General features: G+C 56.8%; 51 protein-coding genes, 1 tRNA gene and 3 pseudogenes (1 of these 55 running past the window's edge). 13 read left to right on the forward strand and 42 right to left on the reverse strand.

Features of this window, described 5'->3' with window-relative positions:
* From A7Q00_RS02990 to A7Q00_RS12715, 30 genes and pseudogenes are all read right to left on the reverse strand, one after another.
* On the reverse strand, positions 1-996 hold the 5' portion of the coding sequence (locus A7Q00_RS02990; RefSeq protein ID WP_425387494.1) for a DUF935 domain-containing protein. Its footprint begins 588 nt before the window's first position; the window shows 996 of its 1,584 coding nt (coding positions 1-996); it begins with the start codon at positions 994-996; its stop codon lies beyond the left edge, outside the window.
* Between the two features lie 91 nt (positions 997-1,087).
* Positions 1,088-2,755 carry a phage terminase large subunit gene (terL, locus tag A7Q00_RS02995; RefSeq protein WP_245637513.1) on the reverse strand — a complete coding sequence of 556 codons (1,668 nt, stop codon included), beginning with the start codon at positions 2,753-2,755 and terminating at the stop codon, positions 1,088-1,090.
* 2 nt (positions 2,756-2,757) lie between these two features.
* Positions 2,758-3,261, reverse strand: a complete 504-nt coding sequence (locus A7Q00_RS03000) for a DUF1804 family protein (protein WP_064089158.1) — start codon at positions 3,259-3,261, stop codon at positions 2,758-2,760.
* Positions 3,262-3,273: 12 nt separating this feature from the next.
* Positions 3,274-3,507 (reverse strand): hypothetical protein, encoded by a 234-nt coding sequence (locus tag A7Q00_RS03005; RefSeq protein ID WP_064089159.1) that lies wholly within the window; start codon positions 3,505-3,507, stop codon positions 3,274-3,276.
* The gene (locus tag A7Q00_RS03010) at positions 3,504-3,788 is read right to left on the reverse strand and encodes a hypothetical protein (protein ID WP_064089160.1); all 285 of its coding nucleotides are present in this window, start codon (positions 3,786-3,788) and stop codon (positions 3,504-3,506) included. Before A7Q00_RS03010 ends, A7Q00_RS03005 begins: the two co-directional genes overlap by 4 nt.
* Positions 3,775-4,134: a hypothetical protein gene (locus tag A7Q00_RS03015; protein ID WP_064089161.1), complete on the reverse strand. Its 360-nt coding sequence runs from the start codon at positions 4,132-4,134 to the stop codon at positions 3,775-3,777. Before A7Q00_RS03015 ends, A7Q00_RS03010 begins: the two co-directional genes overlap by 14 nt.
* Positions 4,127-4,429: a hypothetical protein gene (locus A7Q00_RS03020; protein ID WP_245637514.1), complete on the reverse strand. Its 303-nt coding sequence runs from the start codon at positions 4,427-4,429 to the stop codon at positions 4,127-4,129. The genes A7Q00_RS03015 and A7Q00_RS03020 overlap by 8 nt, the downstream gene beginning before the upstream one ends.
* Positions 4,329-4,763, reverse strand: a complete 435-nt coding sequence (locus A7Q00_RS03025) for a hypothetical protein (RefSeq protein WP_156503708.1) — start codon at positions 4,761-4,763, stop codon at positions 4,329-4,331. The genes A7Q00_RS03020 and A7Q00_RS03025 overlap by 101 nt, the downstream gene beginning before the upstream one ends.
* Positions 4,738-5,010: a hypothetical protein gene (locus A7Q00_RS03030; protein WP_082887720.1), complete on the reverse strand. Its 273-nt coding sequence runs from the start codon at positions 5,008-5,010 to the stop codon at positions 4,738-4,740. The genes A7Q00_RS03025 and A7Q00_RS03030 overlap by 26 nt, the downstream gene beginning before the upstream one ends.
* The gene (locus tag A7Q00_RS13315; RefSeq protein WP_153716917.1) at positions 5,007-5,183 is read right to left on the reverse strand and encodes a hypothetical protein; all 177 of its coding nucleotides are present in this window, start codon (positions 5,181-5,183) and stop codon (positions 5,007-5,009) included. Before A7Q00_RS13315 ends, A7Q00_RS03030 begins: the two co-directional genes overlap by 4 nt.
* On the reverse strand, positions 5,180-5,710 hold the full coding sequence (locus A7Q00_RS03035; RefSeq protein ID WP_064089163.1) for an N-acetylmuramoyl-L-alanine amidase: 531 nt from the start codon (positions 5,708-5,710) through the stop codon (positions 5,180-5,182). Before A7Q00_RS03035 ends, A7Q00_RS13315 begins: the two co-directional genes overlap by 4 nt.
* A 78-nt stretch (positions 5,711-5,788) precedes the next feature.
* Positions 5,789-6,259 (reverse strand): Mor transcription activator family protein, encoded by a 471-nt coding sequence (locus A7Q00_RS03040; protein WP_064089164.1) that lies wholly within the window; start codon positions 6,257-6,259, stop codon positions 5,789-5,791.
* Entirely contained in the window at positions 6,259-6,666 is a 408-nt protein-coding gene (locus tag A7Q00_RS03045; RefSeq protein WP_064089165.1) for a gp16 family protein, read from the reverse strand. Before A7Q00_RS03045 ends, A7Q00_RS03040 begins: the two co-directional genes overlap by 1 nt.
* A 66-nt stretch (positions 6,667-6,732) precedes the next feature.
* Positions 6,733-7,008, reverse strand: a complete 276-nt coding sequence (locus A7Q00_RS03050; RefSeq protein ID WP_064089166.1) for an HU family DNA-binding protein — start codon at positions 7,006-7,008, stop codon at positions 6,733-6,735.
* 3 nt (positions 7,009-7,011) lie between these two features.
* Positions 7,012-7,152, reverse strand: coding sequence for a hypothetical protein (locus tag A7Q00_RS13320; protein WP_156503709.1), 141 nt, complete (start codon positions 7,150-7,152; stop codon positions 7,012-7,014).
* 93 nt (positions 7,153-7,245) lie between these two features.
* Positions 7,246-7,434 (reverse strand): hypothetical protein, encoded by a 189-nt coding sequence (locus tag A7Q00_RS03055; RefSeq protein ID WP_064089167.1) that lies wholly within the window; start codon positions 7,432-7,434, stop codon positions 7,246-7,248.
* A 2-nt stretch (positions 7,435-7,436) separates the two neighbouring features.
* Positions 7,437-8,321, reverse strand: a pseudogene (locus A7Q00_RS03060) (recombination-associated protein RdgC).
* A complete protein-coding gene (locus tag A7Q00_RS03065) occupies positions 8,311-8,625 on the reverse strand; it encodes a hypothetical protein (protein ID WP_064089168.1) in 315 nt (104 codons plus the stop codon). Before A7Q00_RS03065 ends, A7Q00_RS03060 begins: the two are co-directional and overlap by 11 nt.
* Positions 8,626-8,637: 12 nt before the next feature.
* Positions 8,638-8,871: a hypothetical protein gene (locus A7Q00_RS03070; protein ID WP_064089169.1), complete on the reverse strand. Its 234-nt coding sequence runs from the start codon at positions 8,869-8,871 to the stop codon at positions 8,638-8,640.
* A 1-nt stretch (position 8,872) separates the two neighbouring features.
* Positions 8,873-9,412, reverse strand: a complete 540-nt coding sequence (locus A7Q00_RS03075; protein WP_064089170.1) for a host-nuclease inhibitor Gam family protein — start codon at positions 9,410-9,412, stop codon at positions 8,873-8,875.
* On the reverse strand, positions 9,406-9,795 hold the full coding sequence (locus A7Q00_RS03080; RefSeq protein ID WP_064089171.1) for a hypothetical protein: 390 nt from the start codon (positions 9,793-9,795) through the stop codon (positions 9,406-9,408). Before A7Q00_RS03080 ends, A7Q00_RS03075 begins: the two co-directional genes overlap by 7 nt.
* On the reverse strand, positions 9,776-10,291 hold the full coding sequence (locus tag A7Q00_RS03085; protein ID WP_064089172.1) for a hypothetical protein: 516 nt from the start codon (positions 10,289-10,291) through the stop codon (positions 9,776-9,778). The genes A7Q00_RS03080 and A7Q00_RS03085 overlap by 20 nt, the downstream gene beginning before the upstream one ends.
* On the reverse strand, positions 10,288-10,605 hold the full coding sequence (locus tag A7Q00_RS03090) for a hypothetical protein (protein WP_156503710.1): 318 nt from the start codon (positions 10,603-10,605) through the stop codon (positions 10,288-10,290). Before A7Q00_RS03090 ends, A7Q00_RS03085 begins: the two co-directional genes overlap by 4 nt.
* 2 nt (positions 10,606-10,607) lie before the next feature.
* The gene (locus A7Q00_RS03095) at positions 10,608-10,835 is read right to left on the reverse strand and encodes a hypothetical protein (RefSeq protein ID WP_151086208.1); all 228 of its coding nucleotides are present in this window, start codon (positions 10,833-10,835) and stop codon (positions 10,608-10,610) included.
* Positions 10,836-10,994: 159 nt separating this feature from the next.
* Entirely contained in the window at positions 10,995-11,288 is a 294-nt protein-coding gene (locus A7Q00_RS03100) for a hypothetical protein (protein ID WP_064089175.1), read from the reverse strand.
* Complete coding sequence (locus A7Q00_RS13325) at positions 11,288-11,440, reverse strand: hypothetical protein (RefSeq protein WP_153716906.1); 153 nt, start codon at positions 11,438-11,440, stop codon at positions 11,288-11,290. The genes A7Q00_RS03100 and A7Q00_RS13325 overlap by 1 nt, the downstream gene beginning before the upstream one ends.
* Positions 11,441-11,458: 18 nt before the next feature.
* Complete coding sequence (locus tag A7Q00_RS03105) at positions 11,459-12,349, reverse strand: AAA family ATPase (protein WP_064089176.1); 891 nt, start codon at positions 12,347-12,349, stop codon at positions 11,459-11,461.
* Between the two features lie 66 nt (positions 12,350-12,415).
* Positions 12,416-14,446, reverse strand: a complete 2,031-nt coding sequence (locus A7Q00_RS03110) for a Mu transposase C-terminal domain-containing protein (protein WP_156503711.1) — start codon at positions 14,444-14,446, stop codon at positions 12,416-12,418.
* Complete coding sequence (locus A7Q00_RS03115; protein WP_064089178.1) at positions 14,436-14,915, reverse strand: hypothetical protein; 480 nt, start codon at positions 14,913-14,915, stop codon at positions 14,436-14,438. The genes A7Q00_RS03110 and A7Q00_RS03115 overlap by 11 nt, the downstream gene beginning before the upstream one ends.
* A gap of 61 nt (positions 14,916-14,976) precedes the next feature.
* Entirely contained in the window at positions 14,977-15,231 is a 255-nt protein-coding gene (locus tag A7Q00_RS12715; protein ID WP_082887721.1) for a helix-turn-helix domain-containing protein, read from the reverse strand.
* Positions 15,232-15,445: 214 nt separating this feature from the next.
* Here A7Q00_RS12715 and A7Q00_RS03120 point away from each other — a divergent pair, with 214 nt between their 5' ends.
* Positions 15,446-16,201: an XRE family transcriptional regulator gene (locus A7Q00_RS03120; protein ID WP_064089179.1), complete on the forward strand. Its 756-nt coding sequence runs from the start codon at positions 15,446-15,448 to the stop codon at positions 16,199-16,201.
* A 199-nt stretch (positions 16,202-16,400) separates the two neighbouring features.
* Here the strand turns inward: A7Q00_RS03120 and A7Q00_RS03125 are convergent.
* A pseudogene (locus A7Q00_RS03125) lies at positions 16,401-17,018 on the reverse strand (CRISPR-associated endonuclease Cas3''); the annotation flags it as partial.
* Positions 17,019-17,255: 237 nt separating this feature from the next.
* Between A7Q00_RS03125 and A7Q00_RS14010 the strand changes: the two are divergent.
* Positions 17,256-17,414, forward strand: a pseudogene (locus tag A7Q00_RS14010) (IS1595 family transposase); the annotation flags it as partial.
* An 88-nt stretch (positions 17,415-17,502) separates the two neighbouring features.
* Here the strand turns inward: A7Q00_RS14010 and A7Q00_RS03130 are convergent.
* A complete protein-coding gene (locus A7Q00_RS03130; protein ID WP_064089180.1) occupies positions 17,503-18,141 on the reverse strand; it encodes a c-type cytochrome in 639 nt (212 codons plus the stop codon).
* Between the two features lie 97 nt (positions 18,142-18,238).
* Between A7Q00_RS03130 and yihA the strand changes: the two genes are divergently transcribed.
* A complete protein-coding gene (gene yihA / locus A7Q00_RS03135; RefSeq protein ID WP_064089181.1) occupies positions 18,239-18,898 on the forward strand; it encodes a ribosome biogenesis GTP-binding protein YihA/YsxC in 660 nt (219 codons plus the stop codon).
* A 429-nt stretch (positions 18,899-19,327) separates the two neighbouring features.
* On the opposite strand, the gene A7Q00_RS03140 is transcribed toward yihA, so the two are convergent.
* On the reverse strand, positions 19,328-20,500 hold the full coding sequence (locus A7Q00_RS03140) for an NYN domain-containing protein (RefSeq protein WP_064089182.1): 1,173 nt from the start codon (positions 20,498-20,500) through the stop codon (positions 19,328-19,330).
* A gap of 58 nt (positions 20,501-20,558) precedes the next feature.
* Positions 20,559-21,203, reverse strand: coding sequence for an SCO family protein (locus tag A7Q00_RS03145; RefSeq protein WP_082887723.1), 645 nt, complete (start codon positions 21,201-21,203; stop codon positions 20,559-20,561).
* A gap of 204 nt (positions 21,204-21,407) precedes the next feature.
* Between A7Q00_RS03145 and A7Q00_RS03150 the strand changes: the two genes are divergently transcribed.
* Both A7Q00_RS03150 and A7Q00_RS03155 read left to right on the forward strand, forming a co-directional pair.
* Positions 21,408-21,492 (forward strand) — tRNA-Leu (locus A7Q00_RS03150).
* A gap of 290 nt (positions 21,493-21,782) precedes the next feature.
* Positions 21,783-22,163 carry a helix-turn-helix domain-containing protein gene (locus A7Q00_RS03155; RefSeq protein WP_064089184.1) on the forward strand — a complete coding sequence of 127 codons (381 nt, stop codon included), beginning with the start codon at positions 21,783-21,785 and terminating at the stop codon, positions 22,161-22,163.
* 1,892 nt (positions 22,164-24,055) lie between these two features.
* Here the strand turns inward: A7Q00_RS03155 and A7Q00_RS03160 are convergent.
* Entirely contained in the window at positions 24,056-25,315 is a 1,260-nt protein-coding gene (locus A7Q00_RS03160) for a LysM peptidoglycan-binding domain-containing protein (protein WP_064089185.1), read from the reverse strand.
* Between the two features lie 174 nt (positions 25,316-25,489).
* Between A7Q00_RS03160 and def the strand changes: the two genes are divergently transcribed.
* From def to tilS, 8 genes are all read left to right on the forward strand, one after another.
* Entirely contained in the window at positions 25,490-25,993 is a 504-nt protein-coding gene (gene def / locus A7Q00_RS03165; RefSeq protein WP_064089186.1) for a peptide deformylase, read from the forward strand.
* A gap of 25 nt (positions 25,994-26,018) precedes the next feature.
* Positions 26,019-26,954 (forward strand): methionyl-tRNA formyltransferase, encoded by a 936-nt coding sequence (fmt, locus tag A7Q00_RS03170; RefSeq protein ID WP_064089187.1) that lies wholly within the window; start codon positions 26,019-26,021, stop codon positions 26,952-26,954.
* Positions 26,951-28,210, forward strand: coding sequence for a 16S rRNA (cytosine(967)-C(5))-methyltransferase RsmB (gene rsmB / locus A7Q00_RS03175; protein WP_064089188.1), 1,260 nt, complete (start codon positions 26,951-26,953; stop codon positions 28,208-28,210). The genes fmt and rsmB overlap by 4 nt, the downstream gene beginning before the upstream one ends.
* Positions 28,173-28,769 (forward strand): DUF4390 domain-containing protein, encoded by a 597-nt coding sequence (locus A7Q00_RS03180; protein WP_064089189.1) that lies wholly within the window; start codon positions 28,173-28,175, stop codon positions 28,767-28,769. Before rsmB ends, A7Q00_RS03180 begins: the two co-directional genes overlap by 38 nt.
* Positions 28,770-28,778: 9 nt before the next feature.
* Complete coding sequence (locus A7Q00_RS03185) at positions 28,779-30,893, forward strand: sensor histidine kinase (protein WP_064089190.1); 2,115 nt, start codon at positions 28,779-28,781, stop codon at positions 30,891-30,893.
* Positions 30,880-32,154 carry a sigma-54-dependent transcriptional regulator gene (locus A7Q00_RS03190; protein ID WP_064089191.1) on the forward strand — a complete coding sequence of 425 codons (1,275 nt, stop codon included), beginning with the start codon at positions 30,880-30,882 and terminating at the stop codon, positions 32,152-32,154. Before A7Q00_RS03185 ends, A7Q00_RS03190 begins: the two co-directional genes overlap by 14 nt.
* Positions 32,155-32,657: 503 nt before the next feature.
* Entirely contained in the window at positions 32,658-33,617 is a 960-nt protein-coding gene (locus A7Q00_RS03195) for an acetyl-CoA carboxylase carboxyltransferase subunit alpha (RefSeq protein ID WP_064089192.1), read from the forward strand.
* Complete coding sequence (gene tilS, locus A7Q00_RS03200) at positions 33,595-34,923, forward strand: tRNA lysidine(34) synthetase TilS (RefSeq protein ID WP_064089193.1); 1,329 nt, start codon at positions 33,595-33,597, stop codon at positions 34,921-34,923. The genes A7Q00_RS03195 and tilS overlap by 23 nt, the downstream gene beginning before the upstream one ends.
* Here the strand turns inward: tilS and A7Q00_RS13330 are convergent.
* The 7 genes from A7Q00_RS13330 to A7Q00_RS03235 all read right to left on the reverse strand — a co-directional run.
* Positions 34,916-35,107: a hypothetical protein gene (locus A7Q00_RS13330; protein WP_156503712.1), complete on the reverse strand. Its 192-nt coding sequence runs from the start codon at positions 35,105-35,107 to the stop codon at positions 34,916-34,918. The two genes, tilS and A7Q00_RS13330, sit on opposite strands and share 8 nt — an antisense overlap.
* 114 nt (positions 35,108-35,221) lie before the next feature.
* The gene (gene dnaE / locus A7Q00_RS03205) at positions 35,222-38,653 is read right to left on the reverse strand and encodes a DNA polymerase III subunit alpha (RefSeq protein WP_064089194.1); all 3,432 of its coding nucleotides are present in this window, start codon (positions 38,651-38,653) and stop codon (positions 35,222-35,224) included.
* A gap of 207 nt (positions 38,654-38,860) precedes the next feature.
* Positions 38,861-39,967, reverse strand: a complete 1,107-nt coding sequence (locus A7Q00_RS03215) for a porin (RefSeq protein WP_064089196.1) — start codon at positions 39,965-39,967, stop codon at positions 38,861-38,863.
* 409 nt (positions 39,968-40,376) lie between these two features.
* The gene (locus tag A7Q00_RS03220; RefSeq protein WP_064089197.1) at positions 40,377-42,689 is read right to left on the reverse strand and encodes a DNA internalization-related competence protein ComEC/Rec2; all 2,313 of its coding nucleotides are present in this window, start codon (positions 42,687-42,689) and stop codon (positions 40,377-40,379) included.
* A gap of 300 nt (positions 42,690-42,989) precedes the next feature.
* On the reverse strand, positions 42,990-43,397 hold the full coding sequence (locus A7Q00_RS03225) for a bacteriohemerythrin (RefSeq protein ID WP_064089198.1): 408 nt from the start codon (positions 43,395-43,397) through the stop codon (positions 42,990-42,992).
* Positions 43,398-43,652: 255 nt separating this feature from the next.
* The gene (locus A7Q00_RS03230; protein ID WP_064089199.1) at positions 43,653-44,498 is read right to left on the reverse strand and encodes an OmpA family protein; all 846 of its coding nucleotides are present in this window, start codon (positions 44,496-44,498) and stop codon (positions 43,653-43,655) included.
* Positions 44,499-44,587: 89 nt separating this feature from the next.
* The coding region (locus tag A7Q00_RS03235) for a YadA family autotransporter adhesin (protein WP_218915554.1) at positions 44,588-46,506 on the reverse strand (1,919 nt) is incomplete at its 5' end.

Raw genomic sequence — 46,506 nt, forward strand, 5'->3', positions numbered from 1 at the left:
GTGCCGCACCTCGTTGTGGATTTGCCCCAGCGCGTTGGTGCTGGTTTTGCCGTCTGCCTGCGTGGTCAGCGTGCCGCCCAAGATGATTTTGGATTGGGTGCGCTCGCACCAGTCCACCATGCTCATAAAGGTGTCGCCGCTGCCGCTGGCCGCGTCCAACAGTTCCAGCATCATGGTTTCCGGGATGATGCCGGCCGCATTGTGGCCGATGCCCACCAGCGCGTTGAGCAGGGTGGTTTTTTCCTTATCCGATGCGCCAGCCGGGTATTTGCCCAGCCGCACCGGCAGGCCGTAAATTTCCAAAAATTCCGCTAGGTCGCGTACCGAATAATTTTTAAACAGATACGGCCACGCTAATGACCGCATCAGCCCGCCGCGCGCCAAAAAGCCGCTGCGCGCTTGGTGTCGGTGCACAATCCAGCCCAGCGGCCACAATTCCTGCGGCTCCTGCCCATTGGTGCCCAATAATTTAAGTTGGTTGTTTTTTAATGTAAACCAACCCTGCGGGCGGTGGGTAAACTTGGCCGGCAGCCATAAGCCGTCCACCTGCTGCCAGCTGATTTCCACCGCGGCAAAGCCGTGTCCGAGCGCATCCAGCAGGTCAAACAGCAGCGCCTCAAAGTCCGGCAGGCCGTAGAGCCAGCCCGCCACCTCTTCCGCCAGCTGCCGCCCGGCCTCATCGGCATTTTTCGGAGCGGATACCCGCCAATCCAAGCCGGTTAAAGCGCGTTTGCGCTTGCTCATCTCGGCAAAGATGTGGCCGTCTTTTTCCTCCATATCGGCAAACAATTCCGACTGCGCCGTGATGTCGCCGTCTTCCGCCCCTTCTAAAATCTGGTGCAGTTTCTGCGGCGTCAACCCCTTGCTCGGATGCTCGCCGATGGTGCCGCGGGCTTTGGCCAGCTGCGCGGTCTGCTCGCCTTTGCGCGGCGCTTTCGGCGCAGGCTCGGTATTGCCTGTAATAGCGGATAAAACGGCGGTAAAACGGGATTTGATAGACATAATTAAGCGGCAAGATGCAGTTAATCTTGCCGCTATTGTCAGATGTAAGGCCGTCTGAAACCGTTTGAGCCGCCTCAGCGGGTTGTTACCAAGCACCGCTGCCGAAAGTCAGCACCCCGTTGCTGTCGTTGTGGCGCGGCACGGCGGTGTAGTCAATCGCGCCGCTGCCGCTGGTGGCCGCCATCCACAGCATATGCAGCCCGTCTGGGCCGTCGTCGTGGTCGGCGTCGGGAAATTCCCGCAACTGCTCAATCAATACACGCTGTTCCGGTAACAGTTTGATAAATCCGTTGGCAAAATGCGGTTGGATACTTTCAATCCTCATCACTTTTTCTGCGCTCGGTTTGACTCCACGTGCCGGAACATGCGCCCCCTGTTTTGCCGCCTCTTTAATCAGCTCGTCTTTGAAAAACTCTTGAAACTGTACGGTCTCGATGACCCACAGCAGGCAGCCGTATTGCTTTTGCAGTCTGATGACGTCCTGAATAATCAGGCTCGGCACACGTTTCTTGATGGATGCCTCCACAACAAACAGCGTGCCGGTAGCGCGTTGGTAGCCGCCGACAAGAATGGCGGACGGATCAGTGCCTTTACCCTGTTTGCCCAGTGAAGGATCAACCGCACCAAAATACACGACATCATGCGGCAGAGTGCGGTAATAACAGTTGTCCAAATAATCAGCAAAAATCGCATTTTCGGGATTGCCCGGCTGATTTTGATATTCACAGTTAAAAACATGGATACCGTCGCGGGCGCGGATTTTCATCAGGGCGAGCAGCGGTCGTTTGCTCCAGCTCACTTCACTGCCTTCCAGCATTGCTGATTCGTTTGCTTCATAAAACGCCTGAGCTGCCTTTTCGTTGGCGCGGTTTTCTTTCGACGTATTGCGGTAGATGTTTTCCCATTCAGCCCACAAGTCCATATTGACAGGCCACTTCATGATGGCGGAAAAGCGCACACTGCGCCAAAACGGGTTTTTCAACACACGCGCCAATACGCTGTCCAAACACAAAATCGTACCGACATATAAAATGTCGCACTTCGCGCCCGCGCCGCCCAAAGGATTGATAACGCTGCCTATCCACTTAGTCAGTTTGTCGCGCAGGCGGATGTTTTCGGTGTGTTTTTCATTTTCCAAGTCGTCGAGATAGACCGCATCGGGGCGCACCTCGCCTTTTTTCGCGCCGCGGATGCCCTGTCCTGCGCCATAGGCTTTGAATTGGTTGTTTTGGCGGGTTCGGATTTCACCGATACGCCATACCTGCCCCTGCCCGCAGACTTCGGGAAAGTCCAACTGCAACGCGGGATTGTCGGTCAGTTCGGTTTTGATGGCTTCGACGATGGCGTCGGCTTGGTCTTCGGTGTCGGACACGATGACGGTATTGTGTTTGGCATTGCGCACTTCGCGCCAAAGGGAAAACGCCTGTACGGTCAACGATGTTTTCGCTTCGCCGCGCGATGCCGCGCAACCCTGCAAGACCGACTCCGGTTCTTTTTCGATTTCGGGCAGTTCTGTGTATGCCCATGTATGGAAAACAGATTCGCTGTCGTCGGGGAAATAATGCGGCAGATAAGTCTTGCAGAAAAAACGGAATGCTTCGGGCGTACACTGCATCACTTTGGCGCGACGCTCGGCAATATCCGCAGGTGCGGCAGACAATCCGATATCTGCCGCACTGATGCGCCGGTTGATGTCTGCCCGTATGGCGGACATTCTGGCGCGCAGTTCGGATTGGCTTAATTTTCCCTGCATGATTAAAACTCTTTCTCAATGACAGTTTGAAAGCCTTGTAGTACCTCATCAAACGCAGCCAACATATCGGGATGCCGGTCTGCAATATAGGCAAACAGTTTTTCGATGACTTTAATGGCAACCGCAGATTCCTGTATTTCGGGCAATACCCGCTTGTTTGCGGCCACGGTCTTGGTAAACGCGTCGGACAAGCTCGCCAGCAGCTTTGCCCGCTCCGATGGGGGCAATTCCTCGACCGACGTATCCTGCAACATCGTCATCGTCGATTGGTACTGCACCAAAAAACCCGCCAGCAGCGAGCGGGACAAGTCTTCGATACCGCCACCGGCCAAAGTATAGGCGGCGCGCACTTTGTCCCAATCGTCGCCTTGCTCCTTGGCGGCACGCTTCCAGTTACGGGCGGTAGCCGTCGGGATTTCGCACATCATTGCAGCGATTTCGAGCGTATGCCCGTCGCTGACGTACAGCCTGCGCAGCTTGTCGCGGGTTTCTTTCGGGTGGGCCATTTCTCAAATCCTTCAAAAGCCGAATTTAGCGCGGATAAAGGCAATGCCGGTGGCCACCACGCCGCCGCTCACCGCGCCGGATACCGCACCGGCCAAACCGCCGTTGGTACGGGCAATACGCTGGCAATCGGCCTGTATTTCGGCCAGCCGTTTATCCATCGCTTCCTGTTTGGCAATGGTTACATCCTGCTTTGCGCTGATTTCGCGCAGCATTTTCACAACCGGGTCTTGGTAAGGGTTACTCATTTTTTGTCGGCCTTTTCGTTTAACTTGTCGCTAACCTCTTTGAGGTCGCTCTTGATTTCCCGTAACAACTCCAGCACTTCGCCCTTGTATTCTCGGGCTTCGGCTTTGCTTTGGTAGGATTTTTCGACTTCGTGCAGGCGTTCGCGCAGAGCGTGATTCTCGGCTTGCACGGAATCAAACTTGCCGTCCACCTTGCCGATGTAGCGCCACAGCACCGTCATCACGATGCCGACGGCACCCTGAAACACATAATCGATGGTTAAAAATTCAGCGGCCATCATCGTCTCCATCAAACACCACACAGCAATCGATGCCCTCATCGGTGCGGCTGCTCACATGCAGGCACGGTCGCTTGTCCTGCACATCAAACTCCACGTCGCCGCATTCGGCTAGGGCGGCCTTGACGGCTTGATATTGCTCTTTAAACGGGATGCGGCATGGCAGCACGGTAAACACCACGCCGAAATTCAGAGTCATGCCCATACGGTAGTCCCATCCGCCTACCGACAATTTGCGCTCCACTGCCAGTACAAACGGCTCCTGCTCGCGGGCACGGGCAAGCCGCATCTCCATGCCGGCATGACATACCGACAAGCGGCGCTGTACCAGTTCGCGGTATTTACTCACGATGCGCCCCCTGTCCGTTGCGGTACCACTGCTGCCAGCCGGAGGCCTGAGCATCGCGTTTGCCGCACCATGCGCCGTACTCGGCGGCATGGTTGAGCAGGGCTTCCGGGCTACCCGAAGCGGGCGGCGCGGGGCGTTCGTAATCCGCCAACAGTTCTGCCGGAGCGGGCGGCAAGGTCGGCCGCTCCACTACCTTAATCGGCGCTGTAACCGAGGGCTTGGCGGTAGAGCCGCAGGCCGTCAGTGCCAAGGCCGCTATGGCAGCCGCCAGCACTGTTGTCGCGTGCAATCGCATGGGGTATCTCCTGTTTGATATAGGTGGTTTGACTGTCTAGGCGGCGGTTGGCTTCGGCCAGCTTCACGGATTGGCTTTGGGCAAAATCAACCCATTTCTGCCGCTCCGCCGCCACTTCGGCCAGTTTGGCGCTGTAGGCGCGTTCCGCCTCCAGTTGTGCCTGTTGGTGTGCGGCAGCCACTGTGGCCATTTCGGTTTTAGCTTTGCCGTCGCGGTTCAGGTAGCCTGCACGGTAGCAGGTGGCCGCCACAGCCAGAGCCAACAGCAGCGGCAGCAGCTTTTTCCACAGACTGCCTGCTGGCAGCAGCTTACTCAGTAGGGGCATCCACATCATTTTCGCGCTCCGTTTCCTGTTTGATGGCCGCCAGCTGCGGGATAACCGATAAGCCGCGACGTACCAAGGCAAAACCGCCCACAATGCCGCCGTAAGCCCACCACATCCACTCCACAGACTCAGGAGCCATCACAAACTTATAGGTCATGACCGCGTAGGCGATATTGGTCCAGATTTTGGTGTGGCTGGCCTGTCCCGTGGCCGGGTTGGTAAAGTTACCGGCCAGCCAAGTGCCAAACTTATTCATCGTTTCGCCTTTCTGCGCCGCTTGGCCGCCCGTTTGGCCGCTGCCACGCCGCTGCGCTTCCAGTTCGGCAGCGGCTGATCCATCCACACATCGCGCCGTGGCGGCAGGTGCGGGTGGGTGTGCTTGGGCAAACTGCCCAAAGCCAAAGCCACCAATGTTTTCTTCAGGCTCATGCCGCCACCTCCGCCGCAATCGCTTCGGCCACCGCGCGGCAGATGCGCCATTTAGTCTGCTTCCATAGCGCCAAATCCGCATCGTTGCTGATAAAAAACGGCTCCAAGATAATGCCGCCCGCCTGCGCATAGGCCAAACGGCTGTGCTGCCCGGCATTGTCGGGCTTATAGCCACCCTCGCCGCGCAGCTTCCAGCCGCTGGCAGCGGCCACCGCCGCGCATATACGCTGGCAGGCCGCCTTGTTTTTCGGGACGGATAAGGCTTCAATGCCGGTGGCGGTTTTGTTGAGTGCCGCGTTGGTGTGAAATTCCACCGCCAAGCGGCTGCCTTTAATGAGTTTAACGGCCTCACGCAACGGCATATTGCCCTTACCCTCGCCGTCGGTTTTAACCTCTAAGCCGTAATCGGTGCGCAGAATAGAGGCCACGATATTGCGCATGTCCTGCGCAATGTCCGCCTCGCGGTCACTGCCGTTCACGGCGCCCGGGTCGGTGTTGGAATGTCCGGCTGTAATGGTAATAAACATGATAAAAACCCCAGTGGTTACACTGGGGTTATTGTCCAACGGCAGGCTACCTAAAAATGCTTGAGGCGGCTCACACGGTTAAAGCAGCGAGATTTGCCGGCTCTCCGGCGGCGGGGCATTGTCGGTCTTTTTGAGGATGTCCCACACCGTGCGGTCGGTAAGGTGGTGGCATTGCGCCAAATTCTGCACCGCCCAAAACGCGGTCATATTATCGCGGCTCACCAGTTCGTCAAACTGGCGGCGGATTTTGCGGTGCAGCAGCTCGCGCACCGCCCGCTCGCATTTCAGCAGCCACAGCCGCTGCCGCTGCCCGAAAGCGCAGCACAGCTTGTCTGCCGCCTGTTCGCCCACCACTTCCGCCAAGGCAGCGTGCGTAGCCTGCCCGGCACGCTTCACATTGCAGGACACCGGGAAGGTGGTGCCGCCGTAGGCGCGCAGCAGCGCGAGCGTCGGCTCGGCGCCAATCAGCCCCACCATTTCCATCACGCTGTCCGGCAGCAGGTGGCGCACCGCATCAAAATCCGTTTCATCGTAGTGTTCAAACGACATTATTTTTCCCCTTTCCGGCGGTTGGCATAAATCTGCAAGGCCGCCACCAGTTTGTGCAATTTATCATCCGACAGCCAATGCACTTGGTCCACGCCAAACATCCGTTTGGCCATCCCGTGCGCATAAGCCCAAGTCAGGCCGTTATCCAACAGCAGCGCCTCTACCTTGCCGATCATCTTGGAGGCCGAGCGGCGCGGGCTGGGGCGGCGCCCCATCGGGCGGCTGGCGGCAAAACCCTGCCGCTGCATGGCCGCCAGAACCGCCTCCAGCTCGCGCAGAGTCATCTTGGCACAGGAGCTTTTGCCCGTTTCACGGTGCAGCAGGGCACGGTAGGTGTCATCGTCCAACCCCAGTTGCGCTTTGCCAATATGGATTTTGGCTTTCAGTTTGTTCAGATTGGCCTGCATTTTTCAGGTAGCCTCTTGTAATGATCCACTCATGCCGCCGCATCCGGCAGCGGCATGGATTGAGCATCACCGATTCACCAGCTCTTTGAGTTGCGCGTTCGGTTTAAACTGTACCTTGCGTTTAGCTGCCACCTGCACCGGCTCGCCAGTTTTCGGGTTGCGGCCGGTACGGGCAGCGGTCTCCACCACCTTAAACGTGCCAAAGCCCGGCAGGGTGATTTTGTCGCCATTGACTAGGACGGCGATGATGGCACCCTGCACCGCCTTCAGTGCGGCCTCGGCATCGGCCTTGGTAAATTCGCCACGCTCGGCGATATCTTTGATTAAATCCGGTTTATTCATGGTTTAAACTCCTCTTTCTAGTTTAGCGTAGATATATTCGGCTTCCGCTTCGCTGTAGCCTGATTCGGCAGCCCTATCAACAAACAATCGCCAGTTTTCGCCGATAAAATCGGCAACCAACACTTTTTCGGCTTCGTCCAACATGGGTTTAACTCCTGTTTAAATTGCGGCAAACCGTGCCGCGCGGGTTTCAAAAATTCGGAAATGACACATTTACACATAGTGTAATTTTTTGATTTACGCGTCTACTACCTGCCAGCCCCATGAAAACTGCTGATAAAACTGTTCACGGGCATACTCATCCTGCTCCTCATCGCTCATTTCATACCAATTATCAGGGATTTCGGTTTCTAAAAATCGGTCTACGGCAGCGTAGTTCTTTGCCAACCCAGGTGCATCAAGGTGATAGATAATGACTTTGCTCATGATTACTCCTGCCAGCCACCCAACAATTCAGCCAACTCATCCAGTATCATAGCCAGCGCATTTCCGGCGATGATTTGCGAGGCGGCGGCCAAATCAGAGCCGCTGTCGCCGTGGCTCTGGGCATCCTCCTGCAGGTGGTCTAGGTAGCGGATGCGTTTCAGGGTCAAATCCTGCGTCAGCACCAACACCACGCGCTCGCGCCATACCAAGCCTAACTCGGCCACGCGCTTGCCGCATTTCACATGCCGCACCACTTCTTCGGCGGTCAGGTCTTCGCGTTTGATGCGTATTTCCGCGCCCATATCGCCCGCGCCCACCAAAGCCACGTAGTCGTCCAGCTCAAATTGTCCGTCGGCCTCGCCGCGCAGCAGCTATTCAGTCATCAGTTCAGATGCGGAGCGGCGGGTAACGGTGGGCTGTGCCCGCAGCCCGCCTAATGCTTCACGCAGATGGCTCAACAGGTTTTCGGCTTTGTTGCCGGTTTGGTTAATCAGCAGGTAGCCGCCAACCAAGACTGCATCAGTGCGGCTGGCGCGGGTAAAGGCCCGCGGCAGCAGCTCGTCAATAATCTGCTCTTTCAGCTCCTGCCTTTCCTTGCGGCCGACTTTACGGGCTTCCTCTGCTTCGATTTTGGCGATTTTTTCGTCCAAGACGGTTTTGATGACCGCACCCGGCAGCACCCGTTCTTCACGTTTCAGAGAGATGCCGAGCGTTTTATCTGCGGTAAATACCAGCTCGTCGCCAAACGGCTGCGGCACGGCAAAACCGTCGGTAAACCAATCCAGCCCGCAGGGCGGTGCAAAGCGGTGTTCGTCCAATGCGGCGGCTAAAACGGCCGCATCCGGGGTTTCAGGTAGCCTGTAGGCTTGGCATTGCTTAAACCACATCTTTTTGCTCCTCATCGTCGGTTACACATTTGTTGCCGTTTATCCAGCCTTCTTGGTAATCCACCTCTCCGGCTTTGACCTGTACAGCATGGGCTTTGACCTCGTCCCAATCCATGCTGTTGGCCGCCCAATCTTCGATTTCAAATTCATGCGTGGTAAACAGCCGCTCGGTTTGGGCTTTGACCTTCTCGCGGTCTTGGCCGTCGCGCTCGGCGTAATAATCGGTGTAGGCATCAGCGATAACCTGCACCGGCACGCGCCACACCGAAAAATCTGGCATTTCAACTAATAGGTATTTTTTCATTTTTTCAAGCTCCTACATAGCAAACCAAATTGCGGCACTGATGGCAAACCATATAGCCGCCCAGGCAAACCACCAGCGGCCTTCTCGGCGGTAGGCTTCAGCCGTGGCACAGTAGTGCCGTGCCAACTCCAGAGCGCGGTAGCCGCAAGTATTGATGGCGTCGGACACATCAATTTTCAGGGTGCAGTTGATTTCTCTGCCTGCTTTATCGGCGCAGGACTTGCCTTCATTCAGCATTACAGCCATCTCACACCCCCGCTAATTCCGGGTCGCTGGGTTCGATCACGATTTTTTCCACCCCGCTCATGATTTTGATACCCGGTACCTGCCCGTCGGCAAACAGCTCGGCCTCGTTGAGGATGGCCTCCTTGTTGATTTCTTCTTTCAGCCGTACAAAGCGAGCCAGCGCGGTTTTTTCCTTCAGGTAGGCCAACACCGCCGCCACACCGGTTACACGCACGCTGGGCGGGTCGGCACGCCATTTCACGGTGCCGGTCACAAAATCCACGGTCTTGGTTTTGTAGCCTTCGGTCAGCTCTTCGCGGTTGGCTTCGCAGTAGGCCTGCACGCCGCCGGTGAGCTCGGCCAGTTCGGCGCGCAGCGGGTCGGCCAGCTCGTTGTATTCCTGCTCGATGGCCGCCTGCTTGTCGCCCATCTCGGCTTCCAAGCGTTTTACTTCGCGTGCCAAGTCGCCGATGCGGCGGATTTGCGCCGAGGCTTCCACGCGGCTCTGCACGGCGGCCGTCAGCGCGGCCTGTTTAATGCGGGTTTTCTTTTTCGCTACCATTGCTTTTTCCTTTCAAAGATTTCAGCGATTATTTGATACAGTTTTTTCAGGTTTTCCCGTCCCCGGGCTTTTTCTTCCGGTGTGAGTTGCCGTTTGTGTTCCAGCTTCGGCGGTTCCGGCCTAGGCGGCAGACACCTAATCAGCATCTTTGGTGTCGGCCAGCGTTCGATTTCGACAAATAACCGGGTAAATCCCGCGGTGATTCGCCCTTTGTCCAACTGTTCGGCCCAACTGATATTCACTGAGGCGATGGCCTCCACCCATACACTGGCCGTCAATTTGATGCCGTCGGCGGGCGGCGCACCTTCCAGCCGCAGCATCATTAGTTTTTGCAGCCCGGTCAGCAGCTCATCACTGACAAACTTAGGCAGGGGCTTGCTCATTTTTCATTTCCTCCAGTTGTTGTACGGCATCCACCACTTTGCTTCCCCGTGGCCGGCTGCCGCCGATAATGGCCGGGGTGGCGGTGCCGTCGCTGATGGATACCGGCACCGATGCCACATTGCCCGCCCAGCCGGCGATAATCTCGTATAGATACCCATGCGATTTGAGCGGGGTTTTCAGGCGGCCGCTGTCGCGGGCGGCCAGCACCTCGTTAAACGCATAAGCCCAAGCGGCTACTGGGGCGGGGTAGGATTGGCCGTTGCGGTAAATCTGCCCGGCTTGGATGTCCGGCAGCAGTTCGGCCATCAGCGTGGCCATGCGAGCTTGAGAGAGCGCGGACTTGTTCGGGCGAAACAGGCCGAGATATTTCACTAACCCCAGCGTCATCGCCCCGCCGATATTGGCCAACGTCCACAAGCTCTGCCGCGCCTGTTCGTGGGCAATCAGCGCATCGAGGGAGTTTTCCGCGCCGCAGCACGGGCAACGGGTTTTCATGCTGCCGCTCCTTGCTGCTCGGCATCCAGCCGGATAAAGGTGTCGATGTTTTCGCGCTCGGCTTGCAGGGTAAATGCCTTGTCTTCGGTGCTCATGTCGCTGGGGTAATCGCGCAGAATCATCCAATCGAGCCGGGCAGTATCGGAGTTGGGGATAAGCTCCAACCCGGAAACAGGGAAGTCTTCCACTTCAAGGGCGTCATCAAACATCACGTTTACATAGCCGTATTCGTCCACTGCTGATAGCACTACGCCAACAGATATCGGCGTGGGAAAACACCTGACCTTATCGCCAAATTTAAATTGCCGTGTCATTTCTAAGCTCCTAACTTCTTCATCATCTCATCACGCCTTTTTTGCGCCGCTGCGCCGATGGCTTGATAGTGTTTGCAAGCCACAGCCTTGCGTGACCAATAGCGGCTGATTTCGCCTTTGGCGCAGGGCGCAAAGCCAAACCTCAACATCGGCGTCGGCCTAGGCTCTTCGTCTTTCCCCGGCTCGCTGGTTTTCCAGTGGCGGCAGCGGTAGCAGGTTGGTTCGGTCATTTTCAGGTAGCCTTTATCCGCCATACCTTTTCCGTTTTGCTGCTGCCTGTTCGGCTTGTTCTGCCTGACGCGCCTTGCGCTGCAATATCCGACGTTCCATCAATTGCAACTTAAATTCCTCATCGCTCAAGTTGTAGCCTCGTCTAATCGGTCGCCTAATCATGGTTTTACCCTTTCGGTTTCAGGTAGCCTGTCGGAGATGGGCTCATATACGATGCCGCTCATCCGTTCTTGGTCGCTCATGCGGCTGTAGGCCGCTTCCCATTGCGTTGCTTCGCGGTCGGCCTGCTGTTGCAGGGCGGCCATGCGGTCGGTTGCCGGCTCGGTCTGTACCAGCACCCTGTTTGCTGCCGGCTGCGGGGTGCAGCTGCCGGTCATGGCGGCATAAGCCAGCGCAATCAGTGTGCCCACCATCCAGCGCCGCAGCGCCGGTTTTAAGCTGTCTTGCCACATTATTTCCTCCCGTCTTTGATGCCGCGGAGTACAAGCTCAATAGCCCAGCCCACCCCGAAACCCACAATCGCAATGGCAAAGGCCAAAGTGAGCGCCGCGCCTATCACGCTGCCGAAATTAGCTTGGTTAAACCATGTCCAAAATTCACACATTTTTCATCTCCTCTTTGCTTAGTGAATCAACATCTCGGCAAACTGCCGTACCATTTCCACGGAGGGTGCCTGCCTGTTAATCCGGGCAAGCCGCACCACGCCGCGCAGCATCTTGTCCAGCCGGCGTGCGTTGCCTGCGGCGGTGCGCACCAGCTCGGCGGCAGCCTCCTCATCCATATCCGGCATCGCTTGGGCCACAATCTGCGCCAAATCTTCATCCGGCACGCTCTCGCCCAAGTCCAATTTAAAGGCCATGCGGCTGTAGAGCTGTTTCAATTCGCCGTTTTTGCCGCGCAGGTTCACCAGCAGGCGCGGCATCCCGGCCAACACCAAGCCGCAGCCGGTTTTGTCGTGCACGCGGCGCAGGCATTCCAGCGCCCGCAGCGGCAGGTTTTCCGCTTCATCCACCAAGATAATGCGGCCGCTGTCGCGCAATCGACCCACCACCGAATCCATCAGCTCGTTCAGGCTGCCTTTGCCCTCTGCGCCAAGCATGGCGGCCAGCTTTTGCAGCAGCACTTTGGCGGTATAGGTCGGATCGGTCTCAATCATCAGCGCGTCGGGTGCCTGTTTGCAGTATTCGCGCAGCGAGCTGGTTTTGCCCAAGCCGGCCTGTCCGAACAGCACCACTGCTTCGCCTTCCACATGTGCCAACCGCAGCACATCGCGCACCCGCTTGGCTGTTGTCGTCAGCACATAGTCCACCTCCAGCTTTCTTTCGGCTTCGCGCTCGCGCTGCTTTTGCAGATAGGCGGCAATCTTGCGTTCGATTTCCTGCACATTGCCCGGGTATTTGCCGTGCAGGTATTGGTTCACCACGGGCGAGGTAACGCCCACGGCACGCGCCACCGCCGATTGCGAGAGGCCGTTATCGCTGATATAGTCTTGTAAATCCTGTCTGATGCTCATCTTTAAAATCCTTTTAAAAAGGGGTTTCAGGGTTTTCAGGTAGCCTGTTGCCGCAGGCTGCCTGTTTTACTTCGCTTGCTGCCGCTCCCATTCGTCGCGGTCGCTTTCAAACATAAAAATCTGAGGTTTTTTCGCCGGTACGGGTTCGTAGTTCCCATTGCCAACCAGCAGGCCAAAATCGGGCTGGTGCTCGATGGCCGGGCGGGTTTCTTCTTTCGCCAGCCGGATGGTGTTTTCCGCGCGTTTGATGCGGCCTTTGGCACGCTTTTCCGCCAGCTGGTCGCGCACCGTAATCGGCATGGCCGCGCGTTTGTTGCCGTCCACCTTGGCTTTGCACACAAAGCTGCCGTCCATCTTGTACACATACACCCACTCGGCATCGTCGTAGTCGTAAGCCACCCGCACGTCTTCGCCGTGCAGCTCGGCCAAGTCGGTCGAAAAATACACATTGCCAAACAGCTCAATCTGCCCGCGTGCCGCCTTGCGCACTTCCTGCGGCCTAAACAGCACGTCCAGCTCCGCTTCGGCCAGCAGGTCGGGGGCGAGGTTTTCCTGCTGCATCCGCAGGTCGCGGTATTGCAGCGGGGTGTAGTGCACGCCCTCGGCGTTTCTCGGTAGCTCGCTGTGCGGCCGGTTGTTGTAATCTGCAATACACTGCATCACATCCGCCATAAACTGCTGCCAGCTCGGCAGCTTGGCCTTGTAGCGCTGCTGCTCGGGTGTCAATTCCTTGCCCTGTCGCCATGCGTTAAACGCGCTGTCCATCTTGCGGTAGAGCAGGTTTTGCGTGCTCCGATCCATGCTGGAGCCGGTAAAGGTTTCGTATTGCGCGGCCAGCCGGATCAGGTTGTCTTGCCACCATCTTTCGATGATGCCTCGACCCTGTGGGTTGCCCGGCAGGCCGGTTTCATGGTGGATGCCCAGCCGGGCGGTTAAGCCGGTGATTTCATGGTCGATGGTTTTGCCGGTTTGGCCGCCGCCGTTGTCGGAGTAGTACATCAGCGGCACGCCGTTGTGCTTGATGCCGATACGCAGCGCATCCGCCACCGCCACACAGCTCTCGGCGAGCGAAAAGCTAAACCCCACCACCATGCGCGTGCAGCCGTCGATAATCACAGTCACCTCGGGCTTAAACGGCTGGCCGTGAATCGGGTGCTGCACCTTGGCTTTAAAGCTGTGGCCGTCGCCGATCCACACATCATTTGGCCGTAAAGCCTGCCAGTCGCGCCGGATATAGGGCAGCAGCGATTTGTAGGCCGCACCCGTCATCCGCCCGCGCTGCTGCATAATCTGCGGCAGCCTTTTCCACACCCGCCGCACCGTATCGAGGCTTGGCAGCTCGTAGCCCGGCTGCGCGGCCAGCCAGCCTTTGGCAAATTCCTGATAGCTGTGCGCCAACTTCGGGGCGCTCGGGCGGCAGTGGTGCGCCATAAAGTCGGCCAGCCAGGCAATCTGCACCACCGGCGTCTCTTTTTTGGTCGGGCGCGGTGCCAAGGCAGCCAGCCGCTCGTTGGGTGAAGTGGCGGCACGGTAGGCCGCTACCCAGCCTTTCAGGGTGCGCACACTGATGCCGCGTTGGTTGTTTGCGCGGGCATTGGCCACCGGCACCAAATAAGCCAGCGATTCCGATAACTGCCCACTTTCCACCTGCCGCACCACAAACTGCACCGCATCCGTAATCCCAAAGCCGGTTACCTCATGCAGCCGCAATACCTCCGCCGCCAGAGCCATCCGCGCATGGGCGCAGTCGCGCTGCTTGTCGTTCAAACCCATCGCATAGTCGTCAATCGGCAAACCCAACTGCTCCATCCGCCGCACCGCCACCGGCCGCTTGGCCTTGGCCACGCTCGGCAGCACCGCCGGCTGTGATTGCGCCAGCAACTGCTCTGCCTGCCGTTCCCGCACTGCCGCTTGGATTTCTTCAGGTAGCCCGGAGAGCACAAACTTTTTCAGCCGCCCGCCGCGCCCTTGCCCTTTGATGTATTCAAACGGCCAGCCGTCGCGTTTCGCCATATGCTCAATTCCCTGTTTGCTTTTTGGCAGGATTGGCAGCGCCATTTCGGCCAATTGGGCGGAGCTCACCAATTCACTCATCATCCTCATCCTCAAAATTCAGCTCGGGGTTTTCGGCTTTTTTCACGTTCTCCCGTTGGTAGGCCAGCACGGCTAGCACATTGGTCAGCGCTTCGATGGTTTCGTCCACCCCGCTGCCGTCTTCATGCCATTTGGCCAACAATGCCAAAGCCGCTGCCGTTTGGCTCTGCACCTGCGCCATATCCGCCGCTTTGCCCTTACGCCCGCGCGGGATTTCAATCACCACCCTATCTCCATGCAGCACACTCAAATATTCGCTGATAAAGCGGCTGCCTGTTAGCGCTTCAAACTGGGCTATCCGGTTGAGCGGCAAGGTGTTATCCAACAACCAGCGGTAATAGGTTTTAAGCTCCACACCCATCAAGTCGGCCATTACCTTGGAGGGCAGCCGCCGCTCCTTGGCATGGCGCTTAGCCAGCTCAATCGCATGGTCTAGTGAGGTGGCTTTCGCCTGTCGTCTGATGGTTCTCATGGTAAAAATTTGCTGCGTGGGAATTTAAATGCGTGATTTTTTTGCTTAATTAACCTACAATTCAGGCATTCGCTACTTTTCGTAGCGTTGGTCGGAAGTTTCGAGCAGCGTAGCGCTGCGGCCAAATATCTTCCGGTTTCATGCCTAAAGCATTAGCAATAATCCGCTCTGCTTTTGGATAGGGCATTGATAAAGCACTCTTTAAGGTATTTGGGCTCAGTCCATTGGCGATGGATAGGGCGCGTAACGACCAGCCTACTTTTTTGAGCGCAGCAACCACATCCGCGCGATGCCAGTCTGCTGTATTTTTTTGCATTTCGATTACCTCCTTTTGCTTAACTTGTTTGCTTAACTGATGGATATAATACTAAACAAAAGGATTCAATTCAATCCTTTTGTTTAGAAATTTTCTAAGATTTTGGATAGTTTTCGTTATGCTTTTGTTTATATACGGATTATTTTTAAAACAAAAGTAGCCCGTTTTTGGTTAGGTGCTTGTTTAGTCCCTCTGGTTCTAAACAAAAGGATATATGAATACACTTAAGGATAGGCTGGCACTACTCTGGCCGGAAAAATCAACCAGCGAAATTGCTGACAAGATAGGGATGTCTTACGTTGGGTTGTCTAAAGTTTTTAGTAAGGACACCTTACCGAAAGCAGATACCCTATTGAAAATCCATGAAGTATCAGGATGTGATTTGAAATGGCTGATGACTGGGGAAGGTGTGCCATTCCCCAAAGAAGCGGCGGCAGGCGGTAACCAAGAGTTGCACGAGCCTGTCGCGGGCTATAATGCAAAATGGATCGCCCAAAGTATCCAGACTGCCCCGGAGGTGCGGGATACGCTCGGTAATCCCGTGGATTTGAGCGAATTCGTCTTTATTCCCCGCTACAACGTCCGAGCTTCTGCCGGCAACGGCTTCCCGGTGGGCAATGAGGAGCCTTTGTTCCCGATGGCCTTCCGCCGTTTTTGGATTGAACACTATTTAAATGCCGACCCCAAAGACTTATCGGTAATCAAAGTGCGTGGCGATTCGATGGAGCCAGTGCTGTGCAACAACGACAATATCTTGGTTAATCACGCCAAGCGTAAGCCCGGCAATGGTTTGTTTGTTGTCCGCATCGGCGGCGAGCTGGTCGTTAAATACACGCAAATCATGCCCGGCAGCAAGCTCCTGCTCAAATCTGCCAATGAGATATATGAGCCTTTCGAACTGGATGTAGCCGAGCCGGATGCCGATGTCGAGATTATCGGCCGCGTGGAGTGGTTCGGCCGTCAGGTTTAAAACCTTTTAAAACCCTTTTAAAAGGTACTCAATTCCCGTTTATTCTGGTGCAAAAGATAACGCATTTTTTATCAAACTAAAGCAAAAGCTGGTGCAAGTTTTTTCTCGCACCAGCTTCGCTCAAATCCGCACCTGATAAAGTTTTCCGCCGTTTTTTGCCTCCGGTCATCCCAGTGCAAAAATAACCACCTCCCCACATTAGATCGGGATAACCGCCGCGCTCGACACCTTTGTTTTCTAGGTTTAAATAAAAGGCTTCGGTGTCGAGATAATCGGCATCCACCAAGCAGGAATAGAGCATTCGGGTGAAGAAGGCGTAGGAGAAAAAAGGATGATGCGCGTCGGCTTTGAGTGGCGGTGCGGACAGGTTTTGAGGGAGCTTGATTTCTTGTTGCCACAAGTTATCGAGAGCGGGAATATCTGCGCCGAATTGCAAAGCCAAACGCTGTTTCAATGTGCGGCGGTTATCACCTTCACCGCTCCCGTTGGCTAGCCCTGCATGATGCCCCGCAATGCAAAACGCCATCAGCTTGCCGATAACACCTCCCCAATGCTCGACTGCAATTTTCGCTCCGGCAGTGGAATGATCCACAAATTTTATCTCTCCTTCTAAACGCTTTTGAAAGAGTAAACTGTATTTCCCCGCGTCATGAAGCTGTCCGGCATGGCGGGCAATTTCCTGCGCATCAAATACCTGGGCAAACTCCGCCGCTATTTTCCCAACATTGACTAAATGACTTTGCAAGATTTGCCAATGTTCATAAGGCAAGAGATTGCCGAGTTCGTCTTGCGCGGAATGGGCGTAGTAAGTTGTCATCTAAATCCCCTTGGGTATTTTCACAGCTGGGTTATTTCTGTTTTCTGCCGTATATATACTGCGGTTGTCCGTTTGTTTTGCGAGCTTGGAGGATATAGCGTGAAATTATGATTTTTAACCATTTATCATTATGATTAAACACCATTCTATCAAATATTACCAATCAATTATCAAGAAATATAAAGAAATGTTATTGAAGTAACTATCTTAGATAGGAAAGAGCTTTTAAGTATAGGAAATATTAGCAATATTGAGAATTTCTAGAATCGGGAAAAAGATGCCTTGCACAAATACGACGGAATTGGCTGCAAATCTTTCCCGATGTTCTTACAGGAATGCGGATTCCGGTTTAACTTCGACACGTGGTACCAACAGCCTAAAATTTTGTTGAGTTGATGTGGAATTTAAGGCTGATCTAAGTACAACCCCAAAAAACAATCCGGCCGTATCCTTTGCAGAATACGGCCGGGTGGAATGATACGACTTATTGCAAGCCTTGAATAAAGTTGCCCACGGCATCCATTTCTTCGTTACTCATGCGTTTGGCAATATCGCCCATTATTGAATTGGTGCGTTGGCCGCTTTGGTAGGAGCGGAGTTGATCCACCACATAAGACTTGTGCTGGCCTGCCAGGCGTGGGTAGGCTACTGCGCCGTCTTTCTGGGTTTGGTTGCCCGGAATACCTGCGCCGCCGGGGCCGTGGCACGACATACAGGCTGGTAAGCCTTTGGCCGGCAAGCCGCCGCGGAAAATGCGCGCCCCCAGTTCCGGATTTTCTTTCGGGTTGCTTTCGCCGGATTTCGGAATCTGACGGTTGAGGTAGGCAGCGGCATCGGAGATGTCTTTATCGCTCAAGTTCTGCACCTGCGGGCGCATGGTAACGGCTGCGCCGGTGTTGCGGTTGCCATTTTTGATGGCCAGGGTTTGCTGGATGATGTAGGCGGGGTGTTGGGCAGATAGGCGCGGATAGGTGGCGATATTGGTGTTGCCGTCTGCGCCGTGGCAGGCAGCGCACACTGTATCAACCACCCGCTTGCCGTTGGTCATATCGGCGGCGGGCGGTGTGGCCAAGGTGAAGCCGGAAACGGCCAGCAGAAGGCCGGCCAGGGTAGTGTGTTTCATGTATATGCTCCAAATCGGCGAGGCAGGAAGCCGCCGCCCAATACTCTGTTTTTATAAACGTGGTATTCTATACCAAATTTTACTTTTTGTTCTAGCCATGCCGCTTTTTAAAAACGCCAAATTTTATACCACCGTTAATCACTTAAAAGACCTGCCCAACACTCCTGCCGAAATTGCCTTCGTGGGGCGCAGCAACGCCGGCAAATCGAGCGCCATCAATGCGCTCACCGGCCACACCCGCCTGGCTTACGTTTCCAAAACCCCGGGCCGTACCCAGCATATCAACTTCTTCAGTCTATCCAACGGGCACTATATGGTGGATTTGCCCGGCTACGGCTACGCCCAAGTGCCCGAAGCCGTGCGCGCGCATTGGGTGCAGCTGCTTGGGGGCTACCTGCAAACCCGCGCCCAGCTCATCGGGCTGGTATTGGTGATGGATGCGCGTCATCCGCTCAAAGAGCTGGACAAACAAATGCTGGATTTTTTTGCCAGCACCGGCAAACCCGTACATATTTTGTTATCGAAAGCCGACAAACTTTCCAAAAACGAGCAGATTAAGACCCTCGCTGCCGTACGTCGTGCCCTCCAACCTTTTACCACACGGCAGGCAGTGAGCGTACAACTGTTTTCCAGCCTGAAAAAACAGGGCACGGAGGAAGTGGATGCCGTGGTGGCCGCATGGTTTGCGCAATGGGAAGCAGAGCATGCGCTACCGGGAAACGAACAAACCGCCGCAAATGAAGAAGAGGCTACCTGAAAACCACGCAGCCGCAATCCTTTCGAAAAGAGGCCTTTTACAACGGCATCTCAACGGATTACAAGTAACTTGGTTTAACTTTGATAGTTTCAGGTAGCCTGATATGTAGAAATCAACAGCGTTATTTACACTTTCGGCTTTTGCTGGAAGACCTGATTAAGCAGCTATCCGACATTATCAAGAATGTAGATAGACACGGGAAACCCGCTCTGTTCTTGGTGATGATGGGTAGCTGCTTAAGAATTATTTAAGTATAGTGAATTAACAAAAACCAGTACAGCGTTGGCTCGCCTTGCCGTACTATCTGTACTGTCTGCGGCTCGCCGCCTTGTCCTGATTTTTGGTAATCCACTATAAAACAAAAGCTGCCCATCTTAGAATAAAGTGCAGATAATGCGACGATTCCCTACCACCTTGGATTGGTTGGGATTATTCGTTTTTCACGATAAAGGCTTTGTTGATGCGGATACGTTCGCCGCGCCCGGCTTTTTTGATTTCCACCCAGTCGCTGTAGATGGAGTGGATGAGATCGCGGCCGTTGGCACAGCCGTATTGGATGGGGTCAATGGCGGCGGGAAGCTGTTTGACAACGTCGCCCAGCCGTGCCCAACCGTCGGGGTCGGCGGTGGCTTGGATGGCCTGCTGCACGGCGGGGATGAGCTTGGTGAAGGAGGGTTTGGCGGCTTTGGATGGGCCGCCTTCGGCTTTGGCGGGCTGGGGTTTGCGTTTGGCGGATTTGCCTTCGGCGGGCTGGTCGTTTTGCTGGCGCGGTTCGCTTGGGTTGAGGCGGGTTTCGCTCCGTTCGTTTTGGCTTTGCCGCGCTTCGCGTTGCTCGTTTGGGTTTTCAGGTAGCCTTTCGGGGCGGGTTTCGGTTTTGCGGCGTACTTGGAGTTGGTTGTTGTCGGTGCGGTGTTCGAAGATGTCGAAGGATTTGATGAGGTCGGAGAGTTTGCCGTAGCCGTAGAGGCGGGAGTCGAAATCGGGGTTGATTTTGTTGATGTAGCTGCCGATGGGGCCGAGGTTGGCCCAGCCGAGGTCGTCGGCGTTTTCGCGCACGGCGCGTTTGAGCAGGGGCAGGGCGTCGGGTGTGTTGTTGCTTTCTTCGGCGGCGGGGGTGGGGGCTTTGCCGTTGCCGCGCTCTTTGTTGGCGCGCTGTTTTTCGGGCAGGAAGATTTCGGTGTAGATGAATTTGTCGCAGGCTTTGCGGAAGGCGGTGGGGGTTTTCTTTTCGCCGAAGCCGTATACGGTGAGCCCGCTTTCACGCAGGCGGCTGGCGAGGCGGGTGAAGTCGGAATCGCTGGATACGATGCAGAAGCCGTCGAAATTGCCGCTGTAGAGCAAGTCCATGGCGTCAATTACCAAGGCCATGTCGGTGGCGTTTTTGCCTTTGGTGTAGGCAAATTGCTGCACGGGGATGATGGCGTGCGGCAGGAGGGCGGCTTTCCATTTGGAGAGGCCGTGGCTCCAGTCGCCATAAATGCGTTTCACGCTGGCGATGCCGTATTTGGCGATTTCTTCGAGCAGGCGGTCGATGATGTCGGCGGGGGCGTTGTCGGCATCGATGAGGACGGCGAGGCGGGCTTGTTGGTCGTTTTTCTGCATGGTGTTTGGTTTCTTGGTTGGGGCTACCTGAAAAATGGTTTTCAGGTAGCCTTTGGTGTTAAGGCTGTTGGTTTAACAGGGTTTTGAGGTCTTCTGCCAGCTGGGTGGCGGTTTGACCGAAGGGCTCCATCACCACGGTGCGTCCTTGGCGGTTGATGAGGAAGGTGGCGCTGCTGTGGTCTACGCTGTAAAAGCCGTTGGGCTGCGGCGGCTGTTTTGCAGCAGTAGCACCATAGAGCTTCATCACGGCTTGGGTTTCGGCTTCGCCGCCGTCGGCGCTGGTGAGCCCGATAAAGCTGGGGTTAAAGGCGGGCACGTAGCGCGCCAAGAGCTCGGGGCGATCGCGTGCGGGGTCGACGGAAACAAACAGGAGCTGCACCGCTGCGGCCTGCTCGGGCGGCAGCTGGGCAATGGCCTGGGCGTAGGTGAGCAGGTGGGTGGGGCACACGTCGGGACAGTGAGTGTAGCCGAACACGAGCACCACGACCTTGCCACGAAAATCGCTCAAGGATACGGAGCGGCCGTTGTGGCTGGTGAGGGTGAAATCGCCGCCGATGGGGTCTTGGCTGATGTCTGTGCCGTGAAACCGGGCGGCCGGGGCGGCAGAAACTTGGGATGCTGCCGATTCGGGCGCGGCAGACGGCTCGGAAGGGCAGCCGGCCAGAAGCAGGAGAGTAGAAAAAAGGAGGATAGGTATGCGCATGCGATGCATTATATATTAAGCGCAAATAGGAATTCCACCGCTATACGGGAAGAGATTTCTGCCAGCCAAAAGACAATACGGCAAGATTGAGTTACAGCTTTATTCCCATTTAAAACATTATGTTGAACAATAAATCGAAACATAGCCTGATAAAAAACTTTACAAATACAGAAAAATGCCTATAATACTATCTCTTCATCACCTGCCCAGGTGGCGAAATTGGTAGACGCAGGGGACTCAAAATCCCCCGCCGCAAGGTGTGTCGGTTCGAGTCCGACCCTGGGCACCACACTATAAAAAATAACCGCTTTCGAGCGGTTATTTTTTTGTCTAATACCGTCTAATGCCGTAAACCAAATCCAATAACCACGGGGCTTACAGGCCGATTGCTATTCTGCTTACCCCCTCCTGAATATCCAATCCCGCCTATTGCCGTGTAATTGAGTAAAGCGAAAACTGGGGGTATATTTGGGGGCATCTGAAAATACCCCCGAAAACATACCCCCAAAAATGCCCCTGAATGACCGCCAAATCAGGAACGCCAATCCGCCTACAAACACTAAGCACAGAAAGGTAAGCATGAACATCCAAATCATCCACGGCGAAAACGGCCGCCCGCAATTTGCCGTTATCAGCATCGAAGACCTGAACCGTTTGGCAAAAGGCGAAATCGAAATAGACGAAGAAGGCGAAATCTGGCAGTCCATCCCCATAGAGGCAGGCGAATTTGACGACATCACGCAGCCGCATGAAATCGTATCCATCCGCATTGATAAAAACGTGGGCAACATGGCCGCATGGCGCATCTACCGCCAAATGACCCAAAGCGAAGCCGCCGCGCAAGCAGGCATCACACAGGCCGCCCTGAGCCAAATCGAGAAAAGCAGAAACCCGCAGCGCAAAACGCGGGAGCTGTTTGCCAAAATCTACCAATGCCAGCCGGAGCAACTGGCCGAATAGGCTACCTGAAACCCGACACCAGCCGCCGCGCTGGTGTTTTGCATTCCCCGGTAGTTCGGATTGAAATCCGAGAGCCGGATTTATTTCCGTAACCCGGATTTATTTCCGAGCTTCAATATCAGGTTTACCCGTGCTGTAATGACAGGTTTTGACAAGTTTGCAGCAACCGGAGCGGCGGCAGAATCCCCGATTGCCACCCCCGAAAAATAGGGGCAGCTTGTGTGTTATACAGTAACGGATTCATTCAAAAAAAATTAATTCTTGTACTTCAAAAACTGAAGTAATTAAGCCGCCATTACTTCAATTTCTGAAGCAACGCTTGCCTAAAAAATGGGCAATTACTTCAGAAACTGAAGTAGTCAGGCCATTTTTGGCCTTCGAGTTACTTCAATTTCTGAAGTCCTATATATAAGCCATATATACCCCCATTTTTTCTTTCACCCTCTTGCACAAAATATAGGCAGAAACACACAGGCGGCACACGGCGGAAAATTTCGGGCTACCTGAAAACTTTTCACCTGATAAATTTTCGGGTAGGCAGGTAATGGGAAAACCAACCTTGGCACACGGAAGCAAACCACCTGAAAACTTGGGGGTGGGAACACCCGGCGGCCATCCCCTGCCGACCCATCCCTTGCAGACTATCTGCCCTGCATGAGCCCTGCCCCTGCCGACACCCGCAGGCCGCCCGAACGAGAGCAGCCGCGCCGGGCTACCTGAAGCAGGGCTGGCCGCATACCTGCCCCAAACCCTGCCCCAAACCCTGCCCGCTTCCTTGCCTGCCCTACCGCCCGATAACTGCCAAGCTGCCCGACACCAGCCCCCAAGTTTGGGGCTTCCCTACGCATAAAGCCCTTGCAGGCCACCAACGGCACAACACAACCCTTCGGCGTGCGTTTTTGAACCTTCGGCGTGCGTTTCCCACATGACCGTGTGAAAATCCTACGGGCATAGGAAATTCCTACGCCTGAATTATCGGAACGATATAAAAAGGGCGCGCCCCCCGTTTCAAACCTTGCCGCAATCTTACCGTTGCCATCTGCCAAACAAACCAATCCACCCCCTACCGACCGGAAGTAGAAAAGCAGCGGCAGCGCATACTAAAAAACCAGCAAGCGCAGAAATGCCCCTATTTTGCGCTTTAACGCGATTTATACCCCCACAGGCTCCTTGCCTATCCCGATACATCAAACGCAATCCTAGCGCATCCTAGACCACCTAGCGCACGTTTTGGGATATTCCGCAGGGCGAAGGCGGCAGGATTCCTGAAAATCAGAACGGGGCAAGGCCTGTTTCCCTGCCCTCCTGCCGTCCCAAGTTTGTTTTTTCAGGCAAGGCATCGGCAGGCAGCCCCACCCCTTGCCGTTTGCCGCCCACTCCCCGACACCAGCCCCGCGCCATGCAACCAATTAAACCCGCCTTGCCGAACCGCGCTTGCAAAACAACCCCACGAAAGCCCGGTTTGAAACATCAATCCCATGCAATACCCCAACCTGCCGGATTTTGCACGTGCAGAATTTGCACCTTCGGAATGCGGGCATCGCGCGTGCGAGGCAAGGGGAAAGATTTTGACTTGTGCAAAATGGGGGTATATTTGGGGGTATATTGGAATATTTAGAAAATAAAACTTTTAATAAACAGCTAATAAAAATCCTAGTTCGTGTTTGACCCTGCCCACAAACCGCTTCTCAAGCGGTTATTTTTGTTTCTACGTATCCATAAAATCTAGACCTAACGGGTAAACAGGCTGATAAAATGCGCTGACAGACAGCTTATCCCACCTACCAGCCGAAACTCTAATATCTACCATCCACCAATACAAAATTACACCTACAGCAAAAAGGCTACCTGAATTTTCAGGTAGCCTTTGATTCAATCACTTTTCTTCACGCTTAGCGGGTCGGATCGATATTGCTGCGTAAGTCGTATTGGTGATGTTCGTATTCATACGGGCCTTGCGGATCGTTGGGTGCATGGCGGTATTGATGACCCATATCATCCAAATCATGGCCAGGCTCGGTGGCCAAATTACCTATTGACACGTTGCCGACAGATTCCAGCACGATAGCGGAAGAAACATGCTCACCAACGTTATATACCATGGCCAGACCAATTTCTTCAGCCGGAATGCTCACATATTTCACAGCCGGGCTCGGATTAATATCGGTGCGCACTTGGCGGCTTTGACGGTACAGACTAAGCACTGTGCCTTTATCCAAACCATCAGCAGAACCTTTGTTCAGAATAATGGTACTGAACTGACCGGCTTCGCTGATACCATCCAACACATCCACTACGCGGGCGCGTACTTGGTTTTCCGGTTCATGCGGCATCATATTGAAGGCATTTTCCTCACCGTTATAGCGCAATAGGTAGTCGCCCTGGCGAATTTCAGCCACTTGCTCACGAATCTGCAATGCCTGTGCGGTTTCAGTCGGCACTTTTACCAACGGATGACGGCGGGTGTAGTATTGGTTATCCGGCAAGGCTTGGCGGTCACGTTCGGAACGCTCAGCCAAAGCGGTGCTGGTTACAGGCAGAGTAGCCAGCTTGCCGCTGAAGGTTACCAACTGACCGATGAATTTACCGGTTTCCGGATCGATAATGTCTTTAACCGGGCGGTAAACCAAATATTCTCCCGGCTCGGTAACACCGTAGGCATACACTCGATCACCCAAGGAGTACATGGTTTTGCCTTCCGGGCCAGCAATGATGCGCGGTGCATCTTGGGTGGTGCGGCGGGCAATCACCTGCGGATGTTTCATGAACATACGGTAGTAGTTCAGATTGAGGGTAGAGATACCATAACCGGAAGAAGTTTCGCGCACACGCGGCTGCAGTTTAACGGTGGGGATACCGCCGGCGTTGTCTATACGCAAGCGCGGCTGGCCGTTTACATAGTGCAACACCAGCACTTGGCCCGGATAAATCAGATGGGGGTTACGGATGGTGCGGCGGTTAGCGCCCCACAGCTGCGGCCATTTCCACGGACGATAAAGGTATCTGCCAGAAATACCCCACAAAGTATCGCCGGTACGCACGGTGTAGCGTGCGGGAGCGTTGGGGCGAACACGCAGAGGGCCGGCCTCGGCGGGCAATGCAGAAACAGTCAAGCCAATGGCGCAAAGCAAGGTTATAATATGTTTTCTCATGAGAGAGTTTCCCTTTAGGATTAACGAACCTGATAACGCTTTATTTACGTTGTTGTTGATGAAATTAACGGAATCATAGAACATTTTAGGTATCTTGCGCCAGTATTCAGGCGAAAAAACCGTTACAACTGCAACAAGAACGTATCATCTATACACACTTAAGAGAGAAATCAAATGGCCTTACTGAACATTTTGCGCTATCCCGACCCCCGCCTGAACCTGGTGGCCAAACCGGTAGAACAGGTGGACGAGCGCATCAAACAACTGGTGGCCGACATGGCCGAAACCATGTACGAAGCAAAGGGCATCGGCCTGGCCGCCACTCAGGTGGACGTGCACGAGCGCGTGGTGGTGATGGACTTGTCCGAAAGCCGCGACCAGCTGCAAGTGCTGATTAACCCTGTGATTCTGGAGAAAGACGGCGAAACCGTGTATGAAGAAGGCTGCCTTTCCGTGCCGGGCGTATACGACAAAGTAACCCGCGCCGAAAGCATCGTAGCCGAAGCACTGGACATCGACGGCCAGCCCTACACCATCCGTGCCGACGGCCTGCAGGCAATCTGCATCCAGCACGAAATCGACCACCTCGACGGCAAAGTTTTCGTGCAATACCTGTCGCGCCTGAAGCAGGAGCGCATCAAAACCAAGATGAAGAAACTCGACAAACACACGCTCTAACCCGAGCAAGAGGCTACCTGAAACCATGATTCGCAAAGTTATTTTTGCCGGCACCCCCGATTTCGCCGCCACCGCCCTGCGCGCCATTGCCCGGGCCGGCTTCGACATCCCGCTGGTGCTCACCCAGCCCGACCGCCCCAAAGGGCGCGGCATGAAGCTGCAAGCTTCGCCCGTCAAAGAAACCGCGCTCGAACTCGGTTTTCAGGTAGCCCAACCCGAAAGCCTGAAAAGCGAGTCTGCACAAGAAATGCTGCGCGCTGTGGAAGCCGACGTCATGGTGGTGGCCGCCTACGGCCTGCTGCTGCCGCAAACCATGCTCGACATCCCGCGCCACGGCTGCCTCAACATCCACGCCTCGCTGCTGCCGCGCTGGCGCGGTGCCGCACCCATCCAGCGCACTATTGAAGCGGGCGATAGCGAAACCGGCATCTGCATCATGCAAATGGACGCCGGGCTCGACACCGGTGCCGTTATCAGCCGCCATCCCTGCCCGATTCTCCCCAATGACAACGCTCAAACCCTGCACGACAAACTGGCCGAAATCGGCGCACGCGCCATTGTTGCCGATTTGCAACACTATTCTCAACGCAATGCCCAGCCCCAGCCCGAACACGGCATTACTTACGCCCACAAATTAAGCAAAGCCGATGCCCAAATCGATTGGACACAGCCTGCCGAAGCCATCGAACGCCGCATCCGTGCCTTCAACCCCGTGCCCGGCGCCTGGTGCGACTACCACGGCAAACCGCTGAAAATCTGGGCTGCACAAGCCTGCCCGGCCAATGGCGCAGTGGGCAGCGTGTTGCAAGCCGATAAAAACGGTATTCAGGTAGCCTGTGGCAGCGGCTCACTGCTGATTCAAACCCTTCAGCCCGCCGGCAGCGCCCGCATGGAAGCCGCCGCCTTTCTGGCCGGCCACCCTGTCGCCGTCGGCAGCCGATTCGGAGCGGAAAACACATGAGCCTGGCCAACATACAAACCCTCGCCGCCCACAGCGTGGCCGCCGTCGAAGCCGGGCGCAACCTGTCCGACGTGCTGGCCGAAATCTGGCGCGACCACCCGCAGCTCTCCGCCCAAGAACGTGGCGCGCTGCAAGATATTGCCTACGGCTGCCAACGTTTTTCAGGTAGCCTGCGCGCCCTGCTCGGCCTGATGCTGAACAAACCCCTGCCTCGCGCCGACATCCGCAGCCTGATATTGGCCGCCCTCTATCAGCTCGCCTACAGCCGCAACGCTGCCCATGCCGTGGTAAACGAAGCCGTGCGCGCCGCCGGCAAAATCGGCAAAGGCCAATACAAAGCCCTCACCAACGCCCTGCTCCGCCGCTTCCTGCGCGAGCGCGACAGCCTGATGCAGCAGGCGCAGCAAAGCCCGGAAGGCCGCCACAACCTGCCCGACTGGTGGCTCGAACGGCTGCAGCAAGACTACCCCGAACACTGGCTGCAAATCACCGAAGTCTTCAATAGCCATCCACCGATGACCCTGCGCATCAACCGTCGGCATACCGATGCGGAAGGCTACCTGAAAATCCTGGCCGAACACGGTATGCAGGCCGAAATTCTCGGCAGCCACGCTGTGATGCTGGCCGCGCCCGTACCCGTATCCGCCCTGCCGCTGTTTGCCGAAGGCGCCGTATCCGTACAGGATTGGGGCGCACAACAGGCCGCCGCTTGGCTCAACGTGCAAAACGGCGAACGCGTACTCGATGCCTGCGCCGCGCCCGGCGGCAAAAGCGGCCACCTGCTCGAATGGGCAGACTGCAAACTGACCGCCATCGACATCGACCCCGCCCGCCTACAACAAGTACGCGACAACCTCAACCGCCTCGGCCTGAGTGCCGAGCTGCACACAGCCGACGCACGGCAATGGGCTTCGTGTTATGATGGCTCCCTGTTCGACGCCGTGTTGGCCGACGTGCCCTGCACCGCCTCGGGCGTTGCTCGCCGCCATCCTGACATCAAATGGCTGCGCCGGCCTCAAGATGCCGGAAGCACCGCCGCCCAGCAAACCGGCCTGCTCGATGCCCTGTGGCGCACGCTCAAACCCGGCGGCAGGATACTCCTCTCCACCTGCTCGCTGTTTGCCGAAGAAAACGGCAGCCAGCTGCAAGCCTTTTTGCAACGCCACCCCGACGCCGCCTGCACCCGCAGCGAAACCCTATTACCCACCCCGCACCAAGATGGCTTCTATTACGCGCTTATCCGAAAAACTGCTTAGCCTGCTCGCCTGCTGCCTGCTGGCTTTTGCAGCCGTAGGCGTGCGGGCAGAGGGCATCAACGTTACCCGTTCCAGCGCCACGCTCACCGCAGACGGCCGCCTGTCGGTAAACAGCCGCTTCCAAACCGAGCTGCCCGGCCAGCTTCAGGTAGCCCTCAAACAAGGCGTGCCGCTTAATTTCCAACTCAGCTACCGCCTGCAATCGCCCACCCTGGCCGCCTACCGCTGGCGGCTCGGCCAGCTGGTCGGCTCGGCGCAAACCATCAACTACAAACTCGCCTACCACCCGCTCACCGACCGCTACCGCGTCAGCGTCGGCTCATTTTCCACCGAATACGGCACCCTGCCCACCGCGCTGAAAGCCGTCGGCGCGGTAGCCAACTGGCAAGTGCTCGACAAGGGCACACTCTCCGACACCGCTCCCGCCGACGTGGCGGCCGACATCCGCTTGAGCCTGAGCATCAGCGATTTGCCGCGCCCCTTCCAAATCAACGGCGAAACCTCGAAGAGCTGGCAGCTCGATTCCGGCTGGCGCAAACTGCTCATCAGCCAGCAATAAAGGGAAACCATGCGCCGTCTGCTCACCTTCATCGCTGTTTTGGGCATGCTCGCCCTGTATGTGCTGGCGCTCGCCACCGGCCACGCCAGCAAGCTGGCGCAGTATTTTTGGTGGATTCTCACCTTCAGCGCCGCCCTCTTAGGCATTCTGCTCACCATCCTCATCTCCCAGCTGTGGAAACTCTGGCTCGACCGGCGCAGGCGGGTGTTCGGCTCGCAAACCGCCATCCGCTTGGCCAAAATGTTTATGCTGGTAGCCATCCTGCCCGGTCTGTTCCTGTTCGGCGTGTCGGCCCAGTTTATTTCCCACAGCATCGACTCCTGGTTCGGCAACGAAACCGAAGAGGCGTTGGAACGCAGCCTGAATCTGAGCAAATCCGCGCTGGATTTGGCTCTGGATACCTCGGTGCGTAAGGCTGCCGCCGTTCAGGTAGCCTTAATCGGCGAAATGTCGTTGCAACAAGATGCAAAGCAGGCTCTGGGGCAACTCTCCGCCAACAGCGGTTTCGACCAACTCGCGCTCTACGACAGCAAAACCTTAAGCCCTGCCGCCGAATACCGCGAGCCTGATGCCGACAAATTGCCGCCGCCCGAACTCACGCGCGATATTCTCGAACAAGTGAAAACCACCGGCAGCGCCCGCAGCGTGGCCAACGTTGGCCACACGCTCTACGCTCAAGGCTGGCTTGCCCTGCCCGAATTGCACGGCCAGCACTATATTTTGTTCTTCCGCCAACCGGTGCAGAAACAAGTGGCCGACGACGTTACCCTGATTGAAGCCGCCCGCGCCCGCTACGCCGAAATCAGCTATGCCAAGCAAGGCCTGCAAACCTTCTTCCTGTTCACCCTCTTGATGGCCACCCTGCTGGCTATTCTGCTCGCGCTGGTGATTGCCCTGTTTTTCGCCCAACGCTTCACCGCGCCGATTCTCTCTTTGGCTGCCGGTGCACGCTCCGTAGCGCAGGGCGATTATTCGCAGCAGCTGGCCGTATACCGCAACGACGAGCTCGGCCGCCTCACCACCCTGTTCAACCACATGATCGCCGAGCTCAACGCCTCCCATATCCGCCAGGAGGCCGCCCGCCACTATCTCGAATGCGTACTCTCCAGTCTGACCAGCGGCGTGGTTACACTTGACGACCAAGGCTACCTGAAAGCCTGCAACAGCAGTGCCGGACAAATCCTGATGTTTGATTTGGCCGCCTGCCGGGAAATCAGCGTGTACGAATGGCATAAAATCGGCGTGGCCGAAGCGCTGGCCGCCCAAATGCTGCTTGCCATCCTCCCTACTGTCAACAGCGACAAACCCGTGCAGCTCACCTATGCCGCCCCTGACGAATCCCGCATTTTGCTGGGTAAGGCCACCCGCCTACCCGAAGACAATGGCGCCGGCACCGTGCTCGTGTTCGACGACGTAACCACACTGGTGCAGGCGCAGAAAGAAGCTGCCTGGGGCGAAGTGGCCCAGCGCTTGGCGCACGAAATCCGCAACCCACTCACCCCCATCCAGCTTTCCGCCGAGCGCCTGGCCTGGAAGCTCGACGGCAAGCTGGACGACAAAGACGCCGCCATGCTAGAGCGCGCCACCAACACCATCGTCAACCAGGTGGCTGCCATGAAAGACATGGTTGAAGCCTTCCGCAACTACGCCAAAGCGCCGAAACTCAAGTTGGAACGTATCGATTTAAACATTTTGGCTGCCGAGCTCTTGGTGCTGTATGAGGGCTCAAATTGTACATTTGAAGCGGATTTCAGTAATATAGAAGCCGTGGTCGAAGCCGATGCCGGCGCCATGCGCCAGGTGTTGCACAATATTTTGAAAAACGGTGTCGAAGCTGCCGCTGCAGACGAACAGCCGAAAGTGTTCATCCAAACGGCGGTGCAAGATGATAAAGTGCTGCTAAATATTTGCAATAACGGAAAAAGTTTCAGCGAAGACATGCTTCTCCACGCCTTCGACCCCTACGTTACCGACAAACCCGGCGGCACCGGTTTGGGCTTGCCGGTGGTGAAAAAAATCATTGAAGAGCACAAAGGCCGCATCTCGCTGGCCAACCGCCCGGAAGGCGGGGCTTGTGTGAAAATAACTTTACCCCTACTGATGGAAAACGATGCGCAGCAGTGATATTTTGATTGTAGATGATGAAGTGGGCATCCGCGATTTGCTGTCGGAAATCCTGCAAGACGAAGGCTATTCGGTTACCCTGGCCGAAAATGCCGAAGAAGCCCGCCAACTTCGAAACCAAACCCGCCCCGCCATGGTGTTGCTGGACATTTGGATGCCTGATTGCGACGGCATTACCCTGCTCAAAGAGTGGGCCAAATCCGGCCAGCTCAACATGCCCGTGGTGATGATGAGTGGCCACGCCAGTATCGACACCGCCGTGGAAGCCACCAAAATCGGCGCGCTGGATTTCTTGGAAAAACCCATCGCCCTGCAAAAGCTTTTGGCTGCCGTAGAACGCGCCTTCAAGCACAGCGCCATGCAGGCCTCATCCACCATGTCACTGGACAAACTCGGCACCAGCGAAGCCGTGAAGCAGCTCAACCAGCAGCTCGAACGCGCCGCCCGCACCCAAGCCCCCGTGCTGCTCTCCGGTGAGCCCGGCTCCCCCTTCGAACTGGTGGCGCACTACTTCCAAACCGGCAACGCCCCCTGGGTGGAACCCGGCAAAATCGAACAAATCAGCAGCAGCCCCATCGAATTGCTGCAAAAAGCCAGCAACGGCGTACTCTATCTGGGCGACATCGCCCAATACGGCAAAAGCATCCAGCAAGGTATCCTCTTCCTCTTGGGCAAGGCCGACCGCTACAACGTGCGCATCATCTGCGCCTGCAGCCAGCCGGTGCAGGAAATGCTCACCAGCCCGGATTACGACAGCCGCCTGCTCAACAGTCTCTCGTCCATCATGGTCAGCATCCCGCCCTTGCGCAGCCAGCCGGAAGACATTGTTTTCTTGGTAGAGCAGCTGATTCAAGAGTTTTCCGAAAGCCGCAAAACCGCCGTCAAATTCAACACCGCCGCCCTGAATGCCCTGCGCCAATACGACTGGCCGGGCAACTTCGAGCAGTTGCGCAGCGTGGTGAAAAGCATCGTGCTCACCGCCGAAAGCAAAGAAATCGGTTTGGAAAACGTGCAGGCCGTGCTTAGCCAATTCACGCTCAACCAACCCTCCGAACTGGTGGGCGGCTTCAACTTCGACCTGCCCCTGCGCGAATTGCGCGAAGATTTGGAACGCCGCTATTTCGAATACCACATCGCCCAAGAAGGGCACAACATGAGCAAAGTGGCGCAGAAAGTCGGCCTTGAGCGCACCCACCTGTACCGCAAGCTCAAACAACTCGGCATCCAATTCTCCCGCCGAGGCAGCAACGACAACAAATAGCTCCGCCCAATCAGGCTACCTGAAAACTCATCCAACGGTTTTCAGGTAGCCTGTAGCATTATTTGGCAGCTGCCCTATCCGCAACATCCCCAACTAGGCTACCTGAAAACACCGCTTAGAAATCAAAACCAGGTTCAGCAAAAAACCGGGCTGTTGAAAAGCTAAAACCAGCCGGACCAACGTTTATAAACATAACAAAAATTAGCAAAAGCCCCGATACAACAAAACAGTTAGCTACTTTAAAGGCTACCTGAAACCAACCCGGCCCAATAAAAATCAGCCGCAATATCTGCACAAATTGCGCATCTTAGCGTATCATTGCGGCGGTTCAGACCGCAAAGTAATGTTAAGAAACCGTCTCCACGCTACAGCTATAGATAAAACACTCTTTCATAAGCCGCAGCCAACCCATGCGGTGGGGAATCAAGTGTTTTAGCCCCCAAGCGCGCTTAGCTTGGGCTGCTTCCACCCATCGGCAGCAGCCGCAACAAGGAAACAGACACATGAAACAGATTTTTCTCGATTTCGAACAGCCCATTGCCGAACTGGTGCAGAAAATAGAAGAGCTGCGCTTCGTGCAAAATGACTCGGTATTGGATATTTCCGAAGAAATCGAACGCCTGCAAAAGAAAAGCAACGAGCTCACCAAAAACATTTTTGCCAAGCTCACTCCCGCGCAGATTATGCAGGTTTCGCGCCATCCGCAGCGCCCCTACACCCTTGATTACATCGAAGCGCTGTGCACCGATTTTGAAGAGCTGCACGGCGACCGCCACTATGCCGACGACTACGCCATCGTGGGTGGGCTGGCCAAGTTTGAAGGCCGGAGCGTAGTGGTCATCGGCCATCAGAAAGGCCGCGACACCAAGGCCAAAATCCGCCGCAATTTCGGTATGCCCCGCCCCGAAGGCTACCGCAAAGCCCTGCGCCTGATGAAGATGGGGGAGAAATTCGGCCTGCCCGTGCTCACCTTCATCGACACCCCCGGCGCCTATCCCGGCATCGGCGCCGAAGAGCGCGGCCAATCCGAAGCCATCGGCCGCAATCTGTATGAGCTCACCCGCCTGCGCGTGCCCGTTATCTGCACCGTCATCGGCGAAGGCGGCTCCGGCGGCGCACTGGCCATTGCCGTGGGCGATGCCGTGAACATGCTGCAATACGCCACCTATTCCGTGATTTCGCCCGAAGGCTGCGCTTCCATTTTGTGGAAAACCGCCGAAAAAGCCGCCGATGCCGCGCAAGCCCTGGGCATCACGGCCAAGCGACTGAAGAGCCTCGAGCTGATCGACCAAATCATCGCCGAGCCCTTGGGCGGCGCCCACCGCGATTACGAAACCGTGATGAACAACGTGCGCAAAACCATCCGCCAGCAGCTGGCCGATTTAGAACACCAGCCGGTAGATCAGCTGCTGGCCAAACGTTTCGACCGCATCATGGCCTATGGAAAATTCACCGACAATTAATCCCCTGCGGCAACACCTTGCCCAACAATGGCCGGCGCCAAACGCCGGCCGTTTTGCCGTGGAAGTCGGTTTCAGTGGCGGGCTCGATTCCGTGGTTTTGCTGCACCTGTTGTGCAGCCTCCGCAACGAATTGCCGCTGGAATTGAGCGCGGTGCACGTCCACCACGGCCTCGACGCCCCCGCCGACCAATGGGCGGAATTCTGCCGCGAATGCTGCGCACAATGGCAGGTGCCGCTGCGCATAGAGCGCGTACAGGTTCAATTCGGCAAGCTCGGGCTGGAAGCCGCCGCCCGTGCCGAACGTTACCGCTGCTTCGCCCAAAGCCGCGCCGATGCCGTCGCCCTCGCCCACCATGCCGACGACCAGGCCGAAACCCTGCTGCTGGCCGCCCTGCGCGGCGGCGGGCTGCGAGCACTTTCCGCCATGCCCGCCCTGCGGGCACTGAACAAACGCGTCAGCCTGTGGCGCCCCCTTTTAGCCGTTCCCCGCGCCGAGCTGCTCGCCTACGCCCAAGCGCACAAGCTGGCATGGGTGGAAGACAGCAGCAACGCCGACACCGCCCTGCTGCGCAACTGGCTGCGCCGCGAAGCCCTGCCCCCGTGGCAAGAGCGCGTGCCGCACCTCACCCGCCAACTGCTCGCCACCGTCGGCCGCCTGCAACACGACTTGGCGCTATTGGAAGACTACGGCCAAACCGAACACAACAGCCTGTATGACGCAGCCGGCCGTTTTCAGGTAGCCTCTTGGCGGCAGCTTCCCCCCTTACGGCAAACCCACCAGCTGCACCTATTCGCCCGCAACCACCGCCTCGGCAGTCCTCGCACCGACAGCGTGCGCCAATTCGCCGTCACCCTCGCCAATCCTGCCGTGCGGCAAGCACAATGGCCGCTGCCGCACGGCCGCGCCATCCTCTACGCCGGCTGCCTGTTTCCCGTTCCCGCCGAATGGTGCGCCGGCAAACTGCTTGCCCAACCCGAGTGGCAACCCGCCGCCCACGGGCTACCTGAAAACCTGATTCAGCCCGACAGCGGCATCTGGCGCACCCCGCAACCTAGCGATACCCTGCCCATGCCGCACGGCCGCAAAAAAATCAGCCGCCTGCTACAGGAAAAAAAAGTGCCTCCCTTCATGCGCGCCCTATGGCCGCTGTGGGTGCACGAACAACACGGCTGCCTCGCCGCTGCCAACCTGCAAACCCATTGCCGCCTCTCCGTGCCGAACGGCTGGCAGGCGCAGGCGGAAGATTTGAACCCCTTTATTTTGTCCGGCAGCGGCTTGGATAACGGAATAAAGAATTTCAGGTAGCCTTTGCATACCACGGCAGGCTACCTGAAAACCACTTCTTATCTTGCTGCAGAAACTTTTCAGGTAGCCTGATTTCATCATGCCAGGCATCAATACCCAATCCACTACCATCGGCACAATGCTTTTCAGGTAGCCTACTAAGGCTACCTGAAATTCTTCCAAACCATCGTGGATTATTTGCCAATCAGGCTGCTTTTCGGGTTACGCCTGCAGCCACTCCAACCAACAAAGCCGATATCTTTTCAGGTAGCCCGCAAGGCTACCTGAAATCGCTCCGGCCATCCTTTTCAGGTAGCCCCTACCAATTCACGCCCACCTGTCGCTCGCCTAAGAGCGACACCAGTTCTTCCAAGAGTTCGGTGGTCAGGCAAGGCTGCCAGCGGCTGTCGGGGATGAGCTCGCCGCTGGCTTGGCCGTTGGCGTAGTGCAGGCGCAGGGGGACGCGTTTGCCGTCACCGCCGCGTTGCAACAGTTCGGCCAGGCGGGAGATGTTGTGGTGGGGAGCGAGGTGCAGGGTGAGGGCGCGGGCGTAGTGGCTGCGGGCTTCCTGCAGGGTGTAAACGCGGTTGGCGATGATGCGCAGGCCGTCTTCGCCGCCGTAGTCGTCGCGGCTGATGCGGCATTCGGCAATCAATACTTGGTCGGCGCGCAGGGTGTCGCGGCCGAGCTGCTCGAGCGTTTCGCCGCTAACCATCACTTCGGCTTTGCCGCCGGTGTCTTCCAGCGTGATGAAGGCGATTTTGCCGCGCTTGCCCACCATGCTGCGGATGGCGGTGGCGAAGCCGGCCACGCGCACGTTGTCGTTGGGCTTGAGCTGGGAGAGGCGGGTGGGGGCGAATTGGCGCACTTCTTTTTCGGCCGGGCCGAAGGGGTGGCCGGAAAAATAGAAGCCGATGGCCTGTTTTTCTTCGGCCAGAAGCTCGGCTTCGCCCCAGGCGGGTACATCGATCATTTCCAAGGGGGCAATCGCGTCTTCCACCATATCGAACAGGCCGCCTTGGTTGGCATTTTCTTCCTGCTGCTCGGCGTTGCTCATGGCCAGGTCGATGTTGGCAAGCAGGCGGGCGCGGTTGGGCTCGATGCTGTCGAACGCGCCGCCGCGCACCAGGGCTTCGATGGTGCGGCGGTTGATGTGCTGGCGGCTCACGCGCTCGCAGAAGTCGAACAGGCTCTTAAACGCGCCGCCTTCTTCGCGTGCGGCCACAATGGCTTCCACCGCGGCTTCGCCGGTGCCTTTAATCGCACCCAGGGCGTAGCGGATGCGGCGTTGGGCGTCGGGCTGGAAGTGGTAGCCGGAATGGTTGACATCGGGCGGCAGGAAGCGGATGCCGTTATCGCGGGCATCGTCATAAAACAGCTTGAGCTGGTCGGTGTTGTCCAACTCGCTCGACATGGTGGCAGCCATGAATTCGGCCGGATAGTGGGCTTTGAGCCAAGCGGTTTGGTAGGCCACCAAGGCGTAGGCGGCGGCATGGGATTTGTTGAAGCCGTAGCCGGCGAATTTTTCCATGTAGTCGAAGATTTCATCGGCTTTTTCGCGGGCAATGCCCTGCTTGGCCGCGCCTTCGGCAAAGATTTCGCGGTGTTTCGCCATTTCTTCTGGCTTTTTCTTGCCCATGGCGCGGCGCAATAAGTCTGCCCCGCCGAGCGAATAGCCGCCGATCACCTGCGCGGCCTGCATCACCTGCTCCTGATACACCATGATGCCGTAGGTGGGCTGCAACACGGGCTCGAGCAGCGGGTGCATATATTCAAAGCGTGCGCCTTTCATGCGGGCGATGAAATCCGGAATCAGATCCATCGGGCCGGGGCGGTAGAGCGACACAAAGGCGATGATTTCTTCCAGCTTGGTGGTGTTGGCCTGCGCCAGCATCTTTTTCATGCCGGTGGATTCGAACTGGAACACCGCCGTGGTGTTGGCCTTGCGGAACACTTCGTAGGCTTGCTGGTCGGTGAGGTCGATGTGGTTCACATCGATGCGCTCGCCGGTGGTTTGCGCAATGAATTCCTGCGCCATTTCGATGATGGTGAGGTTGCGCAGGCCGAGGAAGTCGAACTTCACCAGCCCGATGTCTTCCACGTCGCCTTTGTCATACATGGAAACGGGCGAGGCAGATTCGTCGGCCTGATACACCGGGCAGAAATCGGAGATTTTGCCCGGCGCAATCAATACGCCGCCGGCGTGCATACCGAGGCCGCGCGTGAGGTCTTCCAGCTTTTTGGCCAGCTCCATCAGCTCTTCGGCCTCTTCCTCTTCCAACACCTTGGCGATCTCCGGCTCGGCCTCCATCGCCTTTTCCAGGCTCAGCGGCTTGTTGGCTTCCAACGGAATCAGCTTGGAGAGCCGGTCGCACACGCCGAACGGCAGCTCCAGCACACGCCCCACGTCGCGGATCACCGCTTTAGACGACAAAGTGCCGAAGGTAACAATCTGGCTCACCGCCTCGAAGCCGTATTTTTGGCGCACATATTCAATCACGCGGCCGCGGTTGTTTTGGCAGAAGTCGATATCGAAGTCGGGCATCGACACGCGCTCGGGATTGAGGAAACGCTCAAACAGCAGCGCATAGCGCAGCGGGTCTAAATCGGTAATTTTTAAGGAATAAGCCACCAGCGAGCCCGCACCCGAGCCGCGCCCCGGCCCCACCGGGCAGCCGTTGTTTTTCGCCCAGTTGATGAAGTCGGCCACAATCAGGAAGTAGCCCGGGAAGCCCATCTGCACGATGGTGCCCAGCTCGAAATCCAGCCGCGCCTGGTATTCCGGCAGCTTTTGTTCGCGTTCCGCCTCATCCGGATAAAGCGCGGCCAGCCGTTCGCGCAGGCCTTGGTTGGATAAGTGGGCGAGATAGTCGTCCAAGCTCATGCCATCGGGCGTGGGAAACTGCGGCAGGAAGTTTTTGCCCAGCGTGAGCGTGAGGTTGCAGCGCTTGGCGATTTCCACCGTGTTTTGCAATGCCTCGGGCAAATCGGCAAAACGGGCGGCCACCTCTTCCGGCGAAGCAAAATACTGGCCGGCCACAAAATCGCGCGGGCGGCGTTTATCGGCCAGCACCCAGCCGCCGGCAATGCACACGCGCGCATCGTGCGCCTTGAAATCGTCGGGGTTTAAAAACTGCGCCGGATGGGTGGCCACCACGGGCAAGCCCAGCTCTGCCGCCAATTTGAGGCTACCTGAAACCGAAGTTTCCCATTCCGGTTTTTCAGGTAGCCTTTGCAGTTCCAAATAAAAAGCATCGGGAAACCATTGCGCGTATTTCTGCGCGGCGGCGCAGGCGGCGCTGTCATGGCCGTTCATCAGCTGGCGGCCCACTTCGCCCAAATGCGCGCCGGACAGGCAGATCAGCCCTTCGTTGCCGCCTTCGGCCAGCCATTGCGGCTCCAGCTCGGCGTGGGCAACATTGCGATCCGTGCCCACATAAGCGCGGGTGAGCAGCTCGCACAGGCGGCGGTAGCCCGCTTCGTTGCGCACCAAGAGCATGGCGCGGAAAGGCTGCTCGGGGTTTTCCGGATTCGCCACCCACACATCCGCCCCCACCACCGGCTTGATGCCCGCGCCGCGGCAGGCTTTATAGAATTTCACCAGGCCGAACGTGTTCATCAAATCGCTGATGCCCAGCGCGGGTAGGCCGAAAGCGGAGGCCTTCTTCACCAGCTCTTTGATGCGCAAAGTGCCGTCGGTAATGGAAAATTCGGTGTGTTGGCGCAGGGGGATGTAGGCGGGGGCGGTCATGTTTCAGGTAGCCTGTGGGGCGGGGAATGCGGGGGCGTATTGTAACGCATTGGGGGAAAGGCTGCAGATTGGGCTGCGGGCGGTTGGAAGACGGCAGGTGGGCAAGGTGGGTAGTGCGGTGAGAGGAGGCTGCCTGAAAGCGGCAAGGCAAAAAAAGGGGCTTGCGCGCGGCAAGCCCGAAGAGAAAAGGAATGGAATGCGGTTGCGTTAGAACTTGTGCACGAGGCCGGTGCCGATGCCCCATTGGTTTTCATACGGGTTGCGCTTGCTGACACGGCTGCGGACATAGCCGAGGGTGGCGAGGGCGGTGGTGCGGCGGGAGAAGGCGTAGTCGGCGCCCACTATGGCCTGCATATAGCGGCCGCCATCGCCTACTTTCCAGCCGTTGCTGAGGGTGCTGCCGCTGGATGTGCCGTAGGCAAGGGAGATTTTGGGCGTAACCGCGCCAAACGAATAGGCGGCACTGATGGCGGCTTCTTTCAGGGTGGCGTTGTAGGGGACGTCGTAATTGGTGCCGCCAATGTTGATGGTTGCTATGCCGTACACATCATTAATGTAGGTATTGACCTGTCGGGTTACGTTGCTGGGGGCGCCGAAATACGGATACACGTTTTTGGCGTATTGCAGGCCGAGGGCGAGGTAGAGGTTGTTGGCGTCGTAACCGCCGATTAGGGCGTGGATATGGGCATCTTTGCCGCTGTGGCGGTCGTGGCCGCGCATGGCGTATTCGAGGCCGTATTTGGCGAAGAAGCCGCTGTTTTGATAATTGAGGCCGAGGCCGAAGGCGGGATTGTGGTCTTGGGTGCGGCTGTTGTAGAGATTGTTGCCGGGTGCGACCATCAGAGAGAAGTCAAAACCACCCCATTCGGGGGATTGGTATTGCAGGCTGGTGTGGCGGTTGGCGGAATATCGGCGGAAGTATTTGAGTTGCATGGGAAAGCCGGAATCGCTATCGGAGGCTTCCCATTGGTTGAAGCGCTCGGTGGCGCGGTAGAGCGGTGTGGCTTGGTGGCCTAAGGTGGCGCGGCCGAAGTTGCCTTCAAAGCCGATAAAGGTGTCGCGCCCGCCGGAGAGGCCGTTGCCGTTGACGGGGGCGCGGGTTTCAACCTGCCAGATGGCTTTCAGGTCGCCCCCGAGATTTTCGGAGCCTTTAAAGCCGATGTAGCTGCCTAAGTCTTTCACGCCCCAGGATTTTTCGTGGTCGAAGCCGCGGTTGAATTCTACGCCGGCGCTGATTTTGCCATAGAGGATTACCTCGGCAGACGCGCTGCCGCAGAGGGCGAGCAGGGATAGGGCGATGAGTGTTTTTTTCATTTGGTACTCCTAGCTTTTGGTTGGAAAAGATACCGAGAACTGCGGCGCGGGCGTTTTAACCAATAATTGCGCGAAAACGCTCGGCGGCAGAGAAATGCACTAACGGCGGAAAATGCGCCCCGTACCAATCGGTTGGAATGCGGGAGGCATCGGGGGAGTATATTATTGATGGGGGGTTAGAGGCAAGGCTCAAATGGGGTTGGTTAAGGTTTGTGTGGCGGGCGTGGGCGGGGTTTCTTGGGCGGAGACGCCCCCACCCTGCCCCTCCCACGCGGGCGGGGGAGGGGATTAGATGGTTGGTTAAGGGAAAGGCTACCTGAAAAATGGCAATACACCCACCACGCTGTCATTCCCGCGCAGGCGGGAATCTTTTTGGGGCTGCCGCTTCAAGCCAGCCCTCTCCGCCGCCTCACGCCCCCGCACCAAACGGCTTCCTCTGCCAAAACTGCTTGGGCTGTAACTGCGGCACCATCTCCCTCCCCGCGCCGAGCAGGAAATCCATCTGCCCCTGCCGAGCTGTGGTGTAGAGTGCGATGCGGTGGGCGGAGAGGCGGTGGCGCACGATGGCGGCGGGGTGGCCGTAGGGGTTGGCGAAGCCGTTGGCCGCCACCGCCACTTCGGGCGCCACCGCGTTCAGATAGGCCGAATCGGATGAAGAACGGCTGCCGTGGTGTCCCAGCACCAATAATTGGCTGTGCAGCGAATCGCCGTATGTGCCCACCAGCCAGCGCTCGCCCGTAATGCCCAAATCGCCGCCCGCCAGCACGGCCTGGCCGCCCGCCAACACGCGCAACACACAGCTTTGTTCGTTGTCGTCGGCTTCGGGGTTTCGCGGCGGGGTGAGAAATTCAAAATACACGCCGTCCCATTCCCACGAGGTGCCGCCGGCGCACCATTGAGCCGCTTCGGCATAGGCTTCCGGCTGGCCGGCATACAATTTGCGCGGCGCAAAGGCTACCTGAAACGCCGGGAAGCCGCCGTCGTGGTCGGCATCGTGATGCGAGAGCACCAGCACATCGGGCGGCGGCAGCCCCTGCGCCAGCAGGTTGGGCACCAGCTGCGTCTGCGCCGCCCCTGCCGTGCCGGTGTCGAACAGCAGCCAATGGTTTTGCGTGCGCACCTGCAAGGCGAGCCCCTGCCCTACGTCCACAATCCGCACCGCCGCCGTGCCGTGCTCCGGCGCGGGCGTGCGATACAGGCAGGATGCCGCCAACACCAGCGCCGCCCAAGGCCGCAAGCCCAAGCCGCGCGGCAACAGCCACACCGCCAGCGCAGCCAACACGGCCAGCCAAAACAGCGGCGGCAAATGCGCCAGCGCGCCGGTGGGCACCCAACTGCCCGCCCACACCACCGCGCCCATGGTGTATTCGCCGATGGCAGCCGCCATTTTCAGGTAGCCTTCAAACGGCAGCAACACCGCCAGCAAAGCCAGCGGCACCAACACCCAGGAAAACCACGGAATCAGCAGCGCATTGGCGAAAGGCGCGGCCAGCGGCACGGTGCCGAACACCTGCCCGGCCTGCCAAAACCCCAACAGCGTGGCCGCATATTGGGCGCGCAGCGCGGTGCGCCATTTGCCGGAATGCTTGGTCGCATGCAGCCAGCCGCCTTCCGGCGCATCGTCATCCGGCATGACCTCCAGCCGCCCTTGTGCCACCCAAATCAGCGCCGCCACCGCGCCGAAGGAAAACCAAAAGCCCACGCCCAAAGCCGAGAGCGGGTCGAACAATAGCACCGCCGCCAACGCCTGCCACCAAGCCCGCCACGGCGCAGGGCTGCCGCGCCGATACCATTGCCAGGCAAACACCGCCAGCATCAGCAAACTGCGCTGAATCGGCACGCCGAAGCCGGCCAATGCCGAATAAAACAAAGCCGCTGCCAAGCCAGCCGCCAAATACCAGCGTCGCGGCTCGGCCAGCGGCAGGCGCAGCAGCAAAAGCCGCGCCAGATACGCCGCCGCCAGCGCCACCATGCCGATGTGCAGCCCCGACACACTAATCAGATGATTGATGCCCAACACGCGAAACGCCTGCCAATGCTCATCCGCCAGCCCGCCGTATCCGCCGCCGCCCAAAGCCCGCATCAGCGCCGCCCCGTTCGGGTAGCTTTCCGCCGCCTGCTGCCAGGCCTGCTGCCGCTCGTAGCGCCAGTTTTGCCAACGCGATTGCCAGCCCGTGTCCGGCGGCAGCTCCACCCGCTCGCGGGCTGCCGAAGTCATACCGTCGATATGCTGGCTCAACGCCCAAGCCTCGCGGTCGAAGCCGTTTTCATTGCGTTCGCCCACCGTAGGCCGCACCCGCACCGTCATCCGCCAGCGGCTGCCCGGCCGCCACTCGCGCAAATACCGATCGGTTACCAGCAGCCGAACCCGCTCCCCCGCCTCCGTTTGCGCCCAAGCTTCAAACCGCACCGACTGCGCCGATGCCTCCGCCACCGAGGCTACCTGAAAATCCAGCCGCACCCGTTGAAACTCCGGCTCCGCCGGCCACTGCTGCGATAGCGCCAGCTGCACCCTCCACACGCCGTAAAGCAGCCCGCACAGCAGCCACCACGCCCCACGGGCGCGCCGGAAACAGCCAATTAGGGCGAGCAGCAGCGCCGAAGCTGAAGCAACGGCAACAAAATGTGCTGCCGGCAACAAAAAAGCCAGCAGCACACCCGCCACCCAACAGCACAAACCGCCCAAACGCATAGCTACCTCATTGTGTTTATTCTTTCTCATTATATAGTGGATTAACAAAAATCAGGACAAGGCGGCGAGCCGCAGACAGTACACACGTTACGGCAAGGTGAGCCAACGCTGTACTGGTTTTTGTTAATTCACTATAGTTGATTAAAATAAGAAACGAGACAAGGCGACAAGCCGAAGGCGGTACAACCAGCAGGGCAAGACGAACCAACGCTGCAACTTTCTTATTCAATCAGCTATAGATTGCCTTATAGCAAACCCCTGCCGGAATGGCAAAATTAATAAAGGCTACCTGAAACCGTTTCAGGTAGCCTGCTGGGAAATCTGCCCGGATTAAGAGCGGATACCGGATGCTTTCACGCTGTCGATGTAGCCGTGGTCGTTGATGCGGATGTGGCGGAACAGCCAACCTTCGCACAAACCAATCACTTCTTCCAAGGCCTCCTCATCACCGTTGTGATAGCGGGCTTGCAGGGTATTCAAACGGGTTACGAAGTTTTGATGCACTTTCCGGTGCTGTTCCACCAGACGGTATTGCGCCTCTTCCAGCATCATTTCTTCATAGCTGAAATGTTCTACGGTGTAGTCGATCAGATGTTGGAATTCCCGTTCGATACCTTCCTTGTCGTTAGCTTCTTTGGCATCATACAGTTTGTTAGTGTAATCAACCAATTGACGGTGCTGTTCATCGATATCCTCAAATCCGGTATCCAAATCAGAAGTCCAATATACGAAAGCCATTATTTATCCCTCATCAAGTAAACAAAAAATTGATTGCCCCGGCAGCTGAACTCCCTTGCCTGGCAGCAACCTTCACATAACCGAAAATCTGCCGGCCAAATCCCGACAGGTGGAGTGAAACAGAAATGTAATCTATCTGTTTTCAAGCAAGTATTATGCCAGCTTCCAATCCAAACGTAAATAAACCTTTCTGCCGAAACAGGAAGGTTTATTTATTGTCAAACAGTATACTGACAAAGCTGCCGGCTGGCAGGCTTAGCGGCTACCGTAGCCGTCTACCTGGATTTCCACGCGGCGGTTGGGTTGCAGGCAGGCAATCAGCTGATTGCGGCTTCCATTGTTGTCGCACTGCTTAACCGGCTGGGTTTCACCCATGCCGACTGCGCGGATTTTGTCAGCCGGCAGGCCTTGGGCTGCCAAATAACGGCGTACGGTTTCGGCACGCTGCTGCGACAGTCTTTGATTATAGGAATCTGAGCCGAGGTAGTCGGTGTGGCCGATTATGGTAATGCTGTTGAGCTGCTCAAAGTTTCTCAATTTATACGCCAATTCATTCAGCTCTTCTCGGCCGCGCAACTGCAAATCCTGCTCGCTGCTGCGATCAAATGCAAACAATACGTCGGCACTCAGTGTATAGCGGTGATATTGTTGCTGCTGAGCAGGTACGGCAGGCTCTTGCAACTGTGGCGGACAAGTGGCATGTTCCGGATCAACAGCATGCCAGTAGGTTTCATTACTGAACATATTTCTATCGAACAGTACTTTGAACTGACAGGTGGTTACGCCGTTGGTACCCTGCCCTGGGGTGTGGAAATGGAACAGGTAGTTCCATTCGCGCGGACGCCACATTTCGCCGTAGTGCGGGCGGCCGAGCAAGTAGTACAGATCATCTTTGGTCAGACCGGCCTTCACTTGCCTTAAGCTGCCCAAATCAGGGAAAGTGCCACGGGTTTTATTGAAGGTTACCCGATCCCACTTCGGCCACACCGGCTGGTCGGTAGTGCCGCTTGAGCTGACTTTAGTTAAAGAAGAACAGGCAGACAATGCCACAGCGGCTGCGGCCACAACTGCGGTACGACAAACTACTTGAGACAATTTCATAATTTTTCCTTTGAATTGGTTTATCCTGGAGAACCCGGTGAGGCTACCTGAAAACTCTATATCCAGATTTTCAGGTAGCCTCTTTTAGCTTACCACTGATAGCCTGCACCGATAGAGGCACCAAAGTTACCACGTGAATTACCGCTGCCGGTAGCTTTGATGATCCAGTTGCCGCTGTCGGAAATCGTGGAGAAACCAACAGCATAACCGGCTTCACCTTTGTAGTAACCGCCGCCTACGGCCACCATGTTCTTACCAGGCAGATAAGCCTGCGGCAGACCGGCAGTGGCAATGGCTTGAGCCACACCTGCATTGGCAGTATTGGCCACATCGTTAATCTTAGCATCTAAAGCAGCGATATTGGCATTACCTGCACCATGAATAGCACCCAAAGCTGCGTTCAACTGACTCACGTTTACCGCGTCCGTACCGGCTGTACCGTCGGCAACATTGGTAATCTTGTTGCCGCCGTTATTCAAACCGCCGGTAGTGAGGCTTACGGGGTTGCCACCGCCTGCTGCCGGAGTGATGGTCACGCCGCCGCCGTTGGTAACGGTTTGGTTGCCGGCCGCATCGGTAGCGGTAACGCTGGTTACGTTCAGGTTCGGGTTCAATCCCAGCTGTACGCCGCCGTTTACGGTAGTGCTGGTGATGTTGCTGTCGCCTTTCACGTTGATGGTGTCACCCAGCTGGTAGTTGTTGCTACCGGTAGTGCCGCCGAAGTTAATGCCTTTGGCCACGTTTTGGTTGGTGGCGTACAGCTGGCTGCCGTTTACAGCTTCGGTGCTAGTGGCGCTCAGCGTACCGGGGGCTACGTTACCCAAAGTAACCGGGCTGCCTGCAGTACCGCCTACCAGGTTCACTTTGTTGCTCGGTGTAGTAGTAGGATTGCCTGCAGTATCGGCATAGGTCATCGGGGTATCGAACTTCACAGTGGTCACACCGTTGGTGGTGCTGACATTCGCTACAGTACCTTGGCCGTTGGCGAAGTTGATGGTGTCGCCGTGGGTCACGAAGTCTTTGTCGGCACCGTTACCCTGTACGGTAAAGCCTGCGTTCAATACGTCGTTAACGGTCGCAGCGTTGTTGCCTTTGTTGTTGGCAGTCAGTGTGGCACGATCGTTGTTGGCCGGATTGGTGGTGGCTGTAGCAGTATCAGCCAGGTTGCTCTTCACGTTGGCCAATGTGGTCGGTGCAGTGGTGCTGCCAGCCGCATTCTGCATGCTGGCAATTACGTCGCCGGCGGCTACTTCGTTACCACCTGTCGGTGCATCATAGAATTTGCCGTCGGGTTGTTTGTACACCTTCGTGCCGTCGGCTTTGGTGTACACCACCGGGGTTTGGGCGTTCTGTACAACAGACTGAGAATCCAAAGCATAGGTATAGCTTTGGTTACCATTGCCATCCAATTCCTGTTTCACGGTCAAACCGTCACCGGCTTTCAGCGTCAGGGTGCTGCCGGGTTTGGCAGTAGTAGCGGTAGAAGTACCTACTACGTTACCGCCGGCGTTGATGTTGAAGCCACTGTTGTTGATGGCGTTGGCAATATCACCTGCAGTAACCAGTTTATTGGCATCAGCACCGGTTGGCGTAATTACCTTGCCAGCGGGATTGCCGCCAGTACCATCGCCTACGTTCAGCGTAGTGGTATCAGCTGCTACCGTGTAAGTCGTGCTGCCGGTAGTTGCATCCACGTTCGGGGTAACGCTAATACCGTTGCCAGCGGCTACCTTGCTAGTAGCAGCAGCCTGCGCTGCTTTCAGCTGGTCCTCAGTCGCACCGCGTCCGCTGGTGATGTTGTTCGGATCCCACGTTTTGTTGGTCAGTCCGGTTACGGTACCGGCATTGCCGTCGATCTTAACCGGGTTGCCGCCGGTGGCCGGGCCTACGGTGATGCTGTCGGCCAGTTTGAAGCCCACTTGGTTGTCGGTTACGGTGGTGACGATGTTGCTGTCACCTGTGTATTTAACGGTCTCGGTCAATTTAACGGTGTCAGGCGTACCGTTAT

Origin of the sequence: Eikenella halliae (assembly GCF_001648475.1) — a bacterium.
Taxonomy (GTDB): domain Bacteria; phylum Pseudomonadota; class Gammaproteobacteria; order Burkholderiales; family Neisseriaceae; genus Eikenella; species Eikenella halliae.

What these genes read in the sequence shown, in the direction of transcription:
- A7Q00_RS13320 (WP_156503709.1), bottom strand. Translation starts at nt 7,152, where the DNA reads ATGTTGGACGAAGCCGAAAAAGTGTTGGTTGCCGATTTTATCGGCGAA.
- A7Q00_RS03000 (WP_064089158.1), bottom strand. Translation starts at nt 3,261, where the DNA reads ATGGCCCACCCGAAAGAAACCCGCGACAAGCTGCGCAGGCTGTACGTC.
- A7Q00_RS03115 (WP_064089178.1), bottom strand. Translation starts at nt 14,915, where the DNA reads ATGAGAACCATCAGACGACAGGCGAAAGCCACCTCACTAGACCATGCG.
- A7Q00_RS03185 (WP_064089190.1), top strand. Translation starts at nt 28,779, where the DNA reads ATGCGCCGTCTGCTCACCTTCATCGCTGTTTTGGGCATGCTCGCCCTG.
- A7Q00_RS03005 (WP_064089159.1), bottom strand. Translation starts at nt 3,507, where the DNA reads ATGAGTAACCCTTACCAAGACCCGGTTGTGAAAATGCTGCGCGAAATC.
- A7Q00_RS03035 (WP_064089163.1), bottom strand. Translation starts at nt 5,710, where the DNA reads ATGTTTATTACCATTACAGCCGGACATTCCAACACCGACCCGGGCGCC.
- A7Q00_RS03010 (WP_064089160.1), bottom strand. Translation starts at nt 3,788, where the DNA reads ATGATGGCCGCTGAATTTTTAACCATCGATTATGTGTTTCAGGGTGCC.
- A7Q00_RS03055 (WP_064089167.1), bottom strand. Translation starts at nt 7,434, where the DNA reads ATGAGCAAAGTCATTATCTATCACCTTGATGCACCTGGGTTGGCAAAG.
- A7Q00_RS12715 (WP_082887721.1), bottom strand. Translation starts at nt 15,231, where the DNA reads ATGCAAAAAAATACAGCAGACTGGCATCGCGCGGATGTGGTTGCTGCG.
- A7Q00_RS03040 (WP_064089164.1), bottom strand. Translation starts at nt 6,259, where the DNA reads ATGTCGTTTGAACACTACGATGAAACGGATTTTGATGCGGTGCGCCAC.
- A7Q00_RS13315 (WP_153716917.1), bottom strand. Translation starts at nt 5,183, where the DNA reads ATGAGCCTGAAGAAAACATTGGTGGCTTTGGCTTTGGGCAGTTTGCCC.
- A7Q00_RS03180 (WP_064089189.1), top strand. Translation starts at nt 28,173, where the DNA reads ATGGCTTCTATTACGCGCTTATCCGAAAAACTGCTTAGCCTGCTCGCC.
- A7Q00_RS03070 (WP_064089169.1), bottom strand. Translation starts at nt 8,871, where the DNA reads ATGGCTGTAATGCTGAATGAAGGCAAGTCCTGCGCCGATAAAGCAGGC.
- A7Q00_RS03220 (WP_064089197.1), bottom strand. Translation starts at nt 42,689, where the DNA reads ATGAGAAAGAATAAACACAATGAGGTAGCTATGCGTTTGGGCGGTTTG.
- A7Q00_RS03190 (WP_064089191.1), top strand. Translation starts at nt 30,880, where the DNA reads ATGCGCAGCAGTGATATTTTGATTGTAGATGATGAAGTGGGCATCCGC.
- A7Q00_RS03230 (WP_064089199.1), bottom strand. Translation starts at nt 44,498, where the DNA reads ATGAAATTGTCTCAAGTAGTTTGTCGTACCGCAGTTGTGGCCGCAGCC.
- A7Q00_RS03160 (WP_064089185.1), bottom strand. Translation starts at nt 25,315, where the DNA reads ATGAGAAAACATATTATAACCTTGCTTTGCGCCATTGGCTTGACTGTT.
- A7Q00_RS03100 (WP_064089175.1), bottom strand. Translation starts at nt 11,288, where the DNA reads ATGTGGCAAGACAGCTTAAAACCGGCGCTGCGGCGCTGGATGGTGGGC.
- rsmB (WP_064089188.1), top strand. Translation starts at nt 26,951, where the DNA reads ATGAGCCTGGCCAACATACAAACCCTCGCCGCCCACAGCGTGGCCGCC.
- A7Q00_RS03020 (WP_245637514.1), bottom strand. Translation starts at nt 4,429, where the DNA reads ATGCGATTGCACGCGACAACAGTGCTGGCGGCTGCCATAGCGGCCTTG.
- A7Q00_RS03090 (WP_156503710.1), bottom strand. Translation starts at nt 10,605, where the DNA reads ATGACACGGCAATTTAAATTTGGCGATAAGGTCAGGTGTTTTCCCACG.
- A7Q00_RS03195 (WP_064089192.1), top strand. Translation starts at nt 32,658, where the DNA reads ATGAAACAGATTTTTCTCGATTTCGAACAGCCCATTGCCGAACTGGTG.
- A7Q00_RS03030 (WP_082887720.1), bottom strand. Translation starts at nt 5,010, where the DNA reads ATGAATAAGTTTGGCACTTGGCTGGCCGGTAACTTTACCAACCCGGCC.
- yihA (WP_064089181.1), top strand. Translation starts at nt 18,239, where the DNA reads ATGCCGCTTTTTAAAAACGCCAAATTTTATACCACCGTTAATCACTTA.
- A7Q00_RS03050 (WP_064089166.1), bottom strand. Translation starts at nt 7,008, where the DNA reads ATGAATAAACCGGATTTAATCAAAGATATCGCCGAGCGTGGCGAATTT.
- A7Q00_RS03215 (WP_064089196.1), bottom strand. Translation starts at nt 39,967, where the DNA reads ATGAAAAAAACACTCATCGCCCTATCCCTGCTCGCCCTCTGCGGCAGC.
- terL (WP_245637513.1), bottom strand. Translation starts at nt 2,755, where the DNA reads ATGCAGGGAAAATTAAGCCAATCCGAACTGCGCGCCAGAATGTCCGCC.
- A7Q00_RS03130 (WP_064089180.1), bottom strand. Translation starts at nt 18,141, where the DNA reads ATGAAACACACTACCCTGGCCGGCCTTCTGCTGGCCGTTTCCGGCTTC.
- A7Q00_RS03140 (WP_064089182.1), bottom strand. Translation starts at nt 20,500, where the DNA reads ATGCAGAAAAACGACCAACAAGCCCGCCTCGCCGTCCTCATCGATGCC.
- A7Q00_RS13325 (WP_153716906.1), bottom strand. Translation starts at nt 11,440, where the DNA reads ATGTGTGAATTTTGGACATGGTTTAACCAAGCTAATTTCGGCAGCGTG.
- dnaE (WP_064089194.1), bottom strand. Translation starts at nt 38,653, where the DNA reads ATGACCGCCCCCGCCTACATCCCCCTGCGCCAACACACCGAATTTTCC.
- A7Q00_RS03225 (WP_064089198.1), bottom strand. Translation starts at nt 43,397, where the DNA reads ATGGCTTTCGTATATTGGACTTCTGATTTGGATACCGGATTTGAGGAT.
- A7Q00_RS03105 (WP_064089176.1), bottom strand. Translation starts at nt 12,349, where the DNA reads ATGAGCATCAGACAGGATTTACAAGACTATATCAGCGATAACGGCCTC.
- A7Q00_RS03085 (WP_064089172.1), bottom strand. Translation starts at nt 10,291, where the DNA reads ATGAAAACCCGTTGCCCGTGCTGCGGCGCGGAAAACTCCCTCGATGCG.
- A7Q00_RS03080 (WP_064089171.1), bottom strand. Translation starts at nt 9,795, where the DNA reads ATGAGCAAGCCCCTGCCTAAGTTTGTCAGTGATGAGCTGCTGACCGGG.
- A7Q00_RS03075 (WP_064089170.1), bottom strand. Translation starts at nt 9,412, where the DNA reads ATGGTAGCGAAAAAGAAAACCCGCATTAAACAGGCCGCGCTGACGGCC.
- A7Q00_RS03045 (WP_064089165.1), bottom strand. Translation starts at nt 6,666, where the DNA reads ATGCAGGCCAATCTGAACAAACTGAAAGCCAAAATCCATATTGGCAAA.
- A7Q00_RS03110 (WP_156503711.1), bottom strand. Translation starts at nt 14,446, where the DNA reads ATGATGAGTGAATTGGTGAGCTCCGCCCAATTGGCCGAAATGGCGCTG.
- A7Q00_RS03025 (WP_156503708.1), bottom strand. Translation starts at nt 4,763, where the DNA reads ATGATGTGGATGCCCCTACTGAGTAAGCTGCTGCCAGCAGGCAGTCTG.
- fmt (WP_064089187.1), top strand. Translation starts at nt 26,019, where the DNA reads ATGATTCGCAAAGTTATTTTTGCCGGCACCCCCGATTTCGCCGCCACC.
- A7Q00_RS03065 (WP_064089168.1), bottom strand. Translation starts at nt 8,625, where the DNA reads ATGAAAAAATACCTATTAGTTGAAATGCCAGATTTTTCGGTGTGGCGC.
- A7Q00_RS03120 (WP_064089179.1), top strand. Translation starts at nt 15,446, where the DNA reads ATGAATACACTTAAGGATAGGCTGGCACTACTCTGGCCGGAAAAATCA.
- A7Q00_RS03095 (WP_151086208.1), bottom strand. Translation starts at nt 10,835, where the DNA reads ATGACCGAACCAACCTGCTACCGCTGCCGCCACTGGAAAACCAGCGAG.
- def (WP_064089186.1), top strand. Translation starts at nt 25,490, where the DNA reads ATGGCCTTACTGAACATTTTGCGCTATCCCGACCCCCGCCTGAACCTG.
- A7Q00_RS03155 (WP_064089184.1), top strand. Translation starts at nt 21,783, where the DNA reads ATGAACATCCAAATCATCCACGGCGAAAACGGCCGCCCGCAATTTGCC.
- tilS (WP_064089193.1), top strand. Translation starts at nt 33,595, where the DNA reads ATGGAAAATTCACCGACAATTAATCCCCTGCGGCAACACCTTGCCCAA.
- A7Q00_RS03145 (WP_082887723.1), bottom strand. Translation starts at nt 21,203, where the DNA reads ATGCGCATACCTATCCTCCTTTTTTCTACTCTCCTGCTTCTGGCCGGC.